The organism is Psychrobacter sp. AOP30-A2-5 (assembly GCF_052378115.1).
Lineage (GTDB): Bacteria > Pseudomonadota > Gammaproteobacteria > Pseudomonadales > Moraxellaceae > Psychrobacter.
In genome coordinates, this window is the sequence record NZ_JBQSXK010000007.1 from 57,672 (window position 1) to 115,342 (window position 57,671).

Here is a 57,671-nt window from a genome sequence, read left to right on the forward strand (position 1 = left end):
TAGGATAAGCAATGGTTGTAGAGTCTGATGGCCACGTTGAATACGTTTCAGCCTCCCTATTTTGTGAGTCGTTAGAGTGTGAGTTCTCTTTTGATAAATCGAAGGTCTGCACATCAGTACTGTGCAGATTGGTATCAGGCAACGCTTTTAACTGCGGCATTGTCGTTGTACGTCCAAGCCATTTTTGCAGCACTTGTAACAACTGAGGCTGGCTAATGGGCTTACCCACATAGTCATTAATGCCACTAGCGATCAGTTTGTCTCGCTCATCAGCCAAACCATGCGCAGTCAACGCAATAATCGGGATACGGCTATCATCATTTTCAATATTGCGAATTTGTCTTGCAGCTTCATGCCCTGACATACGCGGCATTTGGATGTCCATGAATATTAGATCAATATGACCTTTATCCTGAGTAGCAACTTTATCGTCGGTATTCACCTCTTCATAAAGCGTAATATTTGATTTCTTGTTTACTTCATCGCGCGTTTCAGCTTTAGAGATTTGCGTTTTATTCGACAGACTTTGCTTATCATTTTTCGTGGTTTTGATATTTTTGGTTTGTTGTTTACTGATAATTTCTATGGCGTCAAAACCACTACTCGCTGTGATGACTTGGATGCCAATCTCACTGAGCAATGCATCGAGCACCAACAAATTGGGCAGATGATCGTCGACTGCCAGTACCGTCACCCCTGTCCAGCGCGGTTCTTGCACGCTTTTTTTGGTACTGCGATTTTGGGTGTCGAGCATAGCATAGAGCTGTCTTTTGTCTAAAGGCTCATACAAAATATTGGCATGATAACGATTTAATAATGCTTGATCGGCAGCAACTTGATAGCCAAATACCGCAAGCTTACCTTGGTAATGCAGACGAATTTGTTTGAGTAATGCCATCATATCGTCTTGGGTATCATCATCGACGATGACCCAATCCCAATAATTACCATGCTCTTTTAATGACTCAAGTACGCCTGGTAAGGAGTTGGCTTGGGTCAATTTAATCGGCAAATATTGCAAGCTGGCTTTGAGCACTTGTATAGAAGCGGTATGATTGATCCATACCAATACATTAAACTCATCGGTCTCACTCGCCAGCGGAGCCAAGACTGGAAGCTCAATCGTCTGACCAGTAGCAGCTTCCAACACATCGACATGTGCTGGCATCCGAAACCAAAACGTTGCGCCCTGATTGGCAATATTCTCTTGAGCATTATCATGAAAGCCAATATCACCGCCCATCAGCCGCGTCAATTGCTTGGAAATAACGAGCCCCAACCCTGTACCGCCATACTGACGAGTGATTGAAGGGTCGCCTTGGCTAAAGCTTTGGAACAGCATCTTTTGATCAGCTAAAGAGATGCCCTTACCGCTGTCTTGCACACTGATCATAAGATAATTATCACGATGGTCATCTAAGCTGACGCGCACTACCACATCGCCACTGTCGGTAAATTTAATAGCATTGCCGACGATATTGGTCAATACTTGCTTGAGGCGTAGGGCGTCGCCATTGATGCGCATCGGTACATCATTATAAAACAGCACCGCCATGCGCAGACCTTTTTCTGCGGATACAGGCGAAAGCATATCGACTACGTCATAAATGGTGTCATAAAGGTCAAACTCATGACGGTCAAGTACTAACTTGCCTGCCTCAATCTTAGAGAAATCCAAAACATCGTTAACCAAGGCGAGCAAGTGTGCTGATGACTTACGTATGGTTTGCACGTACAAATCTTGTTCAGGATTTAGTTCGCCATGCCTTGCCAGCAAATTGATAAAGCCATCGATACTGTTTAATGGCGTGCGCAGCTCGTGGCTAATATTCGCCAAAAACGCCGATTTTGCTTGGCTGGTTGAAATTGCCGCATCACGTGCATTACGAATAGAGATGTTTTGCATTTCCATCTCATCAAACGCAAGGCGCAAATCATCCTCGGTTTGCTCGGCATGGTCTTTTAACTCCTGAAAGCTTCTATGCAGGCGGCGTAGCGTTTTGACCAAGTCTTGCTGCAATAAGTTCAGCTCACCATCTGACTCAACGGGAATAGGCTGATACAGATTGTCGACATGGGTACGCTGCAACTGCAAACGTAGCTCATAGATCGGTGCTATCCAGCGCTTTGAATAAATATTTAAACTCAGCAATAAAATCAAAATGGTGAACAAGCCGGTAATCACTAACGCCATGGCGATACGGTAGCGGGCGATATAGAGTGGTTCATTGTCCATATCGACGAGTAGCCACAGTTTTTGTCCTTCAAACTCCCCTAACACACTGCCATAAGCGGTTCCAATAGGCGTTGGTTGCTGCGATAAAAAATTCTTTTTTGTGTCTATTGCAGGCCATGCTTCGTTCAGTCCATAACCGACTGCAGCGAGCACTTGATTGCTTTCATTGATGATCGCAATACGCTGTACATGTTGCTCGGACTGCATACGACCCAGCTTATCTTGTATTTCCTCAAGCTTCGTGATGGTCGTTTGAGTGGCATCATTTGCTCTAACTTCGCCATCCGAATTGGGTTCGCCGTCTGCTTGCTGGCGCTCTTGCGCTAACAGCTCAGGGATTAGCTCTGCAATCGCTGGGGTATAACGAATCAGCACCGCCTCCGCCAATACTTCTTGTTCGGAATTGCTAGCACGCATGGTCTCATAAAAGACCAAAATACCGCCCACCGCTGCCAAGATACAAATGGGTAAAAACACCAATATAATCAACTGACCATACGCACTGCTGGTATCAAAACGTTTTTTGTATGCCATACTAGCTTTACTCTCTACAGAAAATTGCACTATGAATCAATAGCGGCGGTAAGCGGTGTTAGCCAATAATAAAATTTTTAGGGGCTGTGCTCATTTCAAAGCTATCGTCATTTCAAAAATGATAACTGCATACCCATGATAAAATTTAGTGATTCTTGTTATTGCCGTACCTATATATTGCCATAACTATAACGCATTTCATCGATCATGGTGAGTGGCTATAATGCAAAGGCATTTTAACTGTCCAGCCCTTTTTAAACACCACTCATTTACCAAAATCTCTTGATGCCTTCAGCGTAGCCAAAAACAAAATGATATAATGACGCAACTTTTCATTTATTGCTATTTGGTTAAAGCGACAGAAATGTCATTAACAATCAAATCACTCACTTCACTCAATAGCAGCCATATCAAGATATTTATTCAAAAATCAAAATGACAATTAAAAAATAAACGGTAATTAAAAATCAATTTTAAAAATTAACAAGGATACTTTATGTCCGCAACGGCTATCTCCAACCCTAATTTCATTACTCAAGTCACCAAACTTGCTGATTGCGTCGGTCAGACGCCATTGGTTAAATTGCAGCGCTTACCTGAGCAAGAGCAGCTGACCAATGGTGCTGCGTTACTGGCCAAGCTTGAAGGTAACAATCCAGCGGGGTCTGTTAAAGATCGTCCTGCGTTTAATATGATTTATCAAGCAGAACAGCGCGGTGACATCAAAGCGGGCGACATGCTGATTGAAGCCACGAGTGGCAATACGGGTATCGCTTTAGCCATGGTCGCCGCGATGCGTGGCTATCCGATAACGCTACTGATGCCAACCAATTCAACTCAAGAGCGCAAAGATGCCATGATTGCGTATGGTGCGACGTTAATCGAGGTGGATGAAGGCATGGAAGCCGCACGCGATTTAGCGCTGCAAATGCAAGCAGATGGCAAAGGCATCGTATTGGATCAGTTTAATAACCCTGACAACAGTCAAGCCCATTACCTGACCACAGGGCCTGAACTGTGGGCGCAAACGGCAGGGAAAATCACTCATTTTATTAGCTCAATGGGCACCACTGGTACCATTACTGGTGTATCGCAATACCTCAAAGAACAAAATCCAGATATCAAAATCATCGGACTACAGCCTGATGAAGAAGCTTCGATTGCTGGTATTCGCCGCTGGCCTGCAGCTTACATGCCGGGTATCTTTAACGCAGATTTGATTGATGAAATCATGGATGTGGATCAGCGTATCGCAGAAGTTTATATGCGCAAACTGGCCAAAACCGAAGGTATTTTCGCGGGCGTTTCATCAGGTGCTGCAGCATGGGCTGCCGTACAAGTCGCTAAAGAAAACCCTGATGCCGTCATCGCCTTTATTGTCTGTGATCGCGGCGATCGTTATTTGTCGACGGGTTTATACAATATTAATGACGACAATATTGACGACAGCAATGTCGATAACCGCACATAAATTAATTAACGTACAGACAACGCTGCTCAGTTTAGTTGATTCAATCAGGATTTCTTATGTTACAAGCTCTACCATCCGACCCTATATTGGTCTTTGATATCGAAACTGTCGCTGATACCGATGCGGCGCGCCGTATCTATCCGCAATTGGCAGAGTTGAATGATGCAGATGCATTGAGTGCACTCACAGCGCTTCGAATACAAGAAGCTGGGCATGATTTTATGCGCTTGCCACTGCAGCGTATCGTCTGTATTTCAGCGCTATATATCAAAGATAGCAAGTTGTCGTTGTTCTCATTGACCGCTGATAAATTCAGTGAAAAAGATATTCTTGCCAAATTTTTTCGGGCATTTAGTGACCTTGAAAAGCTGCCACAGCTTATTAGTTGGAATGGCTCAGGTTTCGATATTCCTGTACTGATATATCGGGCTATGCAATACGACTTATCAGCGCCATGGTTATTTGAAGAAGGCGAGCGCATCAAAAATATGCGCTTTGATAATTACGTCAATCGCTTCCACACGCGTCACCTTGATTTGATGGACAGATTTAGCCAGTATGGTGCCAGCCGCCGCGAAGCCATGGATATTGTCGCAAGCTTATATGGTCTACCGGGTAAAACAGCTGTCGACGGTAGTATGGTTGGTGAGCTTGTCAGCACTAATGACTGGCAAACGCTGTCTATTTATTGCGAGTCTGACGTCATGAATACATGGCTAATCTATTTGCGCTGGTTGCGTTTAACTGGACAATTATCCTCACAAGATTTTGACGCTTGGCAGCAGCAGAGCTATGACTATTTAGTAAAATATACCCAAGCGGATGGTCATGCCCGCCATCAAGACTTCATCGCTGATTGGTCATCTGCGCCCACATCATAACAAATGAAGTTATATGAAGGCGCGTTATAAGACATCGCGTTTATCCTCATTTTTTTAGTTATTTATCATTTATTATTAAGGCAGGTTTATGCAACCCACCGATTCAAAAGCGTCTACAACCTCTGATGTTACGCCAGCAACGAGCGAGACCCAAACGATTACTATTCCGCCTAATAAGAAAAAATCTAAACCCTCATCAAAGACACGCCGCCGTCTAAAGGATGCAGAACCTCTGCCCTTCACCATTGATGGTTTGTCGCATGATGGTCGCGGCGTTGCCGTTTATGGTAATGGTTTTGGTATAGACGATGGCCATATCGAAGACAAACATGGCAAAAAAATCTTTGTAAGCTTTGCATTGCCAGGTGAAAGTGCCTTGGTCAAAATAACCAATAGCCGTGCCAGCTTTGAAGAAGGCGAGGCTGTCAGTATTACTGCCAATCCAAATTCTGAACGTGCCGTACCGCCCTGCCCACATTTTGGGGTGTGTGGTGGCTGTAATTTGCAACACTGGCAGCCAGACGGTCAAATCAACTTTAAGCAATCTGTACTGGCTGAAATGCTGATCCACCAAGCCAATGTCACGCCTGATAACTGGCTCGCTCCAGTGGTTGGTGATCGTCTTGGTTATCGTACCAAAGCACGATTGGGTGTGCGTTATGTCACCAAAAAAGAAACCGCGCTTGTCGGTTTTCGTGAGCGCTCAAGTAACTTTTTGGCAGAATTAAATGAGTGTCATATTTTAGATCCAAGAATTGGTTTTGAGATTGAAAACTTAAAAACACTGATTAGTACGCTAGAGAGCCGTAACAAGATTGCTCAGCTTGAGTTGGCCATGGGTGAGGAGATGCCTGAGCTGCCAGATGGCAATCAGCCCGTTGCCCTTATCGTACGCAACTTGGAGCCGTTATCAGACGCTGATATAGAAAAGCTAAAAGTGTTTTTTGCCGCACGCAACTGGCAGCTATATTTGCAGTCTAAAGGTGCGGACAGTATCCAGCGTATTGCATTGACTGAAGATGATGACATGAGCCAGCAATTTGGTCGTTTGTATTACCAATTGCCAGAATACGATTTGACTTTCGAGTTTATCCCGACAGATTTTACCCAAGTGAACCTGTCCGTAAATCGTCAAATGACCAAGCTTGCCTGCGATTTGTTAGACTTAAAAGCAGGTGAACGCGTACTTGATTTATTCAGTGGTCTAGGCAACTTTAGCTTGCCACTCGCACGCCTCGTTGGTGAGACAGGTTGTGTGGTTGGTGTTGAAGGTAGCGAAGCGATGACCGCACGTGCAGCCGATAACGCACGTCGTAATGGCATCAATAATACAGAATTTTATAGCCAAGATTTGACGCAAGACTGTACGGATAAACCTTGGGCGAATCAGGGCTTTGATGCGCTATTGATCGATCCGCCGCGTTCTGGTGCTTGGGAAATTATGCAGTACTTGCCGAAATTTAACGCTGAGAGAATCGTTTATGTCTCTTGCAACCCTGCAACCCTCGCCCGTGATACAAAAGCATTATTAGAGCAAGGCTATCGTCTGACTCATGCTGGCGTGATGGACATGTTCTGTCATACTGGTCATGTTGAGTCCATCGCTCGTTTTGAAAAAGTAGCGGTGTAATTCAATTTACGGTTAAGTAATCGATTCAGAGCATTCAATAGCCATAGTGCATGTCACTGAGCTTGATTCAAAATTTGAGTCAAGCGGTGGCAAAAAATGATGGTTATTTATCCTGATTAACCGCAGACATTACATAGCCTCGCTTGATTTGTCTCTTTAAAGTGAGATAATAGTAAACAATATTCCTAGGCTGGTTTTTTCCATTCTTGTGAACGTTTGCACTCATAGCTTTATATATTTTACGCGCATTTTATGACTGCTAAAAAACAGATTTTTTAGCAGTTATATTGGTTTATAGCTGATACTTTATGAATCGTAAGTTCAACGTGTGTGCATAGTAGATGAGGTTATAATCAATTCAAAATAGCTAAGAGGAGTCGGCTATGGTAAAAATTCGTGAAGGATTACCGCTGGTGGATGGACAGACTACCCAAGCCGACAGTGCAGCACTTGCCGCTCAACTGGTCGCGAGCCAACGCTCGCACCAGTCTGCCAATAGCTATGCCCAAATCCCCCTCGATATCAAATACCAGCTGTCCACTCATAAACTACACACCACTTTTGATCGCTCAGCACTACATGCTTTTCATAGTCATGATCCAAAGCTTGAAAACGAATATTCTGATAACCCGCTTTTAGATAAAAATAATGCTCTCTCAGATAAAGAGCTGGAAGCGATTGATTTAGATCAAGTCAATATTGATGTTCCCACTTGGTTAGACAATGTCGCCAAACGTATCGGACAAGATTCTGTACCTCACTTGAATGCTGCTTGTGAATTTATTCGCAGTCATATGAATACCAGCGAATCTGAGCGTTCAGGTGCTTATGTCACGGGTATTGGCATGACAGATATATTGACCTATCTATACCAAGACGAAGACGCTCTTGTGGCTGCAATGCTCTATCGTAGTGCGCGAAAATCAATCATAAGCCTCGCTGATATCGAGAAAAAATTCGGTGCAGACATATCGACCCTCGTCAAAGATACCTTGGCAATGGGTAAGCTGTCTGAGATTATTGAAAGCAATAAGCGTCTAGAAGATCACTTCGTAAACAATCAGCGCGACCAGCTATCTAATATTTATAGCATGCTAATCTCCGTCACCAATGATGTACGCGTCGTGCTTATCAAATTGTCTGAGCGTACTTTCGCCATGCGCGAATTGACCTTTTCTAATGAAGAGCGTCAGAATCGTGTGGCGCGTGAAGTCATGACTATTTATGCCCCACTGGCGCATCGCTTGGGCATTGCGCAACTTAAATGGGAGCTGGAAGACTTAGCCTTTCGCTACCTTGCGCCTGAACGCTATAAAGAGATTGCCAAACTGCTCTCCGAAAAACGCAGCGAACGCGAGTCCTATATTCAGCGTGTACAAGATAAGCTTAATGAAGCACTAGCAGAGGCTAATATCGAAGGTGAGGTCTCTGGACGAGTCAAGCATATCTACTCTATCTACCGAAAAATGAAGCTCAAAGGCTTATCGTTTGATCAGCTTTATGACATTCGCGCGCTGCGAGTATTGGTCACCAACCCATCAGACTGTTACCACGTGCTTGGATTGGTACATGGCTTGTGGCGATATATTCCTGAACAATTCGATGACTATATTACCAACCCCAAGTCCAATGGTTATCGCTCACTACATACGGCAGTCATTGCTGAAAACAAGTCACTGGAAGTGCAAATTCGTACTCATGAAATGCACTTCGAAGCTGAGCTTGGTATGTGTGCTCATGTTAACTATAAAGAAGGTCTAAAGAATAAAAAAGACAATTATCTTAATCAAAGAATCAGCTCGCTGCGCCAACTGTTATCTATCAATAATGAAACCCGTAACCAACCGCGCTCATCTTTACTAACTGGTGAAGAAATAGAGGGCATGGAGTTTGACGAAGAAGAGCAACTCGTTGACTTTGACGAGCTCGAACGCATCTATATCTTTAGCCGTGATGGTGACATTACTGAACTACCAAAAGGGGCGACCGTTCTTGATTTTGCTTATTATGTACATACACAAGTCGGTAATCGTGCCCAAGCTGCGCGAGTCAATCAGCGCTATGTACCATTAACCTATCAACTCAAAACGGGTGAACAAGTTGAAATTATCACCAAAGCATCACGTGAGCCCAACCGTGATTGGCTAGTTGCTTCACTTGGATACATTCATACCAACCGTGCACGTTCAAAACTGCGTCAATGGTTCAATAAGCAAGACCGTGATAAGAACATTGAAATTGGTCGTCAAATGCTCAGTAAAGAGCTTGAACGATTATCGGTACATCCCAATAGCATCGATTTAAACGACTATATTCAGCATTTCCATGTTAATACGACTGATGATATTATCGTTGGATTGGTCACAGGCGACATTGGTCTCAACCAACTCACCAGCCACATCTCTCGTCAGCTACACCTAGAACCTGAAAGACCGCCAGAAAATTTTGCGCCAAGTATAGATGCTAGAGAGGCAGGAAAAATCGATGCTTATAAAATTCGTATCGATGGGCTGGATAATATAGAAATCAATCTAGCAGGCTGTTGCCACCCTGTACATGGCGAGCCAATTGCTGGTTACATCACCTTATCACGAGGTGTCAGTGTCCATAATCGTGGTTGCCCTGAATATTCACGCTTGATTGAACGCGATCCTGAGCGCGAAATAGAGGCTTCGTGGCGGGTACAAGCTGGTCGTTATCAACCCGTTGATATTCACGTAGAAGCGTATGATAGACGCGGACTGTTGCGTGACTTGACGCAAATTATTGATAAAGAAAATGTCAATATTCGTCAAGTTGAGACGCTTAGCAATGATGATAACATTGCCTTTTTGAAATTTCATATTGAGGTTTCAGGATTGGCACACCTATCTAAGCTTTTAGCGAAACTAGAGCAACAGCATGGTATCTTGCATGCTCGCCGCGCCGTCGCTTAGATATAAAATCACAAAATACGTCCGCTGAATCATAAGGTTATTATAAAAATATCATGCCTGAACTGCCTGAAGTAGAAACAACCAAAACCAGCCTTGCACCGTTATTACGGCAACGCATTATCGATATAAAAGTTTTCCAGCCAAAGCTGCGTTGGGCGATGCCAGATGATTTAGATAGCTTGATTGATTACATGCTAGATAGCGTTGAGCGCCGCGCAAAATATTTAATTCTTAACTTTTTACCTTTATTACCCAATGATGATAGCGCTGCGGCTCAAACTGCTACGTTAGTACCGCGTCAACTTTTGGTTCATTTAGGCATGTCGGGCAGCCTGCAACAGCAGAGCTACGGTACTGAAAAGCGCAAGCATGATCATCTCATCATTGTTTTTAAGGGCGTTAATAATACAAAATCCCAACTACATTACTATGACCCAAGACGTTTTGGGTCAGTGCTATGGCACAAAGATTATAGTGCTAAGCTATTAGATCATTTAGGTCCTGAGCCATTATCAGATGAATTTACTGCAGACTACCTGTATCAATTGATTCAACGGTCAAACTTGCTTGATCACAGTGCTGATACTGTAGCAATTGGCAAAGCCAAATCAAAGAAGCAGCCCATTGCTCGCGCTATAAAATCAGTCATCATGGAACAACAGGTCGTCGTGGGTGTCGGTAATATCTATGCAACTGAAAGCCTATATTTATCAGCTATTCATCCAGCCACCCCCGCTCACCAACTGTCCCATGCTCAGATGATTATTTTGGTCGATCATATTAAAGTTATTCTACAAAAGGCGATAGCGCTTGGTGGTTCGACACTGCGAGACTTCACCGTAGCAGATGGTCAAACCGGTTACTTCCAGCAGACATTAAATGTCTATGGTAGACAAGGGGAAACTTGTCCGCATTGTGATGCCGTGCTTGAGAATATCAAAATTAATGGTCGCGCCAGTGTATTCTGTCCCAACTGTCAGCCAATCCTTTAAATATTATCTGAAACTATCACTATCTGTTTAGCCTTAAGTACCAAAATAACTTAGGTATCAAATCGTATAATATAGCAGCACAATACTCTTGACTAAGTGTCCTATTATTTTGCACTAAGATTATTATATCGCACGCCATTTTTGTTGCTGATTGACACACATCTTGCTTTAATAGTATGAGCACTTACATAAATAGTGCATAATGTTTATACATCTGTAATATATTTAGCTTACTTATCGTTGCGCATTGTTTATATAGGGAAATTGTCTCTGTGTGGAAATAGCAGCAGCTAATAATCATACCAACTATGAATTTTAGGACATCGTTATGACTGTTAAAGCCAAAAACCAACGCACAGTTAAGCAAAAAGCCATTACTATAGCCGCAAGCTTAAGTTTAATGGCTGCTACTATGCAGCCTGCCTTGGCAGCCATAGAAATTGATGAGACAGACTTTGGGCCCTCTTATGAGACAATGGTGGTTGATACTGTAGTGGGTAAACCTCTACAACTGGTCAGTGCCGTTGCTGGTACTGCCGCCTACCTAGTTAGTCTACCCTTCTCGCTTATCGGTGGTAATGCGGATCAGGCGCAGCAGAAACTTTTTGTTGAACCTTGGGATGCGATGGGACGTTGTTTAGGTTGTACTGTGGCTGAAGACAATTATTACAAATCACAAGTGACGAATGATAATGTTGTCCGTATTGTCGTTGACCAACCATCTGAGATTTTGATTAATACCAACGATTATGTCGTAGTTACGCCATAGTCTTTATATTAACAGCTGGTTAAATGATATATCTGTATTAAAGACAATGCATTTATAAATTATCCATAAAAAAGGCTAACGTCGTGTTAGCCTTTTTTTTAATCAAATCACCATATTTTATTTTGAAACAGTGGTGTTACTTAACTTAGCACTAATTTCACGAAGCAATTGCACCTCTTCTGAAGGTTGTTTTACCAACTCTTGTACTTCTTCTTTACGACGCATTTTATTAACCATTCTAACCATCATAAAAATAATAAATGCTAAAATTAAGAAATTAATCAGTACAGTAATGAAACTGCCATAGGCTAATACAGGAACGCCAGCTGCTTTGAGAGCATCATAGGTCATGGCAACACCTTCAGGCGCATCACCCAACACTAAGAACATGTTTTTGAAATTGATTTCGCCACCTGCTATGAAGGCCACTATTGGCATAATAATGTCTTCAACTAAGGACGTTGTGATAGTAGCAAATGCTCCACCGATAATGACACCGACCGCTAAGTCCATCACATTACCTTTTAGAGCGAATTCTTTAAACTCAGAAACCATACTCATTATTTTCTCCTCAAAATACCAATCTATAATCGAATAAGTATCTCAACAGTCGACCCAATCTTGAGCCTTAAGAGTAATAGTGAGAAACACTACTACTGTCAGTTATTCTGTCTATATTCTATGGAAATTACAACAAAAAAAAGCAGCATAGAATGAACCATATTTAGTTCACTCTATACTGCTAATTTTTTAGTTATCTTGATGCCCATTATTAAATAACAACAGCATCAAATGCTTCTACAAAATATCAATCCAATAAATTACTCAGTAATTCATGGCTCAATATTAAGCACCTTTTTTACCACGGCCGTGACGCTTACGCTCACTTTCAGTCAAATAACGCTTACGCAGACGAATCGCCTTAGGTGTTACTTCAACCAATTCATCATCTTGAATGAATTCAAGCGCTTGCTCAAGTGTGAACTTGACTGCTGGAGTCAACGTCAATGCTTCATCAGTACCACTCGCACGAACGTTGGTTAACTGCTTAGCAGTCGTTGGATTAACAGCCATATCATCGTTACGTGAGTTAAGACCAACAATCATACCTTCGTAAACTTCAAGCTGTGGCTCAGCAAATAACTTACCGCGTTTTTGCAGGTTAAATAGCGCGAAACCTAAGCAAACACCCTTCGCCATAGAAACCAAGACACCATTCGAGCGACCACCAACATCACCGATCTTTTGTGGACCGTAATGTGAGAAGCTTGACGTCATGATACCAGTTCCTGAGGTCAACGTTAAGAACTCTGAACGGAAACCGATCAAACCACGGGCAGGCATCGTCGCTTCGATACGCATACGACCTTTACCATCAAGCTCCATATTGGTCATCTCGCCTTTACGCAAGCCAACCTGCTCCATGATAGAACCTTGATGCTCATCTTCAATATCAAAAACAACGTTTTCATACGGCTCTTGTAATTTACCATCCACTTCTTTGACGATAACTTCTGGGCCTGAAACACCCATCTCAAAACCTTCACGGCGCATGTTTTCAATCAATACAGACAGATGCAGCTCACCGCGACCTGATACTTTGAATTTATCAGGAGATTCTGTATCTTCTACACGTAATGCTACGTTATGAATCAATTCACGCTCAAGACGCTCACGGATATTACGCGAGGTCACAAACTTGCCATCACGACCAGCAAAAGGTGAGTTATTTACTTGGAAGTTCATAGAAACGGTAGGTTCATCAACCGTTAATGCTGGTAATGCTTCGACAGCACTAGGATCACAAATCGTATCTGAGATATTAAGCGAATCAATACCAGTAATACAAACGATGTCACCAGCTTGTGCATCTTCAACATCAATACGATCAAGACCATGATAACCCATAATTTTTAAAATACGGCCATTACGGGTATTGCCATTTTTGTCGATTACAGTTACTTGAGTATTGGTTTTGACTTTACCACGCTGAATACGACCAATGCCGATAACACCAACAAAACTGTTGTAATCAAGGCTTGAGATTTGCATACGGAACGGTGCGTCAGCATCAACTTGAGGAGGCTGAACCACATCAACAATTGTTTTGAAAAGCGGTGTCATGTCATCAGCCAAATCGTCAGCTTCCAAACCTGCAATACCATTCAATGCTGAGGCATAAACAACTGGGAAATCAAGCTGTTCATCAGTTGCACCCAAGTTATCAAAAAGATCAAAGATTTGATCCATTACCCAGTCAGGGCGTGAGCCAGGACGGTCAATTTTATTGATGACAACGATAGGTTTTAGACCTTGCTCGAACGCTTTTTGCGTCACAAAACGGGTCTGTGGCATTGGGCCATCCACCGCATCAACGACTAGAAGCACGCAGTCAACCATAGACATTACACGCTCAACTTCACCACCAAAGTCGGCGTGACCTGGGGTGTCAACAATGTTGATACGATATTCAGTATCATCAGTCTTATCTGTCCAGCGGATGGCTGTATTTTTAGCCAAAATGGTAATACCACGTTCTTGCTCAATATCGCCTGAATCCATTGCACGTTCAGCAATGTTTGCACGGTCGCCAAAAGTACCAGACTGATGTAATAACTTATCAACCAAAGTTGTTTTACCGTGGTCAACGTGGGCAATAATTGCAATGTTACGCAGGTGTTTGATATCGTTCGCCATATAAAATGCTCGTTTCGTCTTAAAAAAATGCAGTAGCAATAAGCGCCGCTGGATAAACTTTTACCATCAACCAGATAGATATTGAGTACTTACTTTTGGGAGACTGCAAAATAGATGCGGTTAATCAAATAATTTCAATATAATCAAGTATCTACACTGATAAATTCATCATACAGATAGCTATGCTAATGTACATTCTGTCAATTTACAGAATGTTTGGGCAGCTAGTATAACATTATTGCTTCACAAATTTATGTAATAACTTGCTTTTCTCAATCCATAAATAAAAAAAAGCCACCCATTAGGTGACTTTTTTTGTAACTATATATTTAGTAAAACAATTGATCCAATACTATTTACTGAACAACCATATCTTTAGTTTGTTCAACAGTCATTGTTTTGTCACCAGTGATGATGGCATAAACACGACGGTTCATAGCACGACCTTCTTCAGTGTCGTTTGGAGCGATTGGTTGGTCATAACCATAGCCAACTGTTGATATACGGTTTGGAGCGATACCGAATTCGTTAGTCAACATAGATTTAACAGCAACGGCACGGGCTTCAGATAAACGTTGGTTATAACGTGCTGAAGGACCAGTTTTAGAAGCATGACCTTCGATACGTGCTGTAGAGTTAGGATACTCGCGCATCTTCTCTGCTACTTTAGCGATTTCAGGTTGATACTGAGATTTGATCGTTGATTTATCGTTATCAAAGAATACACGTAGTTCCATTTTCAGCTCATCAGTAATATCTACTGGTACTGGGCAACCGCGCTCATCTACTACGACATTCATAGGAGTGCCTGGGCATGCATCGATGCTATCAGGTACGCCATCGCCATCAGAATCAAGATCAGATTCAACTACGACTACTGGAGTAGTATCGATAACTGGCTCTTGCATTGGTGGTACTGCTACTGTAGGAGCTAAATGGCCACCAAGTACAACTTCTAGACCGGCCAAAGCCATGCCTTCCCACCAGTTGTTATCAAAGTTATGAATCGCACGAGCTTCACCACGTAGGCTTAAAGCGTCGTTGATACGATACATAGCACCTAGACCTAGGTTACCAATAGTATCTTTAGACTCTGCAACTTCAGTACCAGCAGTAGTAGGATTCGTCTCACCAGTTTTAGTGTAAGTTTCTTGGTTTTCTACTTTAATCTTAGATTGACCAGCACCAACCAATACATATGGCTTGAATGCGCTATCAGTATAACCAGTAAATTCTTCAGTACCGATTAAGAAGTTACCAGAAAGCATGGTTTGTTCTACGTCAAAGCGGTTAACGCCAGCTTTTGCAGAATCTTCAGAAGCTTCGCCGTTTGCATTTGATACACCATACTCTACTTGGAACTGAGTAGAAGGAGTTAGTTCAATACCTAGTGCAGCACCAGTGTATAAGCTGCTTTCTTTAGCTACGCCACCATTGTCATTACCACGACCATCAGCATTAGCCATAGGGTCGCCATTGACATTCTCATACAAATTTTTACCAGTTTTCAAAATTTCGCGTTGCTCGTCATGAGCTTCGCCAGTGTAATGATAACCTAGTAACAATGGGCTAATAGTTACGCCAGCATTAGCTGCTAAAGGTGCAGCTGCTACAGCAACCAGAGCTAGAGCAATTTTATTCAATTTCATGGACTTCCTCCAAAGGATAATTTGAGTGATGCATTAAGCAAAACCGCTTCTCAAGATGCTCTAAAATAGACATCTTTTACGAATTTTAAGTGACAAAGCAAAACCAATTAAGGAGTAGCTTAGCGATTATCAATTCAGTTTACAACTTTTTTCGTTAACGAGCTACACATTATTACACGATAATGTCGTAACTAAAACACAATAACCAGCTTAAGTTACCTAGAACTAACACACCTTACGCTTTTTATCTTTTGTATGTCAGTTCACAATAGATAGTGAACCTAACAGTATCTATTGTCTGGGCGTATTTTAGTACAGTTAGTATTTTTTCTCTATTATTAAAACCAGTCATTCACTAATTGAAACATTTTTTGACAGTAGACATATATTCTGTTTATATTATAGCACTCAACATTATTTTATACATCATAAATTTGATCATTACTCCAAAATTTCGCGCGCATATTGGCTCGATTTTACGCAATGATTGGATTGAATAACATTTAAAGAAGCGAGACTGTTTTATTGAACTAAACTACTTATTATAGGTAACAAGCCTCATGGCATTGCTGCATAAAACATTATCAAGTTATAAAGAGCTCTCAGCATTTATGTTATGGGTTTTTACTTCAAATAAGCACAAGCTAGCTCAAAGCCGATTGATTCTTTATGTTTATCATAGATATATAGTATATCTCTATAAAAGAGCAGCCGATACAACTACCAGAACAGACCCAAGCACTGTTAATAGAAATAACAAGGGTTTTACGCTGGTTGAACTTATCGTCACTGTATGTGTATTAGCAATTATAGTGACGATCGCAGCCCCAGTCATACGAACGCAATTAGCACGTATGGAAGCCAAACGGATTCAAAGTCAGTTAGAGAATTCTCTTGCCTTAGCCAAGGCTGAGAGTTATATCAGAAGACAGAATATCATTGTTTGCTTGTCTGATACTGGAGGGCGCTGCCATAGAGACAGCGATAAGACGCTTTTGTTATTCATAGATAAAAATGACAATAATCACTTTGATGCTCAGGTAGATTCATTAGTCGTTCAGCAGTCTTTAAATCCTAAATACAGTAAGCTAAGTTTACGAGTTGGAAGTCGACGCCACTACACCAAATTTTGGGGTGATAGTGGTAAACCACGAGGACATTTTGGCCATATAAAATACTGTCCCATTGTTGCTTATAATGAAGCAATGTATCTAATATCATTTAACCAAGGAGGTATTGTTAAACAAAAACTCAATGAGGATCATCCCACTGAATGTGACGAATAAGAAATTACTAATGGCATAAGTTATCACTCACATAAATTACCAATGATATTTTTTGATAGCTCTATATACATTGCTTCTTTCATCATAATGACGGCCTGCTCGAGTCCTACAAATACAGCGTCTGCAATGAGTGCATGACCAATATTCAACTTATAAATACCCTCAATTTTTGCGATAGCATTCACATTATCACGTGTCAGACCATGATCTGCGTTAATTAAGAGCTTATTATCACTGCGTCGAGCAGTAGCAAAAATTTACTTAATTCGTTTCAGCTCAGCATTTTGCATGTTCATATCGGCTACCAAGCTTGCCTCAGCATAAGCGCCTGTATATAACTCAATAGCATCAGCGCCGCATTCTATAGCAGCAGCGATTTGCTTTTCTTCTGGGTCAATGAATAAAGAAACTTTTATACTTGCCGCTTGTAATTTGCCAATATATTCTGTCAACCAAGTGCTCTGCCCTACGACTTCAAGAACGCCTTCTGTTCTAAATTCTGCTCGTTTTTCAGGTACTAAACATACCCAAAATGGTTTGACTTCATAAGCAATCGCCAATATCTCATTGGTAGCGGCGATCTCTAAATTCATTCTAGTCGTCAACTACCCTGCTATCTCATAAACATCTGCGTCTTGAATATGACGACGATCTTCGCGTAAATGGATAGTAATACTATCTGCTCCCGCCTTCTCGCACCAAAGAGCTTCGGCTAAAGGGCTTGGATAACTAACCCCACGCGCTTGACGTAAAGTTGCTACGTGATCAATGTTTACACCTAATAAAGGTTTTTGCAAAGGGTTGTTAGATGAAGGTAATGAGGCAGTGGTCATAAGAGATTTTTTTGATAACGAAACCCAATTGACTGATCAACGGTACAAGAATATGAAACTTTAGACAGTCTCAGTAGCAATCGGATTGGTTATAGCACTTTGAGAGTAGCACTATTATTTATTGGTAACGCTGTTGCTGCTGCCATAGTAGGCGGCTTTGCAATGGTTGATAATCCAGTAAATAGTCAATAAGCTGTCGATGGATTTTTGACCAATTATTTAAGGTTTTGTCAGTAATACCTAACTGCGTCATTGCGATAATATCAGTACCTTTGAAAAAAAATTGCCCCATAGTATTGTCTAAATGCTCAGTCTGTATATCATTCTGCAAGACAGGCACTAAACCAACATCAGGTAAAAAACGATAAGAATCGTCAGGCTGAATGATGTTTTCAATACTATCGTGCGTCAATATTAAGCTAAAACCCAACTCATTGAATAAATGCTGCTCAAATTGGCGCAAGCACAACCGTAATTCGTTGGCGCTCAAAGGTCGCCTAAGCTGAGACAGACTGTCCTGGTAATGTAGCCATAATACTGGCATTGGATCTTCAGTCGACAACAGCCGCCATAATATTTCGTTTAAATACAACGCTGCATATTGATGTTGACCTGTAATATTTTCGTAGGGCAGTGCTTCTAAAACAGTGGTAATGCCATCATCTTTTGCTATGTCTGTTTGAGTTGTGTGTTGCGATGCAATATTGATCTGACTAAACGTTTTTAAATCGCGTTTACCAGTGGCAAAGAGCTGCAATGGCATGAACAATGGCGCGCCTTTTTTCCCAATACCATGGATCATGCCATGTTGATGAGAAAACAGATAATATAAGGCGCGCTTTTCTTGATAAGGACGCTGATGCAATAAATAACCGATTAACGCTTCGTTACGCATTTTTTATCACCTAAGCATCGAGCATATAGAAAATTGATTAAAGCGCTATTCTTCAATCAATATCCTAAGCTAGTCAATGCACGTTCGTCATCAGACCAGCCACGTTTCACTTTCACCCACAGTGTCAGCATGATTTTTTTATCAAACAGCTGCTCCATATCTTTACGAGCATCCATACCAACTTGCTTAATACGCTGACCTTTATCACCAATCACAATGGCCTTTTGACCACTACGTTCAACATAAATAGTCGCATCGATGAAAGTACAAGCCTTACGTGGACGCCCTGTCTTTGGATCAGTGTGCGCAGGCTCATCTTTGAACCCATCAATCTGTACAGTTAAGTCATATGGCACTTCGTCACCAGCGCTACGCATGATTTTTTCACGGATAATTTCACTGGCCAAAAATCGTTCTGAGCGGTCAGTAATTTGCTCGGTATCATAGATAGGAGCAGCAATAGGAAGATGCGAAGCAATCACTTCTTGTAGACGATCTAGGTTTTGGTTTTTTAAGGCAGATACTGGTACGATATCGGCAAAATCAAAACTGTCATTAAACGTCTCAATCAGCGGCAACACGCTGCCTTTATCTTTTAAGGTATCAGATTTATTAATAACCAATACCACATTTAAATTGGTGTCGCCAAGCTTTTGTAAAACCAACAAATCATCATCACGCCATTGATCTGAATCAACAACGAATAATACCAAATCAACATCTACTAATGCAGATACCGCAGCTTTATTCATACGCTCATTAATAGCACGTACTTCATTGCGATGAATACCCGGCGTGTCAACGAATACTGCCTGCATCTCATGATTTGACAAAATACCGTGGATACGGTGACGAGTCGTTTGCGGCTTACGTGATGTAATAGACAGCTTTTGACCCAATAAGTGATTCATCAAAGTCGATTTACCAACGTTTGGACGTCCAACGATCGCGACATAACCCGCTTTAAAATCATCAGCAATACCTGCATGACTACTAGGGGCAAAGAACTCTTCAATTGCCATATCGTTGTCTACAGTAATATCTTCTGCTTGATTGATACCATCGTTAGTAGTATCGATATTATCTTGGTTTTGATTCAATTCTGTGTTTTCGGTCATATTTTTGGCATTATCTTCATCGTTGGATGGCAAGTCAGTACGATTGCTCATAGGTTAATCCTATAGAATTTATACCCAGTTAAATGGCGCTTAATGATGTATTGGCTGTATTAGCACTAAAAAAGCAAAACCATTATCGGCTGGGAAATATTTAAGGTTTTGAAATGTGTGACGTTTACGCTAATTCAAATAAACGACTCTTAAAACGTCACTTAACATATATTGTCAAAAAAAGTGGTATGTGCGATCCATAGGTTAATCCTAGTTAGGATCGCTTTCTAGCTGAGCTCGGCAGTTTATGCAATTGGTTAATCATTAGTTCTGCTGCTTTTTGTTCAGCGATACGGCGGCTCTCACCAGATTCAGTAATATCAACACAGTTATTGATATTAACATGGCAACGTACAACAAAAATTTGATGCGGCGCGTTACCACGTGTTTCCATTAGCTCATAATGTGGCAGATCAAACTGCTTAGATTGTAGCCACTCTTGCAATCGACTCTTGGCATCTTTTAACGCTTTTTGGTCATTAACGTTGTCAATCAAATCACCATACCATGAGAGAACACAATCGCGAGTAATATCCAAATCTTGGCTGTCTAAATAAATAGCACCAATCAAAGACTCCACGGCATCAGCCAATATAGAAGCGCGATTACGCCCACCACCTTTACGCTCACCTATCCCTAATATCAGATGATTAGAGAGCTCTAAGTTTTGCGCAATAATGACCAATGATTCTTGACGTACCAAGGTGGCACGCATACGAGTCAAGCGACCCTCATTTTGGCTAGGATAGCGATGATATAAAGCCTCACCCACAATCATTCCTAACAGAGCGTCTCCTAAAAATTCTAAACGCTCATAATTTTTTTTGCTATCAAATGAGCGGTGTGTCAACGCAAGTTTGGGGAGACTCAAGTCTTTAAACACATAGCCTAACTTGCGTGTTAATACGGCTAACTGCTGAATAAATTCTGAGCTAACAATCAGCGTGTCGACAGACGTGCTATTTTGTTGAGGAGTAGGAATCGCTTGGGAATGCTGCAAAGTTGGTTTCATGCGTGGCTTGTGGTTATCCCTTCTGTTTTACTGATTTGGTTAGTAATAGTATGGATTAATGAATATTATAAAGACATTCAGATATTAAAAAGTTTAAGAGTGATCTAACACTCTTTTTAGTTACTCTGCTGTTGTCATATCGATATCACCTTCGAAGCGATTGACGATATCAACATTACCAAAGAAATTTTTGGTGACTGCATATTCTTTACGAATAGCCAATTGTCCCGTCTTTTTATCAATAAAAGTAAATACATCTTCCGCCTGAGTATCATAATCAGCATTAATAGATAGCTGTCTATTAACACGCTCGACAAACTGCTTGGCCGTCTCATTATTATTATTTGCTTCCTTAAGCTGTGCGCTTAAGGTCTTGGTCAATTGATAATCACCGATCTGAGCAGGTATGATAGCAACCATCAATTTGGCAGCAACTCCTAACACAAGAATAATTAAAACGATACTCGTTACGCTAGCACCACGCTGTGTGGCGATTCCAGATAATTGCTGCACTATGATATCCCTCTACTGGTAAACAACTATTTTTAGGAGCTACCGAAATACTAGGTAGCCATTTATTAGATAGCAACAATATTAGCATAAAACTATTATCGATAAATCAACCAATAGAGCGTCTCATAATCTTAATGACATAATCTTAATCAATAGTACCATTGCGTTCAAAGGTTGGTAAATTAAGTCCTGGTGGCTTATGCATCCAGATATAAACCGCTTTACCCGCTAAATTCTCATCAGGAACAAATCCCCAAAACCGACCATCAGCACTACGATCGCGGTTATCGCCCATCACAAAATACTGACCTTCTGGAACGCTAATACGCCATTTGGTGCCTGCTGAGCTAACCACCTCTGGCGATTGCTGCTGTAAAAATGGTGCATATTGGGAACTATTCATACCATTCAAGTAACGAACAAGATGCTTGTTTTCGCCTTGTGTTTCCTGAAAGTATTGCGCCTCACCCTCTTCTTGCTCACCCATCGCTGCCGCACTGTCTTCGGTCAGTACTTGCCCTGGACCAATTTGTCCTGGTAAATAAAGCTGTGAGGTCAACTCAGGGTTCGCCGCAAAATCGACAGGCTTAGTGTCAACTGGGACATCATTGATAGAAAGTGTCCCTTGATCATAACTAACAGTATCACCAGGCAAACCAATGACACGCTTGATATAATAAATACTTGGGTTTTCAGGATAGCGGAATACCGCCACATCACCATGCTCAGGCGCGCCAGTATCCAGAACTTTGTTATACGTCAGCGGTAGGCGCACCCCGTAGGCATACTTATTAACCGCAATAAAATCGCCCGTATATAATGTCGGCACCATAGAAGATGAGGGAATATTAAAAGGCTCAATCAAAAACGAGCGTACTATTAACACCACTGCCAATACGGGGAAAAAATCGTAAGCCCAGCGTACCAAGAGACTTTCTTGACCACGCCCGCGAGTTTTACGTTGTTTCAGGGCCAGCTTATCTAATAGCCAAATAATACCCAAACCAATGGTTAATGGTACTAAAATTAAATTAAAATCAAAATCCATACTCAATTGCCTATTAACGAGCGACTTATCTAGCTATCTATACTATCAACTGCGCCACTAATTACACCAACAAAACTATCGTTGACCAGTCAATTAGTAATGACTTACTCAACCTGCAATACCGCTAAGAAGGCTTCTTGTGGAATCTCCACATTACCGACTTGCTTCATACGTTTTTTGCCGGCTTTTTGCTTAGACAATAGCTTTTTCTTACGCGACACATCACCGCCATAACACTTAGCTAAGACGTCTTTACGCATGGCTTTCACCGTACTACGCCCAATAATTTGGCTACCAATCGCCGCCTGAATTGCCACATCAAACATCTGACGCGGAATCAACTCTTTCATCTTAGTCACTAGCGCATTACCACGGTAGCGTGATTGGGTTTCATGCACAATCATAGCCAAAGCATCAACTTTTTCGCCGTTAATCAGTACATCCACTTTGACCAGCTTATCGACTTGGTACCGTTCAAAGTTATAATCCAGTGAGGCAAATCCGCGTGAAACTGACTTTAGACGATCGAAGAAATCCATGACCACCTCGCCCATTGGAATATCAAAGATCAACTGAACTTGGCGACCCATAAAACGCATATCTACCTGTACGCCGCGGCGCTCAATACATAGCGTCATGACATTACCTAAGTAATCTTGCGGTACTAAAATCTGACAGCGGGCAATGGGCTCACGGAACTCTTCAATATTATTCGGCTCAGGGAGTCTTGATGGATTATCAACATACATGATATCGCCATTTTTCTTGACGATCTCGTAGATAACGGATGGCGCAGTAGTAATCAAATCCAAGTCATATTCACGCTCTAAACGCTCTTGGATAATCTCCATGTGCAGCATACCAAGGAAACCACAACGGAAACCAAAGCCTAGTGCATCTGAGGTATCAGGCTCAAAAAACAATGACGCATCATTGATTTGTAGCTTTTGTAGCGCTTCACGGAATTTTTCAAAATCAGTAGAATCAACAGGGAACATACCGGCATAGACTTGTGGCGTAATCTGTTTAAAACCTGGAATACACTCAACGTCTGGCGTTTTAGAATGAGTAATCGTATCACCCACTGGCGCGCCAGCGATATCTTTGATACCAGCAATAATAAAACCGACTTCACCCGCCTCCAAGATACCCGTATCGACAGGCTTGGGCGTAAAGACACCGATCGAGCCGACTAAATGCGATTCTTTGGTTGATTTGATATAAAGTTTATCACCTTTTCGGATAGTACCTTCACGTACCCGAACTAAAGACACAACGCCTAGATAGTTATCAAACCAAGAGTCAATAATTAATGCTTGTAGTGGCGCCTCACGATCACCAGTCGGTGCAGGGATAAATTCAACCAATGCTTCTAGCAGTTTATCGACGCCCAAACCCGACTTAGCAGAAACTCGTGGTGCATCAACTGCGTCAATCCCAATGATGTCTTCAATCTCTTGAATGACACGCTCAGGCTCGACTTGTGGCAAATCAATTTTATTTAATACCGCCATGACTTCTAGACCCTGATCAACGGCAGTATAGCAGTTGGCCACGGACTGAGCTTCCACCCCTTGCGCGGCATCAACAACCAATAGCGCGCCTTCACAAGCGGCTAGTGAACGCGACACCTCATATGAGAAGTCAACGTGTCCTGGAGTATCGATAAAGTTGAGCTGATAGCGCTCACCATTAGGATGGTCGTAGAATAAGGTTACCGACTGCGCTTTAATGGTGATACCGCGCTCACGCTCAATATCCATAGAGTCAAGTACTTGCGCCTGCATCTCGCGATCTTGCAAGGCACCGCACATTTGAATAAAACGATCAGCAAGCGTCGACTTGCCATGATCAATGTGGGCAATGATTGAAAAGTTACGAATATTTGCTAATGCAGTCACAAAGCGCCTACTAAATTAAGGGTGATAGAATAATAAAATTAAGAAATAAATGCTGTCAGGCGCAACCGCTAAAATAGCTGTCCATCGTTGAAGAGAAAATAATTAGAATCAGCTTATTTGCCAATACTATCATCTCCAATCAACCGCTCAGGACGTCAACTCTTACGCGCAGGCATGAAAGAGTATTCTAGCAGTTTTCTACCATAAAGTAAGGCGATTTTATTAGCAGAGGGATGATTTACAAGTGAAGTTACGAGCGGATAACTATACAGATAGAAAACGGGCGGCTTGAGAGCACCTTACTTACTTCGACAAGACTCATGCTAACTGGATATGAACAAGCAATAATCTACTGAGGGGTATTGGTTTTGGACAGATCCCTCTCTATTGGTTCACATCCTGCGCTATGCAGATATTTATGCATCCATGGTGACTTACCGTAAAAAGCCCCGTTGATTTGAGTTTGCTCTATCAAGTATTCACGGAATCTAAGATAAAACTCATTATCTGGGCGGTTAGGTCGTTGCCAAAACTCATTCAGTGGTTTTTGGTCTATCAGTTTCGGCGTATCATAAATCGCGCGACCCATGATCTTGGTAGGTTTTTTATGATATACCGATTGCAACCCTGTCGTGCTATTGATGGTCACCATCCCAATACTGTGTTTCATCAAGGTTGGCAGGTGCATGTCGCAACCATAAAACACACGATCCGCCACTTGATAGCGTCTAGCCAAGCTAGATACCAGCTCGCGATAATCTCGATGACCACGATCTAACGGATGATGCTTAAATACCAGTAATTGCGGCTTATCAGCATACTCTGCAAAGCTGGCAATAGACTCATCAATAAACTGCACCACATCATGATAGTCACTATGATGGGTAATCTGCGAGTCATTATGCACTTGTAAACTAATCAAAAAATAATTATTACTTTGTTCTTTGGTCAGCTTATTTTGCAATTGCTTATCAGGTAAATACCCTCGCAATTTACGCCATGGTGCTTTGAGCCAAGCGATTGCTTCTTGCCACGCTGTCATACCGCGATAGTGCGAATAATGCGGATAGCGACTTTTGTACACCCAAACGATAATATAGTAGACAATCGCAGCGATACTCAAACGATAAAAACGATTGTGAGTATACAGTGGTTTATCATTGGCTTTTTTGAGCGCTTTAATATCTGCCGTATTTAAGCGCGAATAGCCATTAATGCCATATTCTTGCAATGTAATGTAATCGGGACGCAAGTAGCCTTCTTCAAATACAAAAAAAGAGGTGCCCAACTGCTCACTGATATAAGCAGCTTGGGTGTGATGCGGACGACAATCACCAAAACAGACAATCGCATCAATGCTATTTTCTTCAATGAAAGCCTGCAACCAAGAAGAGAACTGCGCTAACGTATCGGTATATTCATAGGTATTATCATGATGATAAAAAAATGCATCACCTGCATTAAAGTTAATCTTACTAACCTTAATATTTTGAGTTTGCAGAAATGTCGAAAAACGATTGAAGAATCCGCCCATCTTTCCTTGTAACAGCAAGACGTGTCGATGAGTAAGCAAGTGAGACATCGAAGCTGCCATAGTATTGAATTACCATTAATGAGAAGATGAAGAATAAAATCGAGAGTATTTATTAAATAACTTGAATATTAAGCCGTGTAAATACACACTAATCATCACTGATTATACCGAAAAAGCCCCTACTTGTCGCAATGGATTTGCGTCACAAGTTTAGAATAAACTAACGAGATAATTTACGCAGGCGCTGCTGCCATTGATGACGCTGCTGCATAAAACGAGTAGTCATTTGGCGTTTAAAATTTTCAGGTAGCGTTGATAAAACTGAAGTCGCATGGTTAATCGAGCTATTTATAGGGCTGGATATTTGCGCTTGAGATTCTGCATTATGAATATCTTTAAGCAAAGGAGCGCTTTTAGGAGGGTATAAATAGTCAATCACTTGCTCTACTTGTGCAAGCCCGTAGCCATTAGGTAAACGATATAAGGGATAGCGAATAAGCGCACAATATAACAATTGCTCTAACGTTAATGCAGTGTCGCGTTTTCGTCTCTCTAAATAGTCAGCTTTCGGTGAAAACTGGGCATCAATATCTGCCGTTAACCCCCAACCAGCATAAAACGGTAAGCCGTAGCAAGTAACGTCTAAACCGCGCAGCAACGCCTCAAAGCCAGTCAATGAGCTAATCGTATGTACTTCATCAACACACTCTAAGCAATCAGGCATCGCGGTATCATAGGCGACGGCACTGACCTGTTGTAAAAAATCTGCGCTAACCTTACCAGCCCTTAGTCCTGCTTCAACGTCAGGATGCGGCTTATAAATAAGATAAGCCTCAGGGTTGTCTTGGCATACACGCTCAATCAAGCCGCTGTTGGTTTTGATGGTTGAACCGCAATACTGCACCGATAAATCATCTTCGACTTGACCGATGATAAGCAGACGGCGCTTGCCAGATACTCTAGCCTCATACATCCAAGAAGTATGCTGGTTATTGGCACTGGCGACATCAGCTCCAACATTGTATTTACTCACCCGCTGATTCAGCAATTTATCTTGCAGCTGTTGTACACGGACACTTTGCTGTGGGTTCAGTGCTTGACAATGGCGTAGCAACGTCTCTAAATCTGAGGGCTGGGTCGCATCATAATAAATACCTTTTTTATCTATGACGACCGACAACGGTGCTAACAACGTCGCGCCCAAACCATTTGAGCGGATAAACCCATCTTCCATACAGTATATAGACGGTATGGATAAATGTGGCTGTTTCTCAAGCTTACGCTGTAATTTATTTTGTACTTGCTGGCGTTTGGCCAAACCCCACACTAATAGAGGCTGCTGATAATCAACACGAAAATGATCAGGATGCAGTAAATTCTTCAGACGTGGCTTGGGTTTGATAAATAATGTCGTACGCGGTAGATTCGTAAAAGCTTTTACAAAGGGTAATTTCCAGCGACTAAATTCATATATCGTGAGATCCCCTTCAAGGCGCGCTTGCCAATATCGATTAGTCACTAACCATTCTATCGCTGTATCAATATCACAGGCTTGCTTGGTGGCCGGATCTACATAACGACTATAATCTATATAAGCGCTATAAAATAACGTTTCTAACGTCGCAGATGTTTTCTTAGCAAATGATGTAGGAAACAACGCAGGATTTGAGTGTCCCCTAGACTCTAGCTGTTTGCTGACAAGTTTTTGACGACGTTTCTCGACCGCTTTAAGCAGATTTTTGGGTGCGCCGCTGTCATCAGTTAGACCCCAGCCACTATACCAGTTGACCCCGAAGCAATGTACTGTTTTACCTAACATCAACCCTTCAAAGCCCATATGGGAGCTGACCGTATAAACATGGTCAACTTGCTCTAATAGCTCGATAGGATTGAGCGCTTGAGTTAATAACCGAACCTGCTTAGGTAGTTTTAAACGAGTCAGGTATCCCGATTTTGATGCAGGATGTGCCTTTATCCAAATATGGGCATGAGGATGATTACGACACGCAGATGTTAACATCTTCTTAAACTGACGTTTATCCGCGCCCGCACCGGTGATAGAAGCATCACCAACCACTTGGTCAATCAATAAAACATGCGATTTCAAGGAATCTGCCGTTGTGTTAACGCCGTCTTGATTCATCAATTCATTCAAGGACGGACAATCGATCACTGCGTTATATTTACTGAGCTGCTCATTACAAATACGTGCCATCAATTGCCGCGCACGCGCGTCATCTATTTCGTAATTATTAGGCGTAGTAGCGGTTTTAGTACGCTCAATAGTCAGCCGCTCAAGGCGTGAGTCATGCGTCGTATCAAAATAAATACCAAGGTCATCAACGACGACACTCAGGCCATGACGGCTACTAATACCAGAATCTAATGAGCGCAAAAAGCCATCTTCGACACTTAATGTCTCAAGCTTTTGCCGCTTAGCCACTTTATTAGCTCGTTGATAGCTTTTTTTACGACCCCAACCGATAAAGGCATCGGGTTGCTGAAAAGAGAGAGAGGAACTGGACAAATGAGTTATCTGATTTTTTACAACATTAGGTAATGGCAATGCAGACAGTAAAAGCGTTTTACCTGCATTAATACGTTGCGGTAGACCTGACCACGGATACCAGCGCTGAATATCTGCTTGCAATACCTGAGACAAAAGTACATTGTTTTGACGCATACCCTTACCAATGACCGCCAAGTGCTGTGGCAATGGGTATGGGTATGATGGCAAAAACAGCGCATTATCAGAGTGAGAGGTCACTGCCACATTGACATCATCTGCCGCGCTTTTTGCCATTTCTAACACCCTTATTCATTACTTTTGCATCTATCTATGCAAATGACTTGTTCTCTTGTTATACAACTTTTCAATAATGGTTATAAATCGAGAACCACTTTAGCAGCAATGGCCAACTGATAAACAATTTGCGATAAGCCGCGAGCAATTTCTACGCGCTTGGTTTTGACTTTCGGTAATACCATAATCTCATCGCCTTGCTGGATACGATAAGCGGTATTGACCACCTCACTGGCACCATTTTGATGGATAATCAAGATTTCTTTAACATCAGCATTGTCAGAAAAACCGCCTGAATTGGCAACATAATCACCAACGGTATAATCTGGATTAAAGGTCAGCGCGCCTTGTGCTCGTACTTGACCATTAACGGTAATGACAGACGTTTGCGCAGGTATCTCAATGATATCACCTTGCTGCAGAATAATATCCTGCCACGAATTCGGGACGACAACAATTTGACCCGTCGTTTTAACATTACGCGCTTTGGCAACAAACTGCTTAACCAATGCTGCATCGTCTTGACGCAGTGCTGCTTCTTCACGAGTGGTCGACTGCGTGGCAAGCGTCAGCTCTTCTAGACGATCGAGTGACTCATTAATCATGCGTTTTTGTTGCTCAGCAACAGACTCACGATATATGGTCAGATGAGTCAATTTAGCGAGTGGGCTTGGCTGTAGCTGTGGCACGATGTCCTTTAAGCGCGCGCCATATGGTACAACCATGGCACCATTACCTGTATGCGCACCTTTTACTTGCACCGCGATTGTGCCCGCATAACGATCGGAGGTAACTACCATCTGATCACCATTATAAACAGGCACGTTTTGAGCTTCTGCCAACGAGTAATATTCCGCCGTCTGTGCACGTCCTGCACTGCGAGTGATACTAACGTTGGTGGCATTTGCTGCGGGATTGGCCACTTGCAACACATCACCAATGGTCAGATCGTTCACATCAAATTCAAAGGTATATTCGTTTTGAACTTGGCCGCCTACTTCAAAGGTTTTTTTCTGCGGCGCGACCGTAATCACATCGCCATCACGAAAAGAGAATGCTTGTAATTTACCCGCTAGTAAAAAATCATACAGGTTGACTTGCTGTAGCATTTGCCCATTACGTTTGATTTGAATATCAATATAACTACCACGTGTTGGGTCAACGCCGCCTGCTCTATCCAAATAAGACAATACAGAGTCTGCTGCTAAACCGCCGTAATAACCTGGTTGTTTAACGAAACCTGTTACAAATACTTTTACTGGCTGTGCTTGCTCTAATGAAGCATAAACGCCAACGTTCGAGCGATAAATACGACTGACAGCACTTTTTACCACATTTTGCAGACTGCCATTTTGCACACCTGAGACACGTACTGGACCGATATTTGGCAAGAAAATATTGCCTTGTGGGTCGACGGTCATGGTAGCCGCATATTGATAAGCGCCCCACATCCGTACTTGGACGTTATCACCCGGGTTGATCACGTAACTGTCATTAAAGGTAGAGCCAGAAGTAGTCGAAAATGCTCCTCGGAAGAGCTGCTCACCAAACATCATGTCTTGCGTGTTGATTTCTTGATAGGGGCGCGTGGTATTGATGACTGACTGACTTGGCAAGCTTGAGGCATTAACCGCTTCTTGCGCGGTCGCCTGTCCTGATACACCACCTGAAAATGCCTGTGTTGAGACATTGATGTTATTGCTGTTTTGGTCTTGACTCATGCTGTTATTGCTGGTGCCAAAGCTAGACCCTGAGATTTGATCAGCATAACTGCCTGCTGCTAGTGCTGATACACTGCTGGCTGCCATGGCCAAACTTAACACTTTTATCACGGTCACAAGAGGACGTGGTTTCATATTCATGAGTGGTATTCCTTTGCTGATCTATCGATCATTACTGATATCTGGTGTGTTAAAACTAGCTACGATGATCACGAACAACTGCCATCACTAGGCGCACAAATCCATAAAGCATCAAAAGTAATGCTAGCGACGTCCAAATAATATAGGCGCGGCGTGGATAAGTTGCTTCTTCAGCCTGATATGGTGTTGAGATAACAATCAAATTCTTCATCTTTTTGAAAGCTTCTAAACGTGCCTTCTCAAGTGAAGATAACGACAATTTATAGAGCTCAGTAGCGAAATCAACATCTGCCTTGATAGTCTCAAACTGTACCGCTTGACGGTTCAACTTGGTGGTATTCGGTGATGTCAGCTTGGTTTGCTCTTGGTTGATTTGCTCTTCGACTGCTTTAATCTGACTTCTTAATGACACTACTTGCGGTGCATCTGGATTTAGATAGCTGAGTAATTGACGCTCTTCGGTACGTAATGAGCTTAATTGCGCTTGCAAACTACCAATCAGCTGATTCACAATTTGAGCATTGGATTGTGGATCGTAAATCTCATTTTCGTTTTGATACTTTAATAGCTGCTCTTTGGCATCATTTAGGCGATCTTGTGATTCATCTAACTGTGTCTCAGCAAATACCAGCTGATCACGAGCCACCTCTTGTGAAATACGGTTGACGAACTGCTCAGACTCATTGAGGATCGTTTTATTCAGCTCAAAAGCATACTTTGGATCAAAGGCTTCTGTCGATACTGACAGCACATAGCTTTGCTCGTCCAGATTGATGTGTACACGCTTTTTGAAGTACTCAAGTAACTCTTCTTGTGTGGCATCAGGCTCAATCTCATTGAGCGGATCTGAGCCATCGACATGATACGCTTCGCGGAACTTGAACTTATTATCAAGGCGCTTCACCATATCATTGGATAGAATATACTCGGTCAGATAAGTCGCATCTTCTTTACTGGTACTGTTCACACCCAACAAGGCCGACAGTCCACCGCCAGAAGGCACACTGGTATCACTGACTTGTTTGACCACCACATCAGCCGTCGAAATAAACCGCGGATGAGCAATGGTCATGACATAAAATATCACCAATACCCAAGGGAGGACCACCAAGCCAATAAACAGCGAGAAGTCAATTATCTTATTTTTTCGCTTTGTGGACATGCTCTTCATATACCTCAATCGCTTCTGTTGTGTCTTCAAAGACGTGTGCTGTTTGATCCATTAGCACAATACCAATATCACAATTACGCTTAATATCACCGATGTTATGCGATACGATCAAAAACCCTGCTTGTTCACGGCGCGCGGCCAATATCTCTTCACTACGCTTACGAAAAGCCGCATCACCCACAGCGCCCGCTTCATCAAGCATATAATAATCAAAATCGAAGGCCAAGCTTAAGCCAAACGTTAAGCGTGCTTTCATCCCTGATGAATAGCTTTTTACCGGCATATCGAAATAGTTTCCGATATCTGCAAACTCTTCCACAAAACGAATTTTTTCGTCAATATAGGGACCGCTTGAATAAAGACGGCAAACAAAGCGGACGTTTTGACGACCCGTCAAACTACCTTGGAAACCGCCGGCTACCCCTACTGGCCAAGAAATCGTCGAGTCGGTAATAATCTCTCCGTGATCAGGCTTATCTAGTCCGCAAATAATACGCAGCAAAGTCGATTTACCCGCCCCATTACGACCGAGTAAACCCACACTTTTTTTATCACCAATGGTCAGATTCAAATCTTTAAATAGATAATGCCGACCCTGCTTGGTCATAAAGGACTTAGAAACATTTCTAATTTCAATCATTTGTTTGTCCTAAGTTAACACTGGTATCGCAATTAATGATTTATTTAGAACGTATAAGATCTTTTTCTACTGCTTTGTACAATAGTAAGCCAAAGAAATTAACACTTACCATCCATTTCAAAAAATAACCGATATCAATATGATCAGCCGGATAGTTTGGCGCAAGTGCATGACGCATAAGCTCAATATTATGAATGAAAGGATTATAGAGCAAATAGCTAAAATAGGGCTCAGGGATAATATGAATTGAATAAATAATCCCAGATATGAAATATAAGATAGTAAAAATCAAACCTATAATTTTGCTGATTTCACCACCATAATAACCGACAACCATCATAATCATCGCTAGACCAAACCCAAACAAAAATAAGGTCAACCAACAAAACAATACTACGTTCAAATGTGCAAGACTGATAGGAATACCAATAAAAGCAAGTATGACTAACAACAGTACAAAGGTAAAAAAATAAATCACTAGCTCTAAAAATGAGCGGGCAATAATGACGTCAATGTGACGTACTGATCGATACATTAAAAGCCCTTGATTGGCCTCAACTGCTCCTAACGCTCGTGTTGCTATGGTACTCATCATACGAAAAGGCACTAGGCCTGCCACCAGAAATAACATGTAGTCCATTCCTGGCAGCACACGGGTCATAATAGCGCCAAATATGATCAAATAAATAGCAACTTGAAACATTATCTCTAATGGCGCCCACAGATAGCCCAAGCGATAACCACCAAAGCGCGTTTGCAGCTCACGCATCAGCAAGGCATGAAATGCAGCACCCATGACTTTTAAACCACTGCGATGCTTAATAGGACGATAAGGAGGTAGTTGTACAGACATGGCGTTACAGGACTTTACCGAAAACAGCCCCTATGATAAGTAAGCGGGACATAAGTTACAACAATTAATCTGTACCTAAACAGATAAAGCTATGATTTAGCAAGAAATCAGTAGGTAATTATAATGTTTTATGGTGCGACTTGAGCCATTCACCATATTCTTAAATAATTTATTTCAGGCAAAAAAAAACCAATCAAATAATGATTGGCATTTTTAATATTACAGGTCTTGCTAAAAATGGTGGCGATGAAGAGACTTGAACTCTTGACCTCACGATTATGAGTCATGCGCTCTAACCAGCTGAGCTACATCGCCATTTTAGGATGCACATTCTACCCAAGCTGCTGACTGTCGTCAACCCCTAAAGGGCATTTTTTGCAGAAAATATGAAATTTATTCAAATTAGCTGCATTTTTATCACGAACAATAAAAAAGGTTTGGTAAACCGATAAGCCGGGTTCTGTCGTGGACAATCATTCCTCTAGGCGCACAATCGCTCGTACGCTCAAGCAACCTACCCGCATCGAACGCGGGCCGCGCCATGCCGATGCCTATTTGGTCTTGCTACGCGTGGAGTTTACCATGCCGTGAACTGTTGCCAGCCACGCGGTGCGCTCTTACCGCACCCTTTCACCCTTACCGATGACATGAATATCTTGCGATACTCATATAAGCCAAAGGCGGTCTACTCTCTGCTGCACTGGTCGTCAAGTTACCCTGCCCAGCCGTTAGCTGGCACGCTGCCCTATGTAGCCCGGACTTTCCTCCCCTGCATGTCTGTTGCCAGTGTGCAGCGGCGATTGCCTAGCCTACCAAGCGCGCTAGTATAGCAAAATTAATGAGGCTTTCGGAAAGTTTTTTTGTCTTATTTTTAGCACTGATTTATACAAAGTTTTTAGGGAGTATAAAATCCATATTGCCACTGCCATCATGCTCTTGTACAGATAAGGCTAACCAATGCGCCATTGGATAATGCTGTGCTAGATAGTTTTGTAGAAAATCAATTGTGCTATTTGCAATCTCAACATCCGTCTGAGCAGCATTATCATGGATATGATTATAAATAACACTATGTACAGATAATCCACGGGCTTTTATTGCTTCCAAACTCAGTAATGTGTGATTGATACTGCCCAAACGACCAGAAGTGACCAAAATAATCGGATAACCTTGAGCAGTAATATAATCTAAAATTAATAACTGCTCCGTTATTGGCACGAGCAACCCACCAGCACCTTCTAGTAATACCAAGTCATACTCAGCTTGCAATCGTTTGGTGGCACTAGTGATCAGTTCAGGATCTAGCACTTCTCCTGATAACCGAGTCGCTAAGTGCGGTGATGCAGGCTTCTCATAACGATATGGACAAGTGGTGAAATTAAGGTCGCAAGGTTGCAACGGAAAATTCATCAGCTGACGATGGATAATAATATCATCGGCAATGCCTATCACACCGCTATTTGGATTTATTGCTACCCCAGTTTGCACCAACTTTTGAGTAATGACATTGACGCCTTGCTGCATCAGCGCTTTAGCAATCATGCCAGTAGCATAAGTTTTGCCGATATCGGTATCAATTCCTGAAATAAAAAGCACGCTCATCATTAACCTTCTTCAGTCAAAGAAATTTACGTTAAATAAATTCTCAATACTGTTAATAGCGATTGGCATAAGGTAACAAGTTCGTCATCTGTAATCACATAAGGCGGCATGATATACACCAATTTGCCAAAGGGTCTGACCCAAATACCGTTTTCAATCAATAAAGACTGAAAGGTCGGCATATCAACCGCTTCATTTAGCTCAATGACGGCGACTGCACCCAAACAACGTACTTCTGCAACGCCATTTAAACTAGCAACTGGCGCAAGTTTTTGTTTCATTATTGTTTGGATATTTGCTGTACGTGCTTCAATATCATAGGAGAGTATTAAATCAATTGAGGCACAAGCGACGGCACAAGCCAGCGGATTGCCCATAAAGGTCGGACCGTGCATCAGTGCCGGATAATCACTTTGGCTAATGGTATCGGCAATGTTATGCGTACACAATGTTGCGGCAAATGTCATATAACCGCCAGTTAATGCCTTGCCAATCGTCATGATATCAGGGCTGATACTCGCATGCTCACAAGCGAATAATTTGCCACTACGCCCAAGACCCGTAGCAATTTCATCAGCAATTAGTACTACTTTGTATTTATCACACAATTTGCGAAGCAGTTGTAAATATTGAGGACTATAAAAGCGCATGCCGCCTGCGCCTTGAATAATCGGCTCGATAATAAATCCAGCCAACTTATCGCTATTTTTATCAAAGAAATCCGTTAATTCATCATATTCAGACTGGCTAATATCACGCTCAAAGCCCAGTGGCGGTGCTGCGACAAAATGCTGCATCGGTAATTGCTTACCATAGAGACTGTGCATGCCATTGATAGGGTCGCAGACACTCATCGCATGCCACGTATCACCATAATAGCCAGAATGGGTCGAGGCAAATTGGCACTTTTGTGGACGCTTAGCGGCAATTTGATATTGCAATGCCATTTTTAATGATACTTCTACCGCAATGCTGCCGCTATCGGCATAAAATATGGCATCCAGTCCAGCAGGCACAATTGACAGCAGTTTTTTGCCCAAGTCTATTGCGGGTTGATGGGTCAAACCACCAAACATGACATGCGCCATTTTACCCAATTGTTCAATCATCGCTGCATTCAGCTTGGGATGATTATATCCATGGACGCTCGCCCACCACGATGACATACCATCGATCAGACGCGTACCATCTTGCGTGACGATATAAATACCATCAGCGTGATCAATCACAATATTAGGATAAGTCGGCGGTAGACTAGCATAAGGATGCCAGAGATGTTGCTGGTCAAAGTCGTTCGTTGATTTCGTAGATGAGAGTGATTCTGTCATATTTTATTGACCAGTAATGCGTTTATATTTTGACAACAAATCGCTTTCGGTTTCGACATGATTGGGATCATGAGGAATACAATCGACAGGGCAAATGACTACGCATTGCGGCTCATCAAAATGACCGACGCATTCGGTGCATAAATCAGGGTCAATCACATAAATGTCATCGCCCTCTGAGATGGCTTCGTTTGGGCAGGCAGGCTCGCACACATCACAGTTGATGCATTCATCAGTAATTAATAACGCCATAGACTGCTCCTTATATTTTACTTATAGCACTTATACAATTGGCGTTGACGATTTCGATGCGTTTAAATGTTCGACACATCTTCATTGTCAGTGGGTATTTTGCTATCTAAGATTGAGTTTTTCAGCAAAAGCTTGTGACACACATAGCGGGACAAATTTAGTCACATCACCACCGAGTTTGGCGATTTCTCGAATCATCGTCGATGAGATGAATGAGTAATTCTGCGATGGCGTCAAAAAAACCGCTTCAAAGTTTTCATCAAGCTCACGGTTCATATTGGCCAGCTGAAACTCATATTCGAAATCTGACATCGCCCGCAGACCTCGTAAGACAGCAGTGGCATTTTTTTCACGCATAAAGTCAACGAGTAGACCTTCAAAACCCACCACCGATACTTGTGGTAAGTCAGCAAATACTGTCTCAACTAAGGCGACACGCTCCTCAAAGTTAAATAAAGGCTTTTTGTGATGTCCTGAAGCAACCGCAATAACGACCTCATCAAACAGTTTGGTGGCGCGTGTGACCAAGTCTACATGACCATTGGTAATAGGATCAAAGGTACCAGGATATAAAATTCTGGTGTGCAGCTTTGAGGAGTTAGCAGAAGTAGAGTGGCTCATAGCGTGGCTAATAGGGTCAGTAATAGTAGGCTATATGCTAGCAAATTTTGCTCAAACTTAATACTTATCGTCGATGCATTTGTAAATAGTTACCGCCTTAACCTCACTTAATGTACTCAGTCTTCTGTTTGCACTCGATTGCTGTGTACCCACCTTAAATGACTTCGACTATATTGGCTACATTTGTCCTAATAGCCGGCTTACATTTTTGTTAGAGGCTTTGCTACAATAGGCGGTTCGACTCATCCGTTTTATAAACCAAATAAAGGACAATACCATTTATTGAGTTAGGATGAGGAATCAGTAGGACTAGTCAGATAAGGACTTTGTATTTGTAGGCAGTCCTTATGGAGAAATTATGTCAAAAAAATCAAAAAAACCAGAGAATCAAATTTGTGCCAATAAAAAAGCTCGACACGAGTATTTTATTGAAGAAACGTTTGAAGCAGGTCTGTCGTTACAAGGTTGGGAAGTAAAAGCCATTCGCGCAGGCAAAATGACCATTACCGAAGCTTATATTATCTTTCGTAATAATGAGGCATTCTTATTTGGCGCGCATATCCAGCCGCTACTATCCAGCTCGACGCATGTCAGTCCTGATAGTATCCGTACCCGTAAACTGCTGCTCAATCGCCGCGAAATCGAAAAGTTAATGGGTGCAGTCAACCAAAAAGGCTATGCCTGCGTGCCATTATCCTGCTATTGGAAAAACTCGTTGGTGAAATGTCAAATTGGCTTGGCACTGGGTAAAAAACAGCATGACAAACGTAAAACGCTTAAAGACCGTGATTGGGAACGTGATAAGCAGCGTGGCTTTAAGAAGGATTTAGATTAAAGCCATCTTTCAACAGATTGGTGTTAATCTTAAAAAACGGACGATTCAGCATAGTGTTGAATCGTCCGTTTATATTTGTTGAATTAAGGTTACTTATTAATTTTCAAATAGCTGGCGCAATCTTTGTTGTTTGCGATTGTTTACGAGCGCTACGTAATTGGCGCACTCCATGAGCCACTAAAAATGCGATGCCTACCCAAATCAAGCCATAGCTATAGATCATCGCCGATTCAAAAGGATTGCCCAGTACAGTGACGGCTAAGATAAATAATAATGCAGGCTCCAAATAGCTCATCATGCCATAGACGTTGACTGGCAATATCTGACTGGCATCAACGTTGGTTTTCATCGCAAGCACGCTCATAACACCAAGTCCCGCCAGCATCAGGATAAAAAAGCCAGAACCGCTCACTAAGCTTAAACTGCTCGGCGCAATGAAAAATAAATACGCCAAAGCAAATGGTGCGAATATCGTTAAATCAACCAATAACCCAGTCACCGCGCCAATCCCTTGCATGCGGCGTAAAATATAATATAGCGGGTACGTGCCGCAGACCCAAAGCGTTGCCCAAGAGACACTTTGCGTACGGATAATTTCACTGCCGACCCCTAATGCGGCAAATGCAACAGCCAACCATTGCAGACGGCTTAACTTTTCGCCAAAAAAGACGCAGCCAAATATAACCATCATCAGTGGAAATAAAAAATACCCCATCGCGGTTTGTACACCTTGCCCATTCACGGGTGCCCACATAAATAACCAAAACTGGCTGAGGAATATCGGTGTGGGCAATAGCAACCACGCCCATTGTTTAATTGATCCTAGATTTTTTATTTTATTGACATGCAAGCCTAAACGTCCACTAACCAGTAGATAGCATATCAATGCCGCCCACATCGCTAGCATACGCCAGATAAAGACTTGCGTACCTGACAATGGCGCCAAAAAGCTGCTGTAAGCATAAAGTACGCCAAATAATAAATTCGATAACACGGCTAAAACTACGCCCAATATTAATGTGCGTTGCTGTGCGCTACCCGCCGTCCAAATCGCTGGCAATGGCAAGCGCGAGACAGTCGTTGCGAGCGTATTTGCGAAGGCAGTAGAAAGCATTGAAGTAGACATAAAAGCACCGTAAATTTAAATAGATATTAGAAAACCAGCTGTGAGCTTTTACTTGTTAGGGTTAAGCTTTAGTTGCTAGGCTTTAATTGCTAATTTTTGATTGTTAAACCTTGATTAATAGCACCTATTTTACTGAGTAGTGATGAGATATTATTTCCAATAAAAGCCTATTTATAAGTAAATTTATCTTTCAAACCCTTTAAAACTAAATTTTTTCTTATATTTTGATTTATAGTGATAATAATTGTAAAAAATCCAGTGAATGAAACGCTTTCTAAAAGAGAGAACACCATGAGCCAAGTTTTAGATGATATCGATAAAGCGATTTTAAATTTGCTACAGGACGATGCGACCTTGCCATTAAAAACGGTGGCAGAACAAGTGCATGTGTCTATCGCTACTGCCCAGCGCCGTATCCAAGCATTAATCAGCAATGGCGTCATTACCAAGCAAGTTGCTATCGTTGACCCAAATAAGGTGGGTTACGGACTGACCGCGGTGGTGATGATAGAGATGGCGCGCTCAAATACCTCGATGCAACATCGATTTGAGCGCTTGATGAATACACAGCCACAGGTGATGAGCTGTTATGAGGTATCAGGTGATGCGGATTTTATGTTGATGGTCAATGCCAAAAATATGAGTGATTACCATCGATTCACGACTGGTTTGCTCACCTATGAGAATAATGTGCGCAACTTTAAAAGCCAATTTGTGATGAACTTTACTAAAAGTGGGACAAAGATTTTGCTCGATTAATTTGATTATGAAAACTGCTTGGCTGTTTAATTAAAAGTAGATAAGTCGCGGTCAAACAAGGTACGATATCAACGAAAGTTTAGCAAAAATGATAGATATCACATCAATAGTCAATCGCCTAGTAGACAAGGAAGCCTCACCATGACTAAAAATGCCCGTACCATTAGAAAAAAAGAAAGTAATAATTCAGCACTAAAAGCATTAAGCTTCAAAACAGTGATAGCAGGAGCGTCACTTGCAGCATTGCTCGCCAGTTCAGGATGCGCCACTAGCTCATTACTAGACAGTGGCAGTCATGTCAGCACAACAACAGCTAAAACTGTGTTGTCGGAAGATCAAATCGTGGCTTTTGGTCGCCCTGCACAGGCATTACCAAAAATGCCCAACGCGACCATGGTGATCGTCGGTGAAAAAAACAGCTATGTGCTGACCCAAGGTGGGACAGAGATGGTGAATTTACTGACCAATTTGACACCAAAAAATATCCAAGTTGATAATGAGATGAACTTTTATGTGCCCAATAACGATGGCTACTTTCAGGGAGAGATGAAGCTGTCTTATGCCAAACTAAAAGATGAATTTAAACGTTCTGACTATCAGTTTTTTTTGCAAAACAACGGCAAAGAATGTACCTCAGCCAGTGACCAGCGTATCAATGCTCAGCGTTTTTGCTTTAGCGTTCCTGTCAAAGGCGCTATCTATCCACAAGTCAGTAATTTAAGCATAATTCAGTCGAATTATCGTGCCTTGAGCAAACCTTATACGGTCAGTTTTTATACACAAAGTCAGCAAAATCAAGTGTCTCGTAGTGGTGCAAATACGGCTCAGAAGCTGGTTTTATTGCCCTTTGCCTTAGCTTTTGACGTAGTTACTTTCCCATTTCAGTTATTAGAGCAATAAATCCTTACTATAAATGATGATTTGAAATAAAGATGCGCTTAGTTTCTACAAGCCTTTTTATTCATAGATTACTTAAACTATCAATAACTTATCGCTAATCGTTTATGACATCATGAAGACAATTCATGTTAAAATGAGCACTTTTAAATTAGCCGTTAATATTTTTAATGAATAACGGCTTTTTTTAGTGCCATTTTTCTAATTAACAGGTCCGCTCATGTCTGCCGATACCATCGCCCGCACCGCCTTTAAACAAGGCACCAAACCACTTTACGACTACGACAAACATTGGGCAAGCTGCTACGAGCCAGCGCCTTATTTGCCTATGAGCCGCAAAGAGATGGACGATTTGGGCTGGGATGCCTGTGATGTCATCATCATTTCAGGCGATGCGTATGTCGATCATCCAAGCTTTGGTATGGCGATTATCGGTCGTCTACTAGAGTCACAAGGCTTTCGTGTGGGTATCATTGCTCAGCCCGATTGGAAGAGCAAAGACGCCTTTATGGAATTGGGCAAACCTGTCTATGCTTACGGCGTGACCGCAGGCAACATGGACAGCATGATCAACCGCTATACCGCCGATCGCAAGATTCGTAGCGATGATGCGTACTCGCCGGGCAACGTGGCAAATAAACGCCCTGACCGCGCCGCTATCGTCTATAGCCAGCGTTGCCGCGAAGCTTATCCTGATGTGCCAATTATCTTAGGCGGTATCGAAGGTAGCTTACGCCGTATCGCTCATTATGATTACTGGTCGGATAAAGTGCGCCGTAGTATCTTGATGGATGCCCGTGCCGATGTTTTATTGTACGGTAATGCTGAGCGCGCCATCGTCGATGTGGTACATGGTCTGTCTAAAGGCTATAGCTTTGAGCAGATGAGCAAATTGCGCGGTACCTCATATCTATTGACGCCAACGCGCCGCCATTGGCAAGACGATATGACTGAAGTTGCTAGTAACGATGTCGATACCGTTGGCCGTGTTGACCCAATTATTAACCCGTATGTGATGACCGAAGACGTGGATCAATGCTCAATCGAGCAAGACAAGCCTAGCGACTCACCAGTTGGGCAAGCGCTCTCAGGAATGGCTTCACAGTATCCGGGCTTTGTTTCTGAACCAGTTACCAATAAAATTCTAAATGCCGAGCAAGTTGACGAAGAAACGCAAGTGGTGCAAATGCGTGGTTTTGATAAGCCAATGACGGCGCGTAAACATAAAATAAAAATGCCACCACGTGAAAAGACGGTCATTCGTCTGCCTGATTATGAGCACGTCAAATCTGACCCTGTTTTATACGCTCATGCCAGCCGTATCTTACATCTTGAGACCAATCCAGGTAATGCCCGTGCCCTCGTGCAACGTCATAGTAGTGGCGCTGGTAATTCGCACACCTCCATCGATGTCTGGCTCAATCCACCACCGATTCCGCTCTCGACTGAAGAGATGGATTACGTATTTGACTTGCCGTACGCACGTTTGCCGCATCCAAGCTATGGCGATGCACGCATCCCTGCTTATGACATGATTAAGTTTTCGGTCAATATCATGCGCGGCTGTTTTGGTGGTTGTACTTTCTGCTCAATCACTGAGCACGAAGGACGAATTATCCAAAACCGCTCGGAAGAATCTATCCTACGAGAAGTCGAAGCCATTCGTGATACCGCACCTAACTACACTGGCGTTATCTCTGACCTTGGCGGACCCACGGCCAATATGTATCGTCTGAGCTGTAAAGACGATACCATTGAAAAGAATTGCCGTAAGCCGTCTTGTGTCTATCCTGACGTCTGCGAAAACCTAATTACCGATCACAGTAATTTGACCAAACTATATCGCAAAGCCCGTGATATCAAAGGTGTAAAAAAGATTCTCATCGCTTCTGGCTTACGCTATGACTTGGCGGTAAAAGATCCAGAATACGTCAAAGAATTGGTCAGCCATCATGTCGGTGGTTATCTAAAAATTGCGCCTGAACACTCTGAAGAAAACGTCTTATCGAAAATGATGAAGCCGGGCATGGGCAGCTATGATAAATTCAAAGCCATGTTTGAGCAGTACAGCTTCGAGGCCGGTAAAGAGCAATATCTAATTCCTTATTTTATCGCCGCGCATCCGGGCACGAAAGATGAGGATATGATGAACCTTGCGCTGTGGCTAAAAAGCCATGGCTACCGCGCTGACCAAGTACAAGCGTTTTATCCTAGCCCGATGGCGACAGCGACCACCATGTATCATACGCATAAAGATCCACTGCATAAGATCAGCCGTGATGAAGGTGACATGGATATCGTCAAATCGGGTAAGCAGCGCAAATTGCATAAAGCGTTCTTGCGCTATCATGATCCAAAAAACTGGGTATTATTGCGTAAAGCTCTGCAAGACATGGGTCGTGGTGATTTGATTGGTAAAAATCGTGGCTGCTTAATCCCGCCGTTCAACGCCAGTTTAGAAGGGCGCGATGCGGCACAAGACAGCTATCAATCGGCGCGTAAAAAGAACAGCCGCCTAGGTAATGACTCGGTGAAGCGTAATAATAATTCGTCAACCAATGGCGCATCCGCTAAAGGCGCTGCGAGTCAAAACACGGTCAGCAAAAACACCAAAAAGCGCGTGAGTAAAGGCAATTTCCAAACCCAACATACTGGTCTGCCACCGCGTAAAACCAAGTAGTTAAAGCCCTGTATCTCAGTGCTAAATGCAGATGCTTAAATGAGTGACGAACACTTATTTAAGCTCATAAAAAAGCGTCTATCGGTCAAAAGGTCGATAGGCGCTTTTTTATTTGAAGCAGCTTATTTTTAATAAATGCATAATCAAAGCCTAAACACCAATCAAAACGCGCCAAATGATGTGTTACATTAGTCAGTGATTAAGTAACTTAATGAACACGTAACAAACAATTTCTAACATTCTTCAAGCGCTGTTTTCGTTACCATATGCGCTATATGCTTAACGCATTATTAAAAATAAATACATTATGATTTTTATATCTTTGGAGAATGCCATGAAAACCCTAACTAAATTTGCTGTTGCTCTACCTACCCTTGCCTTATTAAGTGCTTGTGCGACCACGGCTCCTACTACGCCAAATGCATCAAACACGCCTGCATCAGAAAGCGTCACCGATGCCGCTTATGATCGTATGGCACCAGCACCTTATACCTGTACTGACGACAGCACCATCATGGCTAAACAATCTATCAATAAAAAACAAGTGATGCTCAATGCAACCTTGCCTAAAGTAAAATGGGCTGAGCAACCAATCATCTTAAATGGTGATGTGCAAGGTGATACCGCAAGCTACGTTAATGAGTCAAACCCAGAAGCTGTCTATGCATGGCACATGAAAGGCGACAAAGGTATTTTTGCCATCAAATGGGCAAACGGTAAAGAATATCAAGTAAACTGCCAAATCTAATTAGCTCGCTATAAACAGCCTGCCAGTTTTAAAAAACCAGCGACATATACAAGACAGTCATCATAGGATGGCTGTTTTTTTTGCGTGTTGATTGAACAATATTGCATTGAATATCTGTATAAAAACTGACATCAAAACCACAGATTTAGGTAAAGCGTTGGTTAGAATGAACGGTTTGCTGCTTTTGTCTAGAGAAGCATCAAGAAACCTGTCAAAATAGCGCTGATAGGATATTGTTTATGATTAATAATACTAAGGATACGTCGATGGCTAAGCGCTTAATGAATGTGATAATCATCGCTACTGCCAGCATGTGGGCACTGGCTGGCTGCGACAACAATGCTGAAACGGCCGCTCAAGATTCTGAGCCAGCGGTGACGACCGCAGACTCCTCAACGACAGCCACTAAGACTATCGACTGGTCTGTCATGGCGAGCGGTGAGAAGCCCGCTGACCCTGCCAATTATCAATATCCGTTTGCGCTCGATAGCCAAAACGTCCGTGATTATGCAGAGTATTTCAAGGTAGATAATGCGACGGCTCAGCATAATCTAACGGTGAGCATGGCGAGTAATGAGGCACTATCTAAAGCCTTGGATCAGCTAAGTGAAAGCTATGTCTCGCATGAGCTAACCGATGGCAATGAGATGAAACTCATCATTCATGCCACACCTGATATCGCTGCTAGCAGCTATGATTACGTGCTGTCTGATGACTTTGCGAAAGGATTGGTATTACCAATTGAGATTAAACCTGATGGTAAGAAAGGTGAAGCGAAGGGGCATGGAGAGGTAGTGGAGTAATTTAATTTGTAGGGTGCGCCCTGCGCACCTATAGAGTATTAAAATTCATACGGTAAATATAAATGTCACAATACATTCGTTCATACACGAAAGGTGCTACCTACTTTTTTACTTTGGTGTCATACGATCGAAGAAAAATACTGTGTGAAGATGACTTCTTAAAAGCCTTTAAAAAAAGCATCAAACAAGTTCAACAACAATATCCTTTTAAAATCATTGCATGGGTACAACTACCCGACCATCTACACTGTATTTGGAAAATGCCTACTGACGATGCTAATTATAGTATGCGTTGGTCGCAGATAAAACGATTAACCACCCAAGCCTGTCCGCAATATCATTTACCAATAGATGTGTTAAGCCGTTCAAAAATTAAAAGAAGCGAAAGAGGTATTTGGCAACGTCGATTTTATGAACATGAAATAAAAGACGAAGCAGACTTCATAAGGCATATGGATTATTTGCACTATAATCCTGTTAAGCATGGGTTAGTTAAAAATGTAGTAGACTGGCCATATTCGAGCTTTCATCGTTATGTGAAGCAAGGTGCTTATGCGGAAGACTGGGGTAATGAGTCAATTGGTTTTTCAGAGAGTTTTTCAGATAAATTAGAGTAGTTTTTTTCTAGGTGCGCTGGGCGCACCCTACGCTAACTAATCAAAAACAGTAATTGAATGATATCCAAAATTTAACGGATACTCTGATACAACCTTCTCTCTTGCATTCAAGTCTTCTATCTCCCTCCAAAAGCTCCCATAAGGTTTAGGAGTTAACTTCAAAGATATCTCCTTTTTATTTATCGCTTTTTTAATATCCTTATCACAATACATAGGTATTTCAAAAATAGTATTTCCAAAACAGATGGTTCCTACATATTCAAAAAAATCTTCTTCTAACACTTCATTTTCAGATGTATCTTTACTTCTATGTAAAATACTTACATAAGGAGAGCTTAAGTTATTGTAAGGCATAAATGTAGAAACTACTTTTATAGGTATTTGATCTGAAATCTTATCCAACTTATCATCTATTAAAAAATTTCTAACAACCTCAAAGTACATTCTATGCTCTCTAGGTAGTAAGCCATATAAAACCTTCATAAGCCCTTTATAAACATTTATAGGAGTATGTTTTGCTATTTCACAAACGTAAGTAAACTCTTTATTCTTAAAGTTTAAATCTAAATTATCATTAATTGGTATAATATAACTACCTTTTTCTTCTGAAAACTCAAACCCCTTTTTTCCATTCTTGGAGTAAGAACTAATATACTTTCTCGTTTTGCCTTTTATTTTACTAAATACTCTGCGAGGTCTTAAATATTCACTAAGCTCTCTCTCTCTATAGTGTTGCCAAATTCTGAGTTGCACTGATCACACTCATCGTAATGTAATAAATACTTATTCCCTAAAAACTCTGGGATTACATGTGGTTTATTTTTAAAACTGACATCAGGTTCACTTTTTAAGCAAAATGCACATTTTTTAACACTTCCTTCAAAAGGATAAATATAAGTATCTCTATCTAGGCTAAGATAATCCCTATTGTCAAATATGGAAACATACTCTTCCATATTTTCTGCAATTTTTTTAGAAAGTCTTTTATGGCTCAGTCTATCACTAACTTTGTGCTTACTCTCACTATAAGTTATTGGATAAGAAACCTCGGCATAATTAGCATATAGTTTCTTATATTTACTTATATCAGCATCCATACCCTACTCCCCAACCATCGCCAAAAACTCTTCCTCACCCACTACTTTCACACCCAGTTTCTCCGCCTTAGCCATCTTCGATCCAGCCTTATCACCTGCCAGTAGCGCAGTCGTTTTTGCCGAGATGCTTCCTGAGACTTTTGCACCGAGTGCTTGCAGCTTAGCTTTGACTTCATCACGCGCCATGCTATCTAGCGCACCGGTGATGACCCACGTTTGCCCATCGAGTGGCAATCCTTCTGATGCGACTTGCTCAACCTTATCCCAATGCACGCCAGCTTCTCGTAATGCAGTAATGACTTCGATATTGTGCGGTGCGCGGAAGAATTTATAAGCAAGTTCAGCAGTGATCGCACCGACATCAGGCGTTTGCAGTAGCTTATCGATATCAGCAGCCATCAAGCTATCAAGGTCACCAAATTGCTGCGCCAAGTTCTGCGCCGTCGTCTCACCGACACCGCGAATACCCAGCGCGTAGATAAAGCGCGCGAGTGTCGTATGCTTACTGGCTTCGATAGCACTAAGGATGTTCTGTACCGACTTTTCGCCCAGTTTCTCAAGCGTAATCAGCTCGTCTTGATGATTGTGCAACTGATAGATATCAGCGACTGTCTTCACCAAGCCATGCTCAAAAAAGCTAATCAACCAACTTGCGCCTAAGCCATCGATATCCATTGCCCGACGCGAGACAAAGTGGATAAGTGCCTCGACCTGCTGCGCGGGACAAAATAGCCCACCAGTACAACGTGCTAACGCTTCATCTTTGGGCAACACCACAGGCGAGTCGCATACTGGGCAGGTCGATGGCAACATAACAGGCTCTGAGTCTGCTGGACGCTGATCTGTCCAAACACGGGTCACTTTAGGAATCACATCGCCTGCACGGTGAACGCTGACCATATCGCCTGCGCGCACATCCAAGCGCTGAATCTCGCCAAAGTTATGCAAGGTGACATTGCTGACCGTGACGCCGCCGACTTTCACGGGTTCTAATTTACCAACAGGCGTAATCGCACCAGTGCGTCCGACTTGCCACTCGATAGCATGCAAGCGGGTCATGACCGTTTCGGCAGGGAATTTATAAGCGGTTGCCCAGCGCGGCTCACGCGATAAAAAGCCAAGCTGCTGCTGCAACGCCAAGCTATTGACCTTGATGACCATGCCATCAATCTCAAACGGCAGCTCGCCACGTGTTTCCTTTACCGATTCATAATAAGCTTGAGCCTCGCGTGGATTTTGTACCACCTCGACTGCACTGACGGTAAAGCCAATGGTCTTTAGCCATGCAAGCGCTGCTGATTGGGTTTTGATATGCTCAGGTAAACCTTGATTGACTGAATAACAGTAAAATGCGAGCGGACGGCTGGCGGCAATGGCGGGATCTAGCTGACGCAAACTCCCAGCAGCGGCATTGCGTGGATTGGCAAAAGTTTTGTCGCCCTTTTCTTCAGCAAGACGATTCAAACGCTCAAAACCCGCTTTCGGCATCAGCACTTCACCGCGCACTTCTAATAATGGAATATCGCTTGCAGCCGCGAGCCAAAGTGGCAAATTGCGAATGGTTTTGGCATTTTGGGTGATATCTTCGCCCGTTTGCCCATCGCCACGTGTGACCGCTTGTATAAATTTACCATGAGCATACTTGAGTGATACCGCCAAGCCATCGAGCTTTAGCTCCATCTCATATTCAGGATTTTTCTGTGAATCATTGAGACGATCATTCACGCGGCGCATAAAGCCATGTAATTCATCATAATCAAAGACATTGCCAAGCGAGAGCATAGGAATATCATGAGTGACTTGGGTAAAAGCCGATAGCGGCATGTCACCAACTTGATTGATTGGGCTGTCTGGCTGTACCAAATCTGGATATTGTTCTTCAAGCGCCAACAAAGAGCGGCGCAACTGATCGTATTCGCTGTCTTCTAAAATGGGATTATCAAGCACATAGTAGGCATAATTGTGCTGCTTAAGCGCATCGATAAACGTGCGCATCTGGGTGACGATAGCATCATCATTTTTTATAGGATTCGCAGTATTGATGTCTTTATTAGTGTCTTTATTAATGTTTTTAGAGGTAAGTGGTGAGATAGGATCAGTCATAGTCGGCGTCTTTTTCTTTGCAATTCAAGATGCCGATATGATAACAAGTTTGTAGGATGCTCGGATATAGTCGATCCTATATAAATTAGATACTGTGTCAGGCTCGCTCAGTCTACTATGTGTAGTACTTTCACTCACCTTCCTTGTATCTAAATTATCTTGAACCGACTCTAGCATTTTGCAGAAACTAAAGCCCATTAAAAAAGGCAAATAACGTCAATCGCTATTTGCCTTTTAGAATACTGCTAATATGAATCAGCTTTTATTAATCAACCTGTATTAATACATTAAAACTAGCCTTCATAATCGCGAACTTGGTTACGCAATTGCTGCTTGTATTCAGGGGTGATTGGCTCGTTCTCTTCATCGAGCATAATGGCATCCAAATCACTTGCCATCATGTAAGCAATACTCATCATACTATCGAAGCTACGCAGCGCTTGTGGATGCGGCAGCGATAAGAATACTACCACACCATTATAAGTATTGGTCGCCACGCTATGCGGATCAAAAGGCGCGATGCCACTATCAGTGATACCCATCATACTGAACCATAGCATGCCCGTACCGTCTTTTTGCTCATAACGATGGAACATATTCATCGCGCCATAGCGCAGACCATACTTATCAATTAATGCCAATAAATCACGACCACGGATAATCGCGGCTGGACGGTCGCGATATTGATGCGGCAAAATAGTGATATTAATGTTGTCTTTGGCATTGATGAGTGGACCGTTTTGCGCTTCATCCACTGGCTCTGATAAATGCTGATCGAGGATCGGACTGTTATTATCGAAGCTTGGCTCGTCTGCGGTATCAATAGAGGGCATCAAGCTGTCAGTTGCCGACATCAAGCTTGAAAACGCATCCTGCTCTTGCTCGATATGCATTTGCTCAGCGACTTCTACAAACTCGCTGTTGTCAGCACGCTGCTGCTCTGCTTGCCAGCGCACATAGTCAGCATCATCTATTGTGCCAGTATCGGTGTCAGTATCGCTGTCATTAACATCCGCATGCCCAGCTGTCAGCTGCGTATCAACATGGGTATGAGATTGGGTCAAAGGCTCGTCTTCGACCACCGCATTTAGATAACTGCGATCAGGGGCGATACTTGTTTCGCCAGCGACTGTATCATCCAAGTCTGGCTGATCGACGATATTGCGTTCATGGCGCGGTATGATAGGAATACCGTTTTTATCATAATTGACCGCTACCGCTTCAGCATTGCTGCGGCGCTTAAAGCTACGAATGACCATAAATAGCCCTGCAAGCATGATAAATGCGGCAATGGCAATCAATATAAACTGAATAGCGGTCATAAGAGATACATCCTAATATATGACAAAAGGGAATACATAAGAGGGAATAAATGGCAATAGTCTAGCATGGCTAATGAATATCGTCACCATATAGTCATCGTTTACCGTGAGGCTGACACACTTGCGTGACGTTGTAATATTGTAATATTGGCACATCATTTCTAACTATACCACTGACAACTGCTGCCAGTTATCAATTATTTTTGCTATTCAGCGCTGCTCTTAATCAGAAAGGTAACGCGCTGCCTCATCGAGTGACACACTGACCAAGGTAGAAATCCCTGCGCTTGGCATGGTCACGCCCTTTAATTCATCGGCAATCTGCATCGTTAATTTATTATGGCTGATAAAGATAAACTGCAAATCGTCTGCTAATTCATGAATAAGACTGGTAAAGCGAGCGACGTTGGCATCATCAAGTGGTGCATCGACTTCATCCAGTACACAAAATGGCGCGGGATGCTGCTTAAATATTGCAAAAATCAAACTCAGTGCAGTAAGCGTCTTTTCACCGCCTGAAAGCACAGCTAGACGGCTATTACGTTTGCCTTTTGGCTGTGCCATTAAAGTGAGCCCTGCCCGCCACTGTTCTGATTTTGGCGCATTAACGGGCATATCATCCGTATTGAGCGTTAAACTGGCCTGCCCGCCACCAAACACTTTGGCAAATAAATTGGCAAGCTCAATATTGACGGCATCGAGCGTCTGCATAAATAGCGTTTTGGTGGTCTCATCAATCGAAGCAATCGCCTCCGTTAACGTCTGCATACTGGCAGCAATATCTGCGGTCTGCTGCGCGAGTGGTTGTAGGCGCTCATTAACCTCTGCCAACTCTGCCACGGCTGCCAAGTTGACTGCGCCAATTTTGCTTAGCTGCTGCTCAAGCTGCACGCGCTCAGACTCAAGCTCAGTGATTTTATCTGGGCGCACACGGCGATCATGAGCGATAAAATCTGCTAATAAGTTTGAGACGCTCATCACTTGTTGCTGATGCTGTGGACGCTGCGCTATGTCTGATTGTGCTTTATATTTATGACTCACCTTATAATAAGCATCTAGCGCTTCTTGCGTATGGCTACTGGCATCCTCTAATTTTGCAGCGCTTAATGCCAACTCGGTCGAGTGATTGGCAAGCGCATTTTGCTGGGTTTGCAGTGTATTTTGCAAGCTATCTAGCTCAACCTGCTGCTGATTGTATTCTTGCTTGAGCACCGTTAATGCAGTTTCTCGCCCTGTTAATACTGCCTGCTGCTCATCGCGCGCGGTCTGTGCTGTTTGCAATGCAGCTTGCAGTGCTGGCAATGTACTTTGCTGCTGCTCATGACGCGTCTTTAGATTTTGCTCGCTTTGTAATGACTTTTCAAATTGCGCACTTGCCCGAGCAAGACTGCTAGTGCTGTGCTCTAGACGCATCTCGCTCTGCTGAATACGCAGCTGCATTGCTTGCCAAGCGTCATCATCTGCTTGACGGTTACGACTTAGCTCACTGCGCTCCGCTTGTAATTGCTGAGTTGCCGGACGAGCATCGGCGATTTGTGGCGTTAGCGCTGCTATTTTGCTTTGGATATCCTGCTGTTCTTGATTCAGCGTTTGTTGTTCTTGCTCTAATTCTTGTTGCTCTTGCTCAAGGGTAACTTTGTCAGCATTGAGGCGTTGGCTGTCCGCTTGCAAACGTTCAGCGTTGGCGCGCTGAGTAGTGAGCTGTTGCTGGTATTGATGCTTATCACGGGTTAATTGCTCAGCTTGTGCTCGAGTTTCCTCTAAGCTAACTGTTAATGCATCATAGTTACGCTGGTCTTTTGTAATCGCTTTTTTCTGCGCTTCTATTTTGTTCTCAAACTCATCGAGCAAGTCTTCTAACGCTTGCAAACGGCTGCGCTGCTGCAAACGCTGGGTTAAAAATTGACTGTTGCTGTTATTGCTACCATTTTGTCCATCTTGCGCACCAGCAAATTTACTTAGATTCATCGTACCCTGACGACTGATAAGCCAGCCGTCAGTCGTTAGTAAAATAGCTGACGATGGCAATACTTTTAAAATCTCAGCAAGCGCTTCTAACGTTTGCCTATTATCTGTCTCAGGCTGTGCAATATATAAATAGCACTGCCGCCAAAGCGCTAAGTTCGGTGCGCTAATCAGCTGTGATAAAGGCAGTATTTTATCAATCAAACTCTCAGGCAATTCGCTAACCAGTGGCTTTGTATTTACCTCGTTTTTCTTAGCGGATAGCCACAAGCTATGACCCGTTTCTATTTTAATTAATGACTTTTCCACTGTATTGGTTTGCGCATTTTGATAAACAAATAAATCTTTTAACTCATGCTCAAGCGCCTGCCATAAGCTATGCGTTTGCTCGGAGTCAGCGCTCACGTTATTAACATTTGGTTGATAAGTTTGGTTAGAAACCAGCACATGGCTGTCTAACCATAATGCCAACACACTATCAAGTAGCTCTGCATGCTGCTGCCCTTTTGCGCTTAACTCAATCTGGTCACGCAAGGTGGTAATAGCTAAGTCTTTATAATCCTTGGCTATATCATTTTCTAAATCACTTTTAACATCAGCAGTTTTTGCATAAACAAGCGGTTGCGATTTTGGTGTCGGCTTAGGATGCAATATTTGATGCAGGGTATCGTACTCACCTGCCAATACGGCGTGGCGCTTCTCATTTTCGCTCAACTCGCGCTGCTGCGTGTGCAATTGCTGTTGTAAATCCTGCGCTTGCGGTTGTAGCTCAGACAGTCGCTCATCGACGCTGTCTTGTTGGCGTTCAATCTGATGCAATTGTTTGTTTAGCTCGGCAACTTGCGCCACTAACGTCTGCTGCAAATTATTCGTATCAGAATTATCTTGCAAACCAGCACTTGTAACTGGTGATAGTGACTGTTGTAGTTGCTGCCATAAATGCTGCCAATTTTGCTGGCGACGCTGCCATTTATCATGGTTTTGCTGATAACGTTTTTGTGCTTGGCTATTAATCGCTTGCTGCTGTTCAAGCGAGCGCGCAGTATCTTGCAGCCTTGATAGCTGGTTTTGTGCATCATGGTAGGCGCGCTGCAATGGTTGCTCGTTGCGTTTATGCGCTTCACGTTTAGTCGTTAATTCAATAAGCTTCGGACGCAATCCTTCTAGCACAGTCTGCTGCTCGGCTTGCTCAGCCTTTAAGCGATTTATCTCATCGACTGCTTGCTGACGCTGTTGATCCAAGCTGGCTAGTTGCTGCTCAATAGCGGTCAGCTGTGACTTGGCATCACCTAATTGATGCTCTGCTTGTTGATAGCTTAGCTGCTGTTGATAATGGTTGCTTTGAGCATCGTCTTTGAGCCACTGCTCTTGATTGATATGAGCAGCAAGTTTATCTTGCTTGGCTTTTAGGGTCTCATAGTTGGCTTGTAAAGTTGATACTTCAGTGGCGCTGCGCTCATGCGCTATTTTTTGCTGCTGCTGGTTATGCTTGGCTTTATATAGTTGCTGAATGGCGAGCTGCTGTTTGATATCAGCTAGTGTTAGCGCTAATTCCTCATAACGCTCAGCACTAGCGGCTTGTTTAGACAGACGTTTTTGTTGGCTGACCAGCTCGCTTTGCATATCATGCAGGCGTGCCAAATTATCTTTCGTTTTCTCGAGCTTCTTTTGGGTTTCTTCACGGCGTGCTTGATAGCGTGAGACCCCTGCTGCCTCTTCGATAAACTCACGCAGCTGCATTGGGCTAGACTCAACGATACGCCCAATCATACCTTGTTCAATCACCGCATAACTGCGCGCGCCAAGTCCCGTACCCAAGAACACGTCGACGACATCACGGCGACGACAGCGCGTACCATTGATAAAATAATCTGAGCGACCTTCCTTATTTACCTGACGACGAACGGACAGCTCTTGATATAGATTAAACTCATGGCGAATACCGTTTTGCTCATCTTGCGTATGCTCGAAGGTTAGCTCGACACTAGCGACACTTTTGGCGGATTTATCTTGCGTACCAGCAAAGATAACATCACTCATCGCGCCGCCACGCAGCTGCTTGGCAGAGGTTTCACCCAGCACCCAACGAATGGCATCAATGACGTTAGATTTGCCACAGCCGTTCGGCCCGACAATGGCGGTGATACCATGACGAAAAGTAAAAGTCGTTGGATTGGCAAAGGATTTAAAGCCTGCCAGCTTGAGAGATTTTAGGCGCATGAAGGATCAGTAAATATGGCGAAAACAGGCGGCTATTCTACCTGAAATTGTGACGGATTTTTAGGGTTTGTGAAGGATGCTATAATAGGGCTGAAAATAATAATCATTCGTCTAAGTATCAAAAAATAAGAGTATAAAAATGCCTAACTATAATCCGCAAGAACTACAGCAAAAATATGAGCAATGGTGCAAACTACATCGCCAGCAACTCGAAGCGCAGCAGCAGTTCTTAAAAGCTGAAGCATTACAAAATGAGTTGAAAACTTACTACCTAGACCCGCAATGGATGACAGATCGTGAAGCGGATCTGCCAATTGAACATTCAGGTGATGAATACTCTATCTTTAGTGAAGATGCGCTGTGGAGTATGCTCAGCGACCATGATGAGCTAGCAAGAAAATGGATGCGTTTGGGGCTGGATGCGATTGATAAGAAGTAGACAGCTATTTTATCTAAAGTCGTAATGAGCTTTAGAATTAGAGTCATAAGTGCATAAACGATTTTGAGTGAAGGCTTTGATTGAAACCCTTCAATAGTTTTTGCTCGACTTGGCAAATCTCATTTTCATTCAAATAATGATTATTAAACTCAATCAGTGACCGCCAAGAGATACTCGCAACTTCTAAATGGGCAATTACTTCCAATAACTCAGGCTGTAATAAGTGTTGGTATTTTGCTGGCTTGCTCTGACACATAGCTATTTCTTGATTAATTAGGCTTTGCTTATCCTCTTTTATAATACTGCCGCCGATAAACAGTAGTAAAAACTTTGCACCTTTATCAATTAAGCCTATTTCTAATAAATACTTGTACATTAAGCAGTACTTTAATATTTGGTCAGCGTTTTTCTTGCCATTAAGCTTTAATTCATTGGCAATCAATATATTTGCCTCATGGTTATAAGATAAATTGTCCATGAACATAGCTTTTAGTTCGGTACTAAATTCAAAGATGCCGCTATTGCCGTGTGTTGACCACGAACCACACTGTTCAAATTTAATGAATTGCCCATAAAATAGGTTTAGATAAATGTCACTACATAAACTCAGAAAAATATCGAACTCTTTATTTAGATAATCCTCAGAAAAGAACTTTACGCGGCGGACCGCTTCCCTAGCATTGCAAATACCTATCGTTTGAGTTGAATAAGTTTCTAATTGTTCAGACTCACTCATTTTTTGATTCAAGTTTTTACTAACAGCTTGCTCGATTTCTTGTAAGCTCTTATCTTTTAGCTCTGGAACCATTGCCCATTCAATAATCTGTCTTACATATTGCTTTTTGCTAATACCGAGAACACGCTGCGGCTCCCATACTAAAAACTCTACCATATTGGATAGACCAGTCGTCCATGGTATCTGGTCTTTTAAATGACTGATTTAACCAAAAACACGGCGATACTTTTCTGCTGCTTTCATTCTATTAGTATTCCCAAATTACAGCTCTAATTCTTATTAAAAGAATAGACACTTAAATCACCCCAAGCCCACTTAACAACAGCTGCCCACCAGCAAATAGAAGTAACACCCCAAAAGCACGCTTAAGCGTTAGCGCAGGCAGCTGGTGCGCAAGCTTCGCACCGACTTTTGCCATCGCAAAGCTAGCGACAGAAATACATAAAAATCCCGTGATATGCACAAAGCCTATCGTGCCCTCAGGCAGATTGACCACGTCTTGCCCGAACCATGCAAACCCTGCCGCGCCAGCCAATGCAATCGGTAAGCCACAAGCGGCAGACGTGCCGACCGACTGCTTCATCGGTAACCCCGCCCAATTTAAAAACGGTACGGTTAAGCTGCCACCGCCAATACCAAAAATAGACGACGCCATGCCAATCCCTGTACCCGCGCCGAACTGTACACCAGTTGACGGTAGCGGTTTACCCAGCTGCTCTTTATTGGACAAAAACAGCATTTTTAAAGCAACCAATAACGCGCCGACACCGATGATGGCTTGCAATACTTTACCGTCAATCATATCGGCAATACCAGCACCGACCAGACTACCGATGACCAAGCCGAGTGCCATTTTGCGCCATACTTCCCAACGCACGCCGCCACGCTTATTGTGCGCAGTCATTGAGCTGATCGAGGTCACAACGATAGTCGCCAGTGACGTACCAATCGCCAAATGGGTCACCACTTCTGGTGAAAAATCATAAGCGGTAAAAATCCATACCAATGCTGGTACGATAATCATGCCGCCGCCAACGCCAAATAAACCGGCACTGACACCCGCAAATGCCCCTGCAATCACAAACCACACATATAACATCATCGAATCAGCCTTTTATCACACTTATTTTTATAAAAATTCTTTAGTTTTATAATCACTTACCTATCGCATTTGCTAAATCATAATCCGACCTTTATGCTGTTTATTTGATACTGTCTAATCGTGAAAATCTCATGACAATCGCCCAGTATAACAAAGATTATCCACGCTATATTAACCACATCGACGAAACTTATGCCGCCATTTTCCAATTTTTCTGACGACTCATTAGAGCTTCATCATTTACCACAGCTGAACCATCGCCACCTTGTCAGCAGTGCCTCCACCAATAGCGAGCTGATAGCAGATGTACAACATGGCACGTTAAATGCTGCGCAGATGCATTTACTGACCGCTGAAACCCAAAGCGCTGGACGTGGGCAGCACGGGCGCTCGTGGCAATCACCGCGCGGCAATGTCTATCTGTCGTTATATCATCCTGTTCATCTGCCGATTAGCGGTTTATTGTCACTAATCATCGGCATTGAACTGGCAAAAATGCCCGTTATTCAAATATTAAATGAGCAATTACGCGCGCAAGGATTGACGCCCATCGGCGTGAAGTGGGCAAATGATTTGGGCTTTTATCAACTGCCATCTGACTCAATGTCAAATGAGCCTAAACTGGCAGCACAGACCCTACCTTTTCATAAACTTGCGGGTATTTTAATAGAACCTGTTACCCAAACGGGCAAATTGGTCGGCGTGGTGATGGGCGTAGGACTTAATGTACAGGCAACGCCCAAACTCACTGCGCAAACCTGTGAAGGCATGAGTTATCAGGCGATTAGCCTACAGGATATTTATGAGAAGCTAAAACCAGAGACAGATATTGTGAGCCTACCAAGCCTAAAAATGCTTTACCAACAAATGAGTAAAGCCCTGCTAGCCGCGATGACACGCTTTGAGCACCTAGGATTAGAGAAGCCCACTGGTCAAAGCTATAATTTGGACAGCTTTTTAAAACAGTTTGAATCGATGGATGCACTGGCAGGATTACGCTTGCACGTTACTCAAGAGCATAACGGTAAAACAGATAGCATCACAGGTTATGCTTGTGGTCTTGATACACATGGATGTTTGCAATTGCGTCAAGATAGCGGTAAG

General features: G+C 42.6%; 44 protein-coding genes, 1 tRNA gene, 1 other RNA gene and 1 pseudogene (2 of these 47 cut by a window edge). 16 read left to right on the forward strand and 31 right to left on the reverse strand.

Annotated elements, in window-relative coordinates; genetic code table 11:
• On the reverse strand, nucleotides 1–2,770 hold the 5' portion of the coding sequence (locus ACT3S4_RS07050; protein ID WP_444760785.1) for an ATP-binding protein. It extends 764 nt beyond the left edge of the window; only the first 2,770 of its 3,534 coding nucleotides appear in the window; its start codon is at nucleotides 2,768–2,770; the stop codon falls past the left edge of the window.
• A 496-nt stretch (nucleotides 2,771–3,266) separates the two neighbouring features.
• Between ACT3S4_RS07050 and cysM the strand changes: the two genes are divergently transcribed.
• From cysM to ACT3S4_RS07080, 6 genes are all read left to right on the forward strand, one after another.
• Nucleotides 3,267–4,241 carry a cysteine synthase CysM gene (cysM, locus tag ACT3S4_RS07055; RefSeq protein WP_201501989.1) on the forward strand — a complete coding sequence of 325 codons (975 nt, stop codon included), beginning with the start codon at nucleotides 3,267–3,269 and terminating at the stop codon, nucleotides 4,239–4,241.
• 56 nt (nucleotides 4,242–4,297) lie between these two features.
• Entirely contained in the window at nucleotides 4,298–5,122 is an 825-nt protein-coding gene (locus tag ACT3S4_RS07060) for a 3'-5' exonuclease (RefSeq protein WP_201602199.1), read from the forward strand.
• 88 nt (nucleotides 5,123–5,210) lie between these two features.
• Complete coding sequence (gene rlmD / locus ACT3S4_RS07065; RefSeq protein ID WP_444760786.1) at nucleotides 5,211–6,752, forward strand: 23S rRNA (uracil(1939)-C(5))-methyltransferase RlmD; 1,542 nt, start codon at nucleotides 5,211–5,213, stop codon at nucleotides 6,750–6,752.
• Between the two features lie 383 nt (nucleotides 6,753–7,135).
• Nucleotides 7,136–9,688: a RelA/SpoT family protein gene (locus ACT3S4_RS07070; protein ID WP_427549167.1), complete on the forward strand. Its 2,553-nt coding sequence runs from the start codon at nucleotides 7,136–7,138 to the stop codon at nucleotides 9,686–9,688.
• A gap of 53 nt (nucleotides 9,689–9,741) precedes the next feature.
• Nucleotides 9,742–10,680 carry a bifunctional DNA-formamidopyrimidine glycosylase/DNA-(apurinic or apyrimidinic site) lyase gene (mutM, locus tag ACT3S4_RS07075; RefSeq protein ID WP_444760787.1) on the forward strand — a complete coding sequence of 313 codons (939 nt, stop codon included), beginning with the start codon at nucleotides 9,742–9,744 and terminating at the stop codon, nucleotides 10,678–10,680.
• A gap of 328 nt (nucleotides 10,681–11,008) precedes the next feature.
• Nucleotides 11,009–11,449 carry a hypothetical protein gene (locus ACT3S4_RS07080; RefSeq protein ID WP_060490428.1) on the forward strand — a complete coding sequence of 147 codons (441 nt, stop codon included), beginning with the start codon at nucleotides 11,009–11,011 and terminating at the stop codon, nucleotides 11,447–11,449.
• A 117-nt stretch (nucleotides 11,450–11,566) separates the two neighbouring features.
• On the opposite strand, the gene mscL is transcribed toward ACT3S4_RS07080, so the two are convergent.
• The 3 genes from mscL to ACT3S4_RS07095 form a co-directional block, all read right to left on the reverse strand.
• On the reverse strand, nucleotides 11,567–12,010 hold the full coding sequence (gene mscL / locus ACT3S4_RS07085; RefSeq protein WP_055125730.1) for a large conductance mechanosensitive channel protein MscL: 444 nt from the start codon (nucleotides 12,008–12,010) through the stop codon (nucleotides 11,567–11,569).
• A 285-nt stretch (nucleotides 12,011–12,295) separates the two neighbouring features.
• Nucleotides 12,296–14,146, reverse strand: coding sequence for a translational GTPase TypA (typA, locus tag ACT3S4_RS07090; RefSeq protein ID WP_055125731.1), 1,851 nt, complete (start codon nucleotides 14,144–14,146; stop codon nucleotides 12,296–12,298).
• Nucleotides 14,147–14,502: 356 nt separating this feature from the next.
• Nucleotides 14,503–15,795 carry an OmpA family protein gene (locus ACT3S4_RS07095; RefSeq protein ID WP_193007713.1) on the reverse strand — a complete coding sequence of 431 codons (1,293 nt, stop codon included), beginning with the start codon at nucleotides 15,793–15,795 and terminating at the stop codon, nucleotides 14,503–14,505.
• Nucleotides 15,796–16,355: 560 nt separating this feature from the next.
• Between ACT3S4_RS07095 and ACT3S4_RS07100 the strand changes: the two genes are divergently transcribed.
• Nucleotides 16,356–17,081 (forward strand): pilus assembly FimT family protein, encoded by a 726-nt coding sequence (locus ACT3S4_RS07100; protein WP_444760788.1) that lies wholly within the window; start codon nucleotides 16,356–16,358, stop codon nucleotides 17,079–17,081.
• A gap of 23 nt (nucleotides 17,082–17,104) precedes the next feature.
• On the opposite strand, the pseudogene ACT3S4_RS07105 reads toward ACT3S4_RS07100, so the two are convergent.
• The 19 genes and pseudogenes from ACT3S4_RS07105 to coaD all read right to left on the reverse strand — a co-directional run bounded on the left by ACT3S4_RS07105 (nucleotide 17,105) and on the right by coaD (nucleotide 37,118).
• A pseudogene (locus tag ACT3S4_RS07105) lies at nucleotides 17,105–17,914 on the reverse strand (pyridoxine 5'-phosphate synthase).
• A 118-nt stretch (nucleotides 17,915–18,032) separates the two neighbouring features.
• Nucleotides 18,033–18,809: a DNA repair protein RecO gene (gene recO, locus ACT3S4_RS07110; RefSeq protein ID WP_444760789.1), complete on the reverse strand. Its 777-nt coding sequence runs from the start codon at nucleotides 18,807–18,809 to the stop codon at nucleotides 18,033–18,035.
• 56 nt (nucleotides 18,810–18,865) lie between these two features.
• Nucleotides 18,866–19,831, reverse strand: a complete 966-nt coding sequence (gene era / locus ACT3S4_RS07115) for a GTPase Era (RefSeq protein ID WP_045443844.1) — start codon at nucleotides 19,829–19,831, stop codon at nucleotides 18,866–18,868.
• A gap of 361 nt (nucleotides 19,832–20,192) precedes the next feature.
• Nucleotides 20,193–20,990, reverse strand: coding sequence for a ribonuclease III (gene rnc / locus ACT3S4_RS07120; protein WP_444760790.1), 798 nt, complete (start codon nucleotides 20,988–20,990; stop codon nucleotides 20,193–20,195).
• 120 nt (nucleotides 20,991–21,110) lie between these two features.
• Nucleotides 21,111–21,503: a DUF4845 domain-containing protein gene (locus ACT3S4_RS07125; protein WP_227675945.1), complete on the reverse strand. Its 393-nt coding sequence runs from the start codon at nucleotides 21,501–21,503 to the stop codon at nucleotides 21,111–21,113.
• A 145-nt stretch (nucleotides 21,504–21,648) separates the two neighbouring features.
• Nucleotides 21,649–22,551 (reverse strand): signal peptidase I, encoded by a 903-nt coding sequence (lepB, locus tag ACT3S4_RS07130; RefSeq protein ID WP_444760791.1) that lies wholly within the window; start codon nucleotides 22,549–22,551, stop codon nucleotides 21,649–21,651.
• Between the two features lie 104 nt (nucleotides 22,552–22,655).
• A complete protein-coding gene (gene lepA, locus ACT3S4_RS07135; protein ID WP_444760792.1) occupies nucleotides 22,656–24,452 on the reverse strand; it encodes a translation elongation factor 4 in 1,797 nt (598 codons plus the stop codon).
• Between the two features lie 349 nt (nucleotides 24,453–24,801).
• Complete coding sequence (locus ACT3S4_RS07140; RefSeq protein ID WP_444760793.1) at nucleotides 24,802–26,034, reverse strand: capsule biosynthesis protein; 1,233 nt, start codon at nucleotides 26,032–26,034, stop codon at nucleotides 24,802–24,804.
• 172 nt (nucleotides 26,035–26,206) lie between these two features.
• Nucleotides 26,207–28,789, reverse strand: coding sequence for a capsular polysaccharide biosynthesis protein (locus ACT3S4_RS07145; protein ID WP_444760794.1), 2,583 nt, complete (start codon nucleotides 28,787–28,789; stop codon nucleotides 26,207–26,209).
• 80 nt (nucleotides 28,790–28,869) lie between these two features.
• Nucleotides 28,870–30,651: a polysaccharide biosynthesis/export family protein gene (locus ACT3S4_RS07150; RefSeq protein ID WP_444760795.1), complete on the reverse strand. Its 1,782-nt coding sequence runs from the start codon at nucleotides 30,649–30,651 to the stop codon at nucleotides 28,870–28,872.
• A 55-nt stretch (nucleotides 30,652–30,706) separates the two neighbouring features.
• Nucleotides 30,707–31,813, reverse strand: a complete 1,107-nt coding sequence (locus ACT3S4_RS07155) for a capsule biosynthesis protein (RefSeq protein WP_226950228.1) — start codon at nucleotides 31,811–31,813, stop codon at nucleotides 30,707–30,709.
• Entirely contained in the window at nucleotides 31,791–32,462 is a 672-nt protein-coding gene (locus ACT3S4_RS07160; RefSeq protein WP_060490415.1) for an ABC transporter ATP-binding protein, read from the reverse strand. The genes ACT3S4_RS07155 and ACT3S4_RS07160 overlap by 23 nt, the downstream gene beginning before the upstream one ends.
• A gap of 40 nt (nucleotides 32,463–32,502) precedes the next feature.
• On the reverse strand, nucleotides 32,503–33,315 hold the full coding sequence (locus tag ACT3S4_RS07165; protein WP_444760796.1) for an ABC transporter permease: 813 nt from the start codon (nucleotides 33,313–33,315) through the stop codon (nucleotides 32,503–32,505).
• Between the two features lie 238 nt (nucleotides 33,316–33,553).
• Nucleotides 33,554–33,630: transfer RNA gene (locus tag ACT3S4_RS07170), tRNA-Met, on the reverse strand.
• A 118-nt stretch (nucleotides 33,631–33,748) separates the two neighbouring features.
• Nucleotides 33,749–34,131: RNase P RNA component class A (gene rnpB / locus ACT3S4_RS07175), an RNA gene on the reverse strand.
• A gap of 66 nt (nucleotides 34,132–34,197) precedes the next feature.
• A complete protein-coding gene (gene bioD / locus ACT3S4_RS07180) occupies nucleotides 34,198–34,917 on the reverse strand; it encodes a dethiobiotin synthase (RefSeq protein WP_444760797.1) in 720 nt (239 codons plus the stop codon).
• A 26-nt stretch (nucleotides 34,918–34,943) separates the two neighbouring features.
• On the reverse strand, nucleotides 34,944–36,245 hold the full coding sequence (gene bioA, locus ACT3S4_RS07185; RefSeq protein WP_444760798.1) for an adenosylmethionine--8-amino-7-oxononanoate transaminase: 1,302 nt from the start codon (nucleotides 36,243–36,245) through the stop codon (nucleotides 34,944–34,946).
• Nucleotides 36,246–36,248: 3 nt separating this feature from the next.
• Nucleotides 36,249–36,497, reverse strand: coding sequence for a YfhL family 4Fe-4S dicluster ferredoxin (locus ACT3S4_RS07190; RefSeq protein WP_021814308.1), 249 nt, complete (start codon nucleotides 36,495–36,497; stop codon nucleotides 36,249–36,251).
• Nucleotides 36,498–36,599: 102 nt separating this feature from the next.
• Entirely contained in the window at nucleotides 36,600–37,118 is a 519-nt protein-coding gene (gene coaD / locus ACT3S4_RS07195) for a pantetheine-phosphate adenylyltransferase (protein ID WP_238034814.1), read from the reverse strand.
• 358 nt (nucleotides 37,119–37,476) lie between these two features.
• On the opposite strand from coaD, the gene smpB reads away from it, so the two are divergent.
• Complete coding sequence (gene smpB, locus ACT3S4_RS07200) at nucleotides 37,477–37,953, forward strand: SsrA-binding protein SmpB (protein ID WP_011512728.1); 477 nt, start codon at nucleotides 37,477–37,479, stop codon at nucleotides 37,951–37,953.
• Between the two features lie 103 nt (nucleotides 37,954–38,056).
• On the opposite strand, the gene rarD is transcribed toward smpB, so the two are convergent.
• Entirely contained in the window at nucleotides 38,057–39,079 is a 1,023-nt protein-coding gene (rarD, locus tag ACT3S4_RS07205) for an EamA family transporter RarD (RefSeq protein WP_444760799.1), read from the reverse strand.
• A 291-nt stretch (nucleotides 39,080–39,370) separates the two neighbouring features.
• On the opposite strand from rarD, the gene ACT3S4_RS07210 reads away from it, so the two are divergent.
• From ACT3S4_RS07210 to ACT3S4_RS07235, 6 genes are all read left to right on the forward strand, one after another.
• The gene (locus tag ACT3S4_RS07210; protein WP_045453648.1) at nucleotides 39,371–39,838 is read left to right on the forward strand and encodes an Lrp/AsnC family transcriptional regulator; all 468 of its coding nucleotides are present in this window, start codon (nucleotides 39,371–39,373) and stop codon (nucleotides 39,836–39,838) included.
• A 141-nt stretch (nucleotides 39,839–39,979) separates the two neighbouring features.
• A complete protein-coding gene (locus ACT3S4_RS07215; protein ID WP_444760800.1) occupies nucleotides 39,980–40,738 on the forward strand; it encodes a hypothetical protein in 759 nt (252 codons plus the stop codon).
• 217 nt (nucleotides 40,739–40,955) lie between these two features.
• Nucleotides 40,956–43,415, forward strand: a complete 2,460-nt coding sequence (locus tag ACT3S4_RS07220) for a YgiQ family radical SAM protein (protein WP_444760801.1) — start codon at nucleotides 40,956–40,958, stop codon at nucleotides 43,413–43,415.
• A gap of 334 nt (nucleotides 43,416–43,749) precedes the next feature.
• Nucleotides 43,750–44,163 (forward strand): hypothetical protein, encoded by a 414-nt coding sequence (locus tag ACT3S4_RS07225; RefSeq protein ID WP_045453637.1) that lies wholly within the window; start codon nucleotides 43,750–43,752, stop codon nucleotides 44,161–44,163.
• A gap of 239 nt (nucleotides 44,164–44,402) precedes the next feature.
• Nucleotides 44,403–44,966 (forward strand): hypothetical protein, encoded by a 564-nt coding sequence (locus tag ACT3S4_RS07230; protein WP_444760802.1) that lies wholly within the window; start codon nucleotides 44,403–44,405, stop codon nucleotides 44,964–44,966.
• 62 nt (nucleotides 44,967–45,028) lie between these two features.
• On the forward strand, nucleotides 45,029–45,583 hold the full coding sequence (locus ACT3S4_RS07235) for an REP-associated tyrosine transposase (protein ID WP_444760803.1): 555 nt from the start codon (nucleotides 45,029–45,031) through the stop codon (nucleotides 45,581–45,583).
• Nucleotides 45,584–45,619: 36 nt separating this feature from the next.
• Here ACT3S4_RS07235 and ACT3S4_RS07240 read toward each other — a convergent pair whose 3' ends face one another.
• The 5 genes from ACT3S4_RS07240 to ACT3S4_RS07260 form a co-directional block, all read right to left on the reverse strand.
• Nucleotides 45,620–46,336, reverse strand: coding sequence for a hypothetical protein (locus ACT3S4_RS07240; RefSeq protein ID WP_444760804.1), 717 nt, complete (start codon nucleotides 46,334–46,336; stop codon nucleotides 45,620–45,622).
• Nucleotides 46,282–46,680, reverse strand: a complete 399-nt coding sequence (locus ACT3S4_RS07245) for an HNH endonuclease (protein ID WP_444760805.1) — start codon at nucleotides 46,678–46,680, stop codon at nucleotides 46,282–46,284. Before ACT3S4_RS07245 ends, ACT3S4_RS07240 begins: the two co-directional genes overlap by 55 nt.
• Before the next feature lie 3 nt (nucleotides 46,681–46,683).
• Nucleotides 46,684–48,783 carry an NAD-dependent DNA ligase LigA gene (gene ligA, locus ACT3S4_RS07250; RefSeq protein ID WP_444760806.1) on the reverse strand — a complete coding sequence of 700 codons (2,100 nt, stop codon included), beginning with the start codon at nucleotides 48,781–48,783 and terminating at the stop codon, nucleotides 46,684–46,686.
• A 293-nt stretch (nucleotides 48,784–49,076) separates the two neighbouring features.
• The gene (locus ACT3S4_RS07255) at nucleotides 49,077–50,105 is read right to left on the reverse strand and encodes a cell division protein ZipA C-terminal FtsZ-binding domain-containing protein (protein WP_444760807.1); all 1,029 of its coding nucleotides are present in this window, start codon (nucleotides 50,103–50,105) and stop codon (nucleotides 49,077–49,079) included.
• Nucleotides 50,106–50,327: 222 nt separating this feature from the next.
• Entirely contained in the window at nucleotides 50,328–54,290 is a 3,963-nt protein-coding gene (locus tag ACT3S4_RS07260; RefSeq protein WP_444760808.1) for an AAA family ATPase, read from the reverse strand.
• Between the two features lie 139 nt (nucleotides 54,291–54,429).
• Here ACT3S4_RS07260 and ACT3S4_RS07265 point away from each other — a divergent pair, with 139 nt between their 5' ends.
• Complete coding sequence (locus tag ACT3S4_RS07265; RefSeq protein WP_424517636.1) at nucleotides 54,430–54,729, forward strand: DUF4298 domain-containing protein; 300 nt, start codon at nucleotides 54,430–54,432, stop codon at nucleotides 54,727–54,729.
• 43 nt (nucleotides 54,730–54,772) lie between these two features.
• On the opposite strand, the gene ACT3S4_RS07270 is transcribed toward ACT3S4_RS07265, so the two are convergent.
• Together ACT3S4_RS07270 and ACT3S4_RS07275 are read right to left on the reverse strand one after the other, a co-directional pair.
• Nucleotides 54,773–55,621: a hypothetical protein gene (locus ACT3S4_RS07270; protein ID WP_444760809.1), complete on the reverse strand. Its 849-nt coding sequence runs from the start codon at nucleotides 55,619–55,621 to the stop codon at nucleotides 54,773–54,775.
• A gap of 139 nt (nucleotides 55,622–55,760) precedes the next feature.
• Nucleotides 55,761–56,564: a sulfite exporter TauE/SafE family protein gene (locus tag ACT3S4_RS07275; protein WP_201604706.1), complete on the reverse strand. Its 804-nt coding sequence runs from the start codon at nucleotides 56,562–56,564 to the stop codon at nucleotides 55,761–55,763.
• A 195-nt stretch (nucleotides 56,565–56,759) separates the two neighbouring features.
• Here ACT3S4_RS07275 and ACT3S4_RS07280 point away from each other — a divergent pair, with 195 nt between their 5' ends.
• A protein-coding gene (locus tag ACT3S4_RS07280; RefSeq protein ID WP_087813969.1) for a biotin--[acetyl-CoA-carboxylase] ligase crosses the window boundary here: on the forward strand, nucleotides 56,760–57,671 show its 5' portion. The gene runs 48 nt beyond the window's last position; only the first 912 of its 960 coding nucleotides appear in the window; its start codon is at nucleotides 56,760–56,762; its stop codon lies off the right edge, out of view.

Excerpts from the sequence above, each read along its gene's own strand:
- ACT3S4_RS07140 (WP_444760793.1), bottom strand. The coding sequence starts at position 26,034 with ATGTCTCACTTGCTTACTCATCGACACGTCTTGCTGTTACAAGGAAAG.
- ACT3S4_RS07275 (WP_201604706.1), bottom strand. The coding sequence starts at position 56,564 with ATGTTATATGTGTGGTTTGTGATTGCAGGGGCATTTGCGGGTGTCAGT.
- rlmD (WP_444760786.1), top strand. The coding sequence starts at position 5,211 with ATGCAACCCACCGATTCAAAAGCGTCTACAACCTCTGATGTTACGCCA.
- cysM (WP_201501989.1), top strand. The coding sequence starts at position 3,267 with ATGTCCGCAACGGCTATCTCCAACCCTAATTTCATTACTCAAGTCACC.
- ACT3S4_RS07165 (WP_444760796.1), bottom strand. The coding sequence starts at position 33,315 with ATGTCTGTACAACTACCTCCTTATCGTCCTATTAAGCATCGCAGTGGT.
- era (WP_045443844.1), bottom strand. The coding sequence starts at position 19,831 with ATGGCAATTGAAGAGTTCTTTGCCCCTAGTAGTCATGCAGGTATTGCT.
- ACT3S4_RS07245 (WP_444760805.1), bottom strand. The coding sequence starts at position 46,680 with ATGGATGCTGATATAAGTAAATATAAGAAACTATATGCTAATTATGCC.
- bioA (WP_444760798.1), bottom strand. The coding sequence starts at position 36,245 with ATGACAGAATCACTCTCATCTACGAAATCAACGAACGACTTTGACCAG.
- typA (WP_055125731.1), bottom strand. The coding sequence starts at position 14,146 with ATGGCGAACGATATCAAACACCTGCGTAACATTGCAATTATTGCCCAC.
- ACT3S4_RS07095 (WP_193007713.1), bottom strand. The coding sequence starts at position 15,795 with ATGAAATTGAATAAAATTGCTCTAGCTCTGGTTGCTGTAGCAGCTGCA.
- ligA (WP_444760806.1), bottom strand. The coding sequence starts at position 48,783 with ATGACTGATCCTATCTCACCACTTACCTCTAAAAACATTAATAAAGAC.
- ACT3S4_RS07215 (WP_444760800.1), top strand. The coding sequence starts at position 39,980 with ATGACTAAAAATGCCCGTACCATTAGAAAAAAAGAAAGTAATAATTCA.
- smpB (WP_011512728.1), top strand. The coding sequence starts at position 37,477 with ATGTCAAAAAAATCAAAAAAACCAGAGAATCAAATTTGTGCCAATAAA.
- ACT3S4_RS07100 (WP_444760788.1), top strand. The coding sequence starts at position 16,356 with ATGGCATTGCTGCATAAAACATTATCAAGTTATAAAGAGCTCTCAGCA.
- mutM (WP_444760787.1), top strand. The coding sequence starts at position 9,742 with ATGCCTGAACTGCCTGAAGTAGAAACAACCAAAACCAGCCTTGCACCG.
- rnc (WP_444760790.1), bottom strand. The coding sequence starts at position 20,990 with ATGAAACCAACTTTGCAGCATTCCCAAGCGATTCCTACTCCTCAACAA.
- ACT3S4_RS07155 (WP_226950228.1), bottom strand. The coding sequence starts at position 31,813 with ATGTCCACAAAGCGAAAAAATAAGATAATTGACTTCTCGCTGTTTATT.
- ACT3S4_RS07160 (WP_060490415.1), bottom strand. The coding sequence starts at position 32,462 with ATGATTGAAATTAGAAATGTTTCTAAGTCCTTTATGACCAAGCAGGGT.
- ACT3S4_RS07270 (WP_444760809.1), bottom strand. The coding sequence starts at position 55,621 with ATGGTAGAGTTTTTAGTATGGGAGCCGCAGCGTGTTCTCGGTATTAGC.
- rarD (WP_444760799.1), bottom strand. The coding sequence starts at position 39,079 with ATGTCTACTTCAATGCTTTCTACTGCCTTCGCAAATACGCTCGCAACG.
- ACT3S4_RS07060 (WP_201602199.1), top strand. The coding sequence starts at position 4,298 with ATGTTACAAGCTCTACCATCCGACCCTATATTGGTCTTTGATATCGAA.
- coaD (WP_238034814.1), bottom strand. The coding sequence starts at position 37,118 with ATGAGCCACTCTACTTCTGCTAACTCCTCAAAGCTGCACACCAGAATT.
- lepB (WP_444760791.1), bottom strand. The coding sequence starts at position 22,551 with ATGGATTTTGATTTTAATTTAATTTTAGTACCATTAACCATTGGTTTG.
- ACT3S4_RS07150 (WP_444760795.1), bottom strand. The coding sequence starts at position 30,651 with ATGAATATGAAACCACGTCCTCTTGTGACCGTGATAAAAGTGTTAAGT.
- ACT3S4_RS07145 (WP_444760794.1), bottom strand. The coding sequence starts at position 28,789 with ATGGCAAAAAGCGCGGCAGATGATGTCAATGTGGCAGTGACCTCTCAC.
- ACT3S4_RS07080 (WP_060490428.1), top strand. The coding sequence starts at position 11,009 with ATGACTGTTAAAGCCAAAAACCAACGCACAGTTAAGCAAAAAGCCATT.
- ACT3S4_RS07235 (WP_444760803.1), top strand. The coding sequence starts at position 45,029 with ATGTCACAATACATTCGTTCATACACGAAAGGTGCTACCTACTTTTTT.
- ACT3S4_RS07210 (WP_045453648.1), top strand. The coding sequence starts at position 39,371 with ATGAGCCAAGTTTTAGATGATATCGATAAAGCGATTTTAAATTTGCTA.
- bioD (WP_444760797.1), bottom strand. The coding sequence starts at position 34,917 with ATGAGCGTGCTTTTTATTTCAGGAATTGATACCGATATCGGCAAAACT.
- ACT3S4_RS07265 (WP_424517636.1), top strand. The coding sequence starts at position 54,430 with ATGCCTAACTATAATCCGCAAGAACTACAGCAAAAATATGAGCAATGG.
- ACT3S4_RS07225 (WP_045453637.1), top strand. The coding sequence starts at position 43,750 with ATGAAAACCCTAACTAAATTTGCTGTTGCTCTACCTACCCTTGCCTTA.
- ACT3S4_RS07220 (WP_444760801.1), top strand. The coding sequence starts at position 40,956 with ATGTCTGCCGATACCATCGCCCGCACCGCCTTTAAACAAGGCACCAAA.
- mscL (WP_055125730.1), bottom strand. The coding sequence starts at position 12,010 with ATGAGTATGGTTTCTGAGTTTAAAGAATTCGCTCTAAAAGGTAATGTG.
- recO (WP_444760789.1), bottom strand. The coding sequence starts at position 18,809 with ATGCGTAACGAAGCGTTAATCGGTTATTTATTGCATCAGCGTCCTTAT.
- ACT3S4_RS07230 (WP_444760802.1), top strand. The coding sequence starts at position 44,403 with ATGATTAATAATACTAAGGATACGTCGATGGCTAAGCGCTTAATGAAT.
- ACT3S4_RS07070 (WP_427549167.1), top strand. The coding sequence starts at position 7,136 with ATGGTAAAAATTCGTGAAGGATTACCGCTGGTGGATGGACAGACTACC.
- ACT3S4_RS07255 (WP_444760807.1), bottom strand. The coding sequence starts at position 50,105 with ATGACCGCTATTCAGTTTATATTGATTGCCATTGCCGCATTTATCATG.
- ACT3S4_RS07260 (WP_444760808.1), bottom strand. The coding sequence starts at position 54,290 with ATGCGCCTAAAATCTCTCAAGCTGGCAGGCTTTAAATCCTTTGCCAAT.
- ACT3S4_RS07190 (WP_021814308.1), bottom strand. The coding sequence starts at position 36,497 with ATGGCGTTATTAATTACTGATGAATGCATCAACTGTGATGTGTGCGAG.